47 protein-coding genes and 2 tRNA genes (1 of these 49 running past the window's edge) are annotated in these 57,671 nt (G+C 60.5%); 27 read left to right on the top strand and 22 right to left on the bottom strand.

Annotated elements, in window-relative coordinates; translation table 11 throughout:
- The 3 genes from GWQ31_RS07105 to GWQ31_RS07095 all read right to left on the bottom strand — a co-directional run.
- A protein-coding gene (locus GWQ31_RS07105; RefSeq protein WP_021139059.1) for an ABC transporter permease crosses the window boundary here: on the bottom strand, positions 1-736 show its 5' portion. It extends 248 nt beyond the left edge of the window; the window shows 736 of its 984 coding nt (coding positions 1-736); its start codon is at positions 734-736; its stop codon lies off the left edge, out of view.
- 117 nt (positions 737-853) lie between these two features.
- Positions 854-2,539, bottom strand: coding sequence for an ABC transporter substrate-binding protein (locus tag GWQ31_RS07100; protein WP_096119834.1), 1,686 nt, complete (start codon positions 2,537-2,539; stop codon positions 854-856).
- A gap of 413 nt (positions 2,540-2,952) precedes the next feature.
- Complete coding sequence (locus GWQ31_RS07095; protein ID WP_275908991.1) at positions 2,953-6,390, bottom strand: ATP-binding protein; 3,438 nt, start codon at positions 6,388-6,390, stop codon at positions 2,953-2,955.
- Between the two features lie 248 nt (positions 6,391-6,638).
- Between GWQ31_RS07095 and GWQ31_RS07090 the strand changes: the two genes are divergently transcribed.
- Positions 6,639-6,714: transfer RNA gene (locus GWQ31_RS07090), tRNA-Gly, on the top strand.
- A 56-nt stretch (positions 6,715-6,770) separates the two neighbouring features.
- A tRNA-Cys gene (locus tag GWQ31_RS07085) sits at positions 6,771-6,844 on the top strand.
- A 66-nt stretch (positions 6,845-6,910) separates the two neighbouring features.
- On the opposite strand, the gene GWQ31_RS07080 is transcribed toward GWQ31_RS07085, so the two are convergent.
- Complete coding sequence (locus GWQ31_RS07080; RefSeq protein WP_159165807.1) at positions 6,911-7,204, bottom strand: hypothetical protein; 294 nt, start codon at positions 7,202-7,204, stop codon at positions 6,911-6,913.
- Positions 7,205-7,418: 214 nt separating this feature from the next.
- Between GWQ31_RS07080 and GWQ31_RS07075 the strand changes: the two genes are divergently transcribed.
- From GWQ31_RS07075 to GWQ31_RS07040, 8 genes are all read left to right on the top strand, one after another.
- Entirely contained in the window at positions 7,419-7,619 is a 201-nt protein-coding gene (locus GWQ31_RS07075; RefSeq protein WP_021139055.1) for a YbfA family protein, read from the top strand.
- A gap of 358 nt (positions 7,620-7,977) precedes the next feature.
- Positions 7,978-8,241: a DUF2282 domain-containing protein gene (locus GWQ31_RS07070; protein ID WP_265422756.1), complete on the top strand. Its 264-nt coding sequence runs from the start codon at positions 7,978-7,980 to the stop codon at positions 8,239-8,241.
- Positions 8,242-8,313: 72 nt separating this feature from the next.
- Positions 8,314-9,162 carry a DUF692 domain-containing protein gene (locus GWQ31_RS07065; protein ID WP_275908990.1) on the top strand — a complete coding sequence of 283 codons (849 nt, stop codon included), beginning with the start codon at positions 8,314-8,316 and terminating at the stop codon, positions 9,160-9,162.
- Entirely contained in the window at positions 9,155-9,907 is a 753-nt protein-coding gene (locus GWQ31_RS07060) for a DNA-binding domain-containing protein (RefSeq protein WP_234592849.1), read from the top strand. The genes GWQ31_RS07065 and GWQ31_RS07060 overlap by 8 nt, the downstream gene beginning before the upstream one ends.
- Positions 9,904-10,347: a DoxX family protein gene (locus GWQ31_RS07055; RefSeq protein WP_275908989.1), complete on the top strand. Its 444-nt coding sequence runs from the start codon at positions 9,904-9,906 to the stop codon at positions 10,345-10,347. Before GWQ31_RS07060 ends, GWQ31_RS07055 begins: the two co-directional genes overlap by 4 nt.
- Positions 10,348-10,449: 102 nt before the next feature.
- On the top strand, positions 10,450-10,914 hold the full coding sequence (locus GWQ31_RS07050; RefSeq protein ID WP_275908988.1) for a GNAT family N-acetyltransferase: 465 nt from the start codon (positions 10,450-10,452) through the stop codon (positions 10,912-10,914).
- Between the two features lie 263 nt (positions 10,915-11,177).
- Positions 11,178-12,473: a PAS domain-containing methyl-accepting chemotaxis protein gene (locus GWQ31_RS07045; RefSeq protein ID WP_275908987.1), complete on the top strand. Its 1,296-nt coding sequence runs from the start codon at positions 11,178-11,180 to the stop codon at positions 12,471-12,473.
- Positions 12,474-12,551: 78 nt separating this feature from the next.
- Positions 12,552-13,925 carry an HD-GYP domain-containing protein gene (locus GWQ31_RS07040; protein WP_275908986.1) on the top strand — a complete coding sequence of 458 codons (1,374 nt, stop codon included), beginning with the start codon at positions 12,552-12,554 and terminating at the stop codon, positions 13,923-13,925.
- A 57-nt stretch (positions 13,926-13,982) separates the two neighbouring features.
- Here the strand turns inward: GWQ31_RS07040 and GWQ31_RS07035 are convergent, their stop codons facing one another.
- The 6 genes from GWQ31_RS07035 to GWQ31_RS07010 all read right to left on the bottom strand — a co-directional run bounded on the left by GWQ31_RS07035 (position 13,983) and on the right by GWQ31_RS07010 (position 19,891).
- Entirely contained in the window at positions 13,983-15,044 is a 1,062-nt protein-coding gene (locus GWQ31_RS07035; protein WP_275908985.1) for an FUSC family protein, read from the bottom strand.
- A 63-nt stretch (positions 15,045-15,107) separates the two neighbouring features.
- Positions 15,108-16,853, bottom strand: a complete 1,746-nt coding sequence (locus GWQ31_RS07030) for a bifunctional molybdopterin-guanine dinucleotide biosynthesis adaptor protein MobB/molybdopterin molybdotransferase MoeA (protein WP_265462516.1) — start codon at positions 16,851-16,853, stop codon at positions 15,108-15,110.
- Positions 16,850-17,497 carry a molybdenum cofactor guanylyltransferase MobA gene (gene mobA, locus GWQ31_RS07025; RefSeq protein WP_265462515.1) on the bottom strand — a complete coding sequence of 216 codons (648 nt, stop codon included), beginning with the start codon at positions 17,495-17,497 and terminating at the stop codon, positions 16,850-16,852. The genes GWQ31_RS07030 and mobA overlap by 4 nt, the downstream gene beginning before the upstream one ends.
- Positions 17,469-18,164, bottom strand: coding sequence for an energy-coupling factor ABC transporter ATP-binding protein (locus GWQ31_RS07020; protein WP_058393436.1), 696 nt, complete (start codon positions 18,162-18,164; stop codon positions 17,469-17,471). Before GWQ31_RS07020 ends, mobA begins: the two co-directional genes overlap by 29 nt.
- 115 nt (positions 18,165-18,279) lie before the next feature.
- The gene (locus GWQ31_RS07015; protein WP_043137869.1) at positions 18,280-18,981 is read right to left on the bottom strand and encodes an ABC transporter permease; all 702 of its coding nucleotides are present in this window, start codon (positions 18,979-18,981) and stop codon (positions 18,280-18,282) included.
- A gap of 64 nt (positions 18,982-19,045) precedes the next feature.
- Entirely contained in the window at positions 19,046-19,891 is an 846-nt protein-coding gene (locus GWQ31_RS07010) for a substrate-binding domain-containing protein (protein WP_275908984.1), read from the bottom strand.
- A gap of 251 nt (positions 19,892-20,142) precedes the next feature.
- Between GWQ31_RS07010 and GWQ31_RS07005 the strand changes: the two genes are divergently transcribed.
- Together GWQ31_RS07005 and GWQ31_RS07000 are read left to right on the top strand one after the other, a co-directional pair.
- Positions 20,143-21,498, top strand: a complete 1,356-nt coding sequence (locus GWQ31_RS07005; RefSeq protein WP_275908983.1) for a sigma-54 dependent transcriptional regulator — start codon at positions 20,143-20,145, stop codon at positions 21,496-21,498.
- A 31-nt stretch (positions 21,499-21,529) separates the two neighbouring features.
- Entirely contained in the window at positions 21,530-23,656 is a 2,127-nt protein-coding gene (locus GWQ31_RS07000; RefSeq protein ID WP_275908982.1) for a cache domain-containing protein, read from the top strand.
- Positions 23,657-23,766: 110 nt separating this feature from the next.
- Here GWQ31_RS07000 and GWQ31_RS06995 read toward each other — a convergent pair whose 3' ends face one another.
- From GWQ31_RS06995 to GWQ31_RS06985, 3 genes are all read right to left on the bottom strand, one after another.
- Positions 23,767-24,633: a helix-turn-helix transcriptional regulator gene (locus GWQ31_RS06995; RefSeq protein ID WP_275908981.1), complete on the bottom strand. Its 867-nt coding sequence runs from the start codon at positions 24,631-24,633 to the stop codon at positions 23,767-23,769.
- An 89-nt stretch (positions 24,634-24,722) separates the two neighbouring features.
- Positions 24,723-25,577, bottom strand: a complete 855-nt coding sequence (locus tag GWQ31_RS06990; protein ID WP_275908980.1) for a formate dehydrogenase accessory sulfurtransferase FdhD — start codon at positions 25,575-25,577, stop codon at positions 24,723-24,725.
- Positions 25,578-25,798: 221 nt separating this feature from the next.
- Positions 25,799-26,515, bottom strand: coding sequence for a riboflavin synthase subunit alpha (locus tag GWQ31_RS06985; protein ID WP_275908979.1), 717 nt, complete (start codon positions 26,513-26,515; stop codon positions 25,799-25,801).
- Positions 26,516-26,969: 454 nt separating this feature from the next.
- Between GWQ31_RS06985 and GWQ31_RS06980 the strand changes: the two genes are divergently transcribed.
- The 8 genes from GWQ31_RS06980 (at position 26,970) to GWQ31_RS06945 (ending at position 35,448) form a co-directional block, all read left to right on the top strand.
- Positions 26,970-27,548, top strand: coding sequence for a DUF3305 domain-containing protein (locus tag GWQ31_RS06980; RefSeq protein WP_275908978.1), 579 nt, complete (start codon positions 26,970-26,972; stop codon positions 27,546-27,548).
- Entirely contained in the window at positions 27,541-28,143 is a 603-nt protein-coding gene (locus GWQ31_RS06975; protein ID WP_169046575.1) for a DUF3306 domain-containing protein, read from the top strand. The genes GWQ31_RS06980 and GWQ31_RS06975 overlap by 8 nt, the downstream gene beginning before the upstream one ends.
- 122 nt (positions 28,144-28,265) lie before the next feature.
- Positions 28,266-29,990, top strand: coding sequence for a 4Fe-4S binding protein (locus GWQ31_RS06970; protein ID WP_345893583.1), 1,725 nt, complete (start codon positions 28,266-28,268; stop codon positions 29,988-29,990).
- Positions 29,991-30,000: 10 nt separating this feature from the next.
- Positions 30,001-30,633, top strand: coding sequence for a molecular chaperone TorD family protein (locus GWQ31_RS06965; RefSeq protein WP_275908977.1), 633 nt, complete (start codon positions 30,001-30,003; stop codon positions 30,631-30,633).
- Positions 30,634-30,706: 73 nt separating this feature from the next.
- Positions 30,707-30,910, top strand: coding sequence for a transcriptional initiation protein Tat (locus GWQ31_RS06960; protein ID WP_021229865.1), 204 nt, complete (start codon positions 30,707-30,709; stop codon positions 30,908-30,910).
- Positions 30,911-30,933: 23 nt separating this feature from the next.
- A complete protein-coding gene (locus GWQ31_RS06955) occupies positions 30,934-33,834 on the top strand; it encodes a formate dehydrogenase subunit alpha (RefSeq protein WP_275908976.1) in 2,901 nt (966 codons plus the stop codon).
- 4 nt (positions 33,835-33,838) lie between these two features.
- Complete coding sequence (gene fdh3B / locus GWQ31_RS06950) at positions 33,839-34,498, top strand: formate dehydrogenase FDH3 subunit beta (RefSeq protein WP_058393423.1); 660 nt, start codon at positions 33,839-33,841, stop codon at positions 34,496-34,498.
- A complete protein-coding gene (locus tag GWQ31_RS06945; RefSeq protein WP_059112059.1) occupies positions 34,495-35,448 on the top strand; it encodes a formate dehydrogenase subunit gamma in 954 nt (317 codons plus the stop codon). The genes fdh3B and GWQ31_RS06945 overlap by 4 nt, the downstream gene beginning before the upstream one ends.
- A 6-nt stretch (positions 35,449-35,454) precedes the next feature.
- On the opposite strand, the gene GWQ31_RS06940 is transcribed toward GWQ31_RS06945, so the two are convergent.
- The gene (locus GWQ31_RS06940) at positions 35,455-36,210 is read right to left on the bottom strand and encodes a transporter substrate-binding domain-containing protein (RefSeq protein ID WP_275908975.1); all 756 of its coding nucleotides are present in this window, start codon (positions 36,208-36,210) and stop codon (positions 35,455-35,457) included.
- On the opposite strand from GWQ31_RS06940, the gene GWQ31_RS06935 reads away from it, so the two are divergent.
- Both GWQ31_RS06935 and GWQ31_RS06930 read left to right on the top strand, forming a co-directional pair.
- Entirely contained in the window at positions 36,209-36,490 is a 282-nt protein-coding gene (locus tag GWQ31_RS06935) for a hypothetical protein (protein WP_180975071.1), read from the top strand. The two genes, GWQ31_RS06940 and GWQ31_RS06935, sit on opposite strands and share 2 nt — an antisense overlap.
- Before the next feature lie 16 nt (positions 36,491-36,506).
- On the top strand, positions 36,507-38,222 hold the full coding sequence (locus GWQ31_RS06930) for an NAD-dependent malic enzyme (RefSeq protein WP_021139102.1): 1,716 nt from the start codon (positions 36,507-36,509) through the stop codon (positions 38,220-38,222).
- 88 nt (positions 38,223-38,310) lie between these two features.
- On the opposite strand, the gene GWQ31_RS06925 is transcribed toward GWQ31_RS06930, so the two are convergent.
- Both GWQ31_RS06925 and GWQ31_RS06920 read right to left on the bottom strand, forming a co-directional pair.
- The gene (locus tag GWQ31_RS06925) at positions 38,311-38,652 is read right to left on the bottom strand and encodes an RT0821/Lpp0805 family surface protein (protein WP_275908974.1); all 342 of its coding nucleotides are present in this window, start codon (positions 38,650-38,652) and stop codon (positions 38,311-38,313) included.
- Positions 38,649-39,848 (bottom strand): hypothetical protein, encoded by a 1,200-nt coding sequence (locus tag GWQ31_RS06920; protein ID WP_275908973.1) that lies wholly within the window; start codon positions 39,846-39,848, stop codon positions 38,649-38,651. Before GWQ31_RS06920 ends, GWQ31_RS06925 begins: the two co-directional genes overlap by 4 nt.
- Positions 39,849-40,153: 305 nt before the next feature.
- Here GWQ31_RS06920 and GWQ31_RS06915 point away from each other — a divergent pair, with 305 nt between their 5' ends.
- The 4 genes from GWQ31_RS06915 (at position 40,154) to GWQ31_RS06900 (ending at position 45,181) form a co-directional block, all read left to right on the top strand.
- Positions 40,154-41,392, top strand: a complete 1,239-nt coding sequence (locus GWQ31_RS06915; protein ID WP_275908972.1) for a uracil-xanthine permease family protein — start codon at positions 40,154-40,156, stop codon at positions 41,390-41,392.
- A 542-nt stretch (positions 41,393-41,934) separates the two neighbouring features.
- Positions 41,935-42,666, top strand: a complete 732-nt coding sequence (locus GWQ31_RS06910) for a transporter substrate-binding domain-containing protein (RefSeq protein WP_275908971.1) — start codon at positions 41,935-41,937, stop codon at positions 42,664-42,666.
- A 39-nt stretch (positions 42,667-42,705) separates the two neighbouring features.
- Positions 42,706-44,232 (top strand): methyl-accepting chemotaxis protein, encoded by a 1,527-nt coding sequence (locus GWQ31_RS06905; RefSeq protein ID WP_275908970.1) that lies wholly within the window; start codon positions 42,706-42,708, stop codon positions 44,230-44,232.
- 208 nt (positions 44,233-44,440) lie between these two features.
- Positions 44,441-45,181: a dienelactone hydrolase family protein gene (locus GWQ31_RS06900; RefSeq protein WP_265433675.1), complete on the top strand. Its 741-nt coding sequence runs from the start codon at positions 44,441-44,443 to the stop codon at positions 45,179-45,181.
- Positions 45,182-45,270: 89 nt separating this feature from the next.
- On the opposite strand, the gene GWQ31_RS06895 is transcribed toward GWQ31_RS06900, so the two are convergent.
- The 3 genes from GWQ31_RS06895 to pykF form a co-directional block, all read right to left on the bottom strand.
- The gene (locus GWQ31_RS06895; protein ID WP_275908969.1) at positions 45,271-46,281 is read right to left on the bottom strand and encodes a beta-propeller fold lactonase family protein; all 1,011 of its coding nucleotides are present in this window, start codon (positions 46,279-46,281) and stop codon (positions 45,271-45,273) included.
- Positions 46,282-46,472: 191 nt separating this feature from the next.
- A complete protein-coding gene (gene mscK, locus GWQ31_RS06890; RefSeq protein WP_275908968.1) occupies positions 46,473-49,796 on the bottom strand; it encodes a mechanosensitive channel MscK in 3,324 nt (1,107 codons plus the stop codon).
- A gap of 147 nt (positions 49,797-49,943) precedes the next feature.
- Positions 49,944-51,356, bottom strand: coding sequence for a pyruvate kinase PykF (gene pykF, locus GWQ31_RS06885; protein ID WP_099992100.1), 1,413 nt, complete (start codon positions 51,354-51,356; stop codon positions 49,944-49,946).
- A gap of 303 nt (positions 51,357-51,659) precedes the next feature.
- Between pykF and GWQ31_RS06880 the strand changes: the two genes are divergently transcribed.
- A complete protein-coding gene (locus GWQ31_RS06880) occupies positions 51,660-51,884 on the top strand; it encodes a hypothetical protein (protein ID WP_275909082.1) in 225 nt (74 codons plus the stop codon).
- Between the two features lie 77 nt (positions 51,885-51,961).
- Here the strand turns inward: GWQ31_RS06880 and GWQ31_RS06875 are convergent, their stop codons facing one another.
- From GWQ31_RS06875 to ggt, 3 genes are all read right to left on the bottom strand, one after another.
- Positions 51,962-53,143 (bottom strand): M28 family metallopeptidase, encoded by a 1,182-nt coding sequence (locus tag GWQ31_RS06875; RefSeq protein ID WP_265433678.1) that lies wholly within the window; start codon positions 53,141-53,143, stop codon positions 51,962-51,964.
- A 407-nt stretch (positions 53,144-53,550) separates the two neighbouring features.
- The gene (ybaL, locus tag GWQ31_RS06870; protein ID WP_275908967.1) at positions 53,551-55,203 is read right to left on the bottom strand and encodes a YbaL family putative K(+) efflux transporter; all 1,653 of its coding nucleotides are present in this window, start codon (positions 55,201-55,203) and stop codon (positions 53,551-53,553) included.
- 374 nt (positions 55,204-55,577) lie between these two features.
- Complete coding sequence (gene ggt, locus GWQ31_RS06865; protein ID WP_275908966.1) at positions 55,578-57,359, bottom strand: gamma-glutamyltransferase; 1,782 nt, start codon at positions 57,357-57,359, stop codon at positions 55,578-55,580.
- Between the last annotated feature and the right edge of the window lie 312 nt (positions 57,360-57,671).

Below are 57,671 nucleotides of genomic sequence, written 5' to 3'. Positions count from 1 at the left end.
CGTTGCGGGCACCGTAGTTGAAAATGACCCGGTTGCTGGAGAGCCCCTTGGCCTTGGCCATGGTGATGTAATCCTCCCCCAAGAGGTTAATCATGTTGTTGCGCATTGTGATGAGGAAGCCCCCCACCTGCACCATGGCCAGGGTGGCGACCGGCATGATGGCGTGGGTCATGATGCTCTTGATGTGCTCCCAGCCAAAATCGGCCTTTATTTCCGGGCTGTAGGCATAGCCGATGGGTAACCACTCCAGACTGACCCCGAACAGGAAGAGGGCGAGCAGGGAGATGACCACGGGCGGAATGGCCTGCATCACCAGAGTGAGCGGGGAGAGGATGCTGTCCATGGCGCCTCCCCGATACCAGGCGGCGAAGATACCGACGATGGATCCGACGGAGAAGCTCAGTATGGTGGAGGTACCCACCAGGAACAGGGTCCAGCCGATGGCGCGTCCGAGTACGTCGGCTACGGGTTGGGGGTAGTAGCGCACCGAGGTGCCGAGATCCCAAGTGAAGACACTCTTCACATAGGTGAGAAATTGGGTGCTGATGGGGCCGTCCACAAAACCGAAGGTGGCCTTGAGGGCCTCCAGCGCGGCGGGTTCCATCATGGCGCCAGCCCGGGCAAACATGACGGAGACAGGATCCCCCGGCATGGCTCTGGGTAGCAGGAAGTTGATGGTGGCGGCCACCAGAAAGGCGACCAGATAGAAGGAGAAACGTCTCAGTATAAATCCCATGGTGAACCCTTTTACTGCAAGCCTGCCCCGCGCCGGGCAAAGCTCCCCCAACCCCGAACAATCAGGGGGATGGAAGACATGGCGGGGAGAATGGCCCCCCGCAGGGGGCCGGGGTGGTTAGCTGTTTGGCTTGAGTGACAACACGTGCAGCAGACGTTCCGGGGTGTCCGGGTGAACCTGCGGCTTGGCAACCGGGTTGTCGGCACTGAACCAGCCATTGAAGCGCTTGGTGCTGTATTCGTACCAGGTCGGGTTGTTGAATACCGGGATGATGGTCTGGTTGGCACCGACCTTGTCCTGGATCTCGAACATGATGGCCTTCTGCTTGGCCGCATCGGCGGTCTGGGTGAAGTCATCGATCAGCTGGTCGAGGGCCGGGTCCTTGTAACGGGGTGCCGCAAAGCGGTTGCCACGCTCACCCATGTTGCGGGAGTGGAAGGCGGTCTCGAAGTACTTGTGCGGGTTGGCACCGGCAAAGTAACCCTGCAGCGCGACGTCGAAGTCACCGGTGATCAGGTTTTCGGTCCAGACGGTGGCTTCCGGGGTGGCGGTTTTGGCGTTCAGGCCCAGGGCCTGCAAGCCTTCGACCCCGATCTGGGCGGTATTGACCCAGTCGGTCCAGCCGTTCGGTACCAGCACCTTGAACTCGATCTTCTTGCAGCTCGGGGTGTCGAGGAACTTGTCGCCGTCACAATCCTTGTAGCCCGCCTCTTTCAGCATGGCCTTGGCGCCTTCCAAGTCGAACTTGTTGAATTTGCCGTACTTCTTGTCGACTTCCGGGTTGTTCCAGGAGTCGAAGGCTTTGCCGAGCCCTGAGGGGTACTCGTTGACGGTCGGGTAGCCATAACCGGCAATATCCACCATGGCCTGACGGTCCATCGCCATGGAGAAGGCGCGGCGGAAAGTGATGTCGTTGAAGGCTTCGTGGTTGCCCGGGTTCTTGGTCTGGAAGTTGACGTTGAATGCCACTGTGCCGGAGGCCGGGAACCAGTACTTGTTGTTTTTCGGATCGTTGCCAACGTAGAGGCGCTCTATGTCCGGTACGAAGGAGCCGAACCAGTCAACGTCCCCCTTCATCACGGCGGCCAGCACCTGGTCGTTGGTGGCCATCTGCGGCATGCGCAGGCAGTCGATGGCGAGGTTGGCGTTATCCCAGTAGTGCGGGTTGCGGCACTGGGTGTAGAGCTGGGCGGAGAAGTTGTCCACCTCGGTGAAGGGACCGGTACCGACTGGCTTGTCGTTGGTGAAGGCAACCGGATCCTTCACTGACTTCCACTGGTGCTCGGGGACTATGGGCACCAGCACCAGGTCATTCACCACGTTGGTATTGACGTCGGTCAGGTCGAACTTGATCTTGTAGGGACCTAGTTTCTCTATGTTCTTGATCTGGGTCCAGATAGAGCGCTCATCCAGCGCCTTGTTGGCTTTCACCAGATTGAAGGAGAAGAGAATGTCATCCGCATCAAAACCTTCCCCGTCGGACCACTTGACCCCTTCACGCAGATCGAAGGTGACGGATTTCAGGTCATCGCTGAATGCATAGTGAGTGGCCAGACGATAGACGGGTTTTCCACCCTGCATATCGTTGAAGATCACCAGAGGTTCATAGATGAAGTGACGAGTGGTATGGAGCAAACCCGCTTGAAGGAAGGGGTTGAAGTTTTTGACCCAGGCGGTCTCCTGTTGTGCGACCAGGGTCAGCACAGTCTTGTTTTCAGCTGCCATGACATTGCCGGCGGCCCCGGCGAGCATCATGGTTCCCAGCATTACAGCAGTAGAGATTTTGGATACTTTGGCAAGCATATTATGTCCTTTCTTATTTTTTGGCATTCCCGAGGGTTCGCCTTGTTTTGTGTGAGCACCGACTTCGCATGCTGGGGAGGTCGGCCCTCTGTGTTGGTCAGGTGTCTAACCTTTGTCGTTCTGTTTTCCAACGTCCCTAGCAAAGCAGAGTTAACAGGAAAACAACAACTGTTCCGTTCGTCGATATCGTAAAAATCACAGCCCCGACGTCAATATCGTCAAAATGGTTTTTAACCCATTTTAAATCATGAAGTTATGTTATTTGCTTTGGCGTAATAAGTCCCTGTCTTCAGGCCATTCATGACAATTGTGTGAATTGGATCGGCTCTTGTTTTGACGCGTTTTACCCGCTTAATTCTGCACAAAAAAAAACCGCCCCGGCAAGTGTGAGCCAGGGCGCAGTTCGGGGGGGATCAGGATTTGCGGTTGGCGAGTTGACGCAGGGTCTGGGCGCTGTGGTGCAACTGCTGGCGCAGGGGATCGCTCAGCGGACTGTGGGCGAGCACATACTCGGCGGTGGCGACGACCGTCTTCCAGCGCGGTGCCTTGGGCAGAGTATCCAGGCTCAGGTATTTATCGAGGGTACGGGTCTGGGGGCTGGATCTGTCCATGTAGACGCGCCAAAGCTTGCTCTTCTCCGCCAGCACTATCTTGCCCTTGCCGGTGCTCTGCTGCCAGGCATCCAGGGTGAGACGCATGGTATCCACCAAGGCCCGGCGCAGGGGTTCGTCATCCTGCTGGCGAATGAGATCGTCGGCCAGTGAACGGAATTCTCCCCCCAGCCGGCTCAGTTCACCCAGCAGCTGACCATCCTCTATGATGGCCTGACGTGACAGGCTCTTGAGGGCGTTTTCCAGAGCCATCACCCGGTTCTCGTCCTGGCGCAGCTCAGTGCTGAGGGTGAGGGCGAAGGCGGCCTGCCCCCCCAGGCTGATGGAGAGGGCGCGGGCATTGAGCTCGTCCTGCTGGCCTGCCACCAGAAACGCCAGTCGCTGCTCCTGCTGCGCCTTCAGGTCGGGCCACTGGGTTGCCAGCGGGAGGGCCAGCCACTCATCCAGAGGCTGGCCCTCCATGGCTTCCGGCTCCTGACCCAGCAAGCGGGCCAGCACCCGGGAGGCAAACAGCACAGTGCCCTGCTCATCAATGAAAACAATGGGATCGGCCCCTTCCCCGAGCAGCGCCAGCAGCCGCTCCTGATCCTGATGCAGTTGTTCCTGCAGGGTGAGGCGATGCTCTATCTCCTGCTTGAGCAGACGGTTCTCCACCAGAGAGGCGCGGCCCGCACTCGCTTCCAGCAGGGCCTTGACCCGGGCAAACAGCTCCTCCTTGCAGAAAGGTTTGACCAGGTAATCGTTGGCCCCGGCGTTGAATCCCTCTTCTATATCCTTTGGCTGGTTGAGGGCAGTGAGCAGCAGCACCGGCAGCTTGTCTTTCGGGTGCTGCTCGCGCAGGCGGCGGCAGACGTCAAAACCCGAGAGGGTTGGCATCATGACATCGAGCAGGATCAGGTCGACCGGCTCCTGGGCCAGCTTGGCCAGGGCGTCGTGGCCATCGCTGCTGGGCAGGATGCGGTAACCGCAGGGTTGCAGCAGATGGCGCAGGATATGCAGATTGATGGGCTCGTCATCCACCACCAGTATGAGAGGCGCATCATGGGGCGGAGGCGGCAGATCATCGCTCTCCCAGTCCGGCAAGATGAGCGGCTGCTGGCGCACCAGCTGGTGTCCAATCTGGCGGCTGTCCAGGGTCAGGTTGCCCGCCTTGCCGCTGGCGAGCGGCAGGGTGAAGGCGAAGGTGGAACCGACGCTCGGCTCGCTCTCTACGAAGAGCTCGCCTCCCATCAGGTGTACCAGCTGGCGGGTGATGGAGAGGCCGAGGCCGGCCCCCTGCTTGCTCACCTCGGGGCTCATCTGAACTAGTGGTTCGAAGATGTGCTCCAGATGCTCTTTGGCAATCCCGATGCCGGTGTCGGTCACCTTGATGCGCAGGAAGTTGCCCTCCACCAGGGCGCTCAGCACCACCTTGCCCTGGGGCGTGTACTTGATGGCGTTGCCCACCAGGTTGTAGAGCACCTGTTCGAGGCGCTGCTCGTCGGCCAGTACCGGCGGCAGCTCGGCCGGGCTTATGTCCACCAGGGTGAGGGGCTTGGCCTGCACCAGGTGCTGACAGAGATCCAGCACCAGCCGTATGACCCCCTTGGAGGCGACGGGCTGGGGATGGATCTCCAGCTGGCCGTAGCGCATCTGATGGTAGTCGAGCAGGTCGTCCACCAGCCGGGCCAGACCGTCGGCGCTCTTGATGATGAGGCCGAGCTGATTTTGCTGCCCCTCGGTCAAGTCCTGCTGGCTGGCGAGCATGGACTCCGCCATCCCCTTGATGCCATGGATGGGAGTGCGCAGCTCGTGGGAGGTGTTGGCCAGCAGCTCATCTTTGAGCTTGTCCGCCTGTTGCAGACTGAGGTTCTGCTTGTGGGTCAGTTTGACCTGCTGTTGCAGCTCCTGGGTCTGGCGCTCGATAAGCTCTATCTTGTCTTTCACCGAGCGCTGCATGTGGCGAAACGCCTGAGCCAGCCTGTCTATGTCATCGTCGGTGCGAGGGATAGTGATGGGGTGATCCAGGGCGCCATCGGCCACCTGCTCGGCGGCGGCGGTGAGGGATCGCAACGGGGCCGTGATGGAGTGGGAGAGCCAGCGGGAAAACAGGATCAGCAGCAGCAAGGATCCGGCTCCCAGCAGGATCACCAGCGTCTCCAGCTGACGGATGGGGCGATAGGCCTCGCTGGTGGAGATCTCGGCGATGAAGGCCCACTCGGTGTCGAACACCTTCACCTGGGTATAGGCGGCCAGCACATCGTCATCGTGATAGGAACGAAACAGCCCGACTCCCTGTTCACCGGAGAGGGCCTTGACCACCAATGGGGTCTGCAAAGGCCTGAAATTGGGGCTGAAGCTGTTCTCAACACTGAATTCCGGCGCCAGCCAGGCATTGGCACGCATCCGCTTGTCCGGCCCTATGAGGATGGTCTCGCCAGTTTCTCCCAGCCCCTCCCGCTCTGCCATGATCTGGTTGAGCTTGTCCGGCAGCAACTCGAAGATCACCACGCCGCGCACATAGTCGTACTGCATGACGGGGGCGGCCATGTAGGCGACCACCTGGCCGGTCAGCTCGTTGCGGCCAAAGTCGGTGAATTCGAAGATCTGCTGTGGTTTCTGACCGCCGTCGAGGCGGCGCTTGATCTTGGCGAAGGTGCTGCCAAGGCCGCTGGCCTGATAGGGGCCGGAGAGCAGGTTGGTGGCAAAGTTGGGGCGCTTGGTGACTGAATAGACAACGTCGCCGTTGAGATCGATGAGGAAGATGTCGCTGTAATTGGATTTGCGCACCATGTCGGCATAGCCGCGATGAAAGCGCTGGTGCACCCGGCCATACATCTCGTCTGCCAGGATCAGGGCACTGATGGCCGGTTCGATCTCGACTTTGGGCTCGGGTTTTTGCAGCTTGTCCCAGGAGCCGGGAACGTAGCGTGCCTGGGCGCGTGCGCGTGCCTCCTGCGGCGTGGTGCCGAGCTTCTCGAACGCACCGGTAAAGCCGTAGAAGCGACCTATACTGTTGCCGGCAAAATCCTGCTGGGAGAAGTTGATGATCTGTTCTTTGAGGTTGCCGAAGTAATCCTCCAGCTGGCTCTTCTTGATGTTGCGAACGGAAACCAGGTGGTTGGAAGTCTGGGTGGTGAGATCTTTGCCATGGCTGTAGAGGAAGAACAGGGTAACGACCAGGAAGGGCACCAGACCCAACATGAAAAAAGCCAGCATTAGCTGCGGCCTGAGCCCACGAGGCTTGAAGATCCATTTCATCGTGTGATTTTCAATTGAGAATCCAGTTACTAAGCGGCACAAGTCTCTGACTAAAGACTAATCATTTCAATGACTTTATCTTAAATTCGCCTGTGGGGTCACAGCCTGATGTGGTTTTTTTGGTCAAGCCGTCTAAACCCTGAGCAAACAGTACGGGCAAGGGCTAAAAGTGCGAAAAAAGGGTTGTGCCCGCGCTCGGGGTACGTATAATGCGCCTCGTTGTCAGGTAACTGGCACACGGCAGTAAGGCGGGAATAGCTCAGTTGGTAGAGCACGACCTTGCCAAGGTCGGGGTCGCGAGTTCGAGTCTCGTTTCCCGCTCCAATTTCTCATAGCACCAACTATGGGTATCACTTTCAAGGCAACAGCCTTGTCAGCATGGCGCGTTAGCAAAGCGGTTATGCAGCGGATTGCAAATCCGTTTAGTCCGGTTCGACTCCGGAACGTGCCTCCATATCCTTCCAGTTCAATATCATTCCAGCGATAAATATCACACACCACAGGTGTGCTTTTCTGTTTCTCAATATCCCTGCTGAGTCAGTAACTGTTCACAGCCCTGCTGTTGCCACTCCCGTTCCAGATAGCGATTGACCTCCACCAGATCCTGCCCCCGGAATTGAAATTGCACTGCGGCCGAATGTTCGGTCAGATCCGCCATCTTCTGTTTCAGCAGGCCGCACTGCCACAGGCTGACGGTGGGCACGCCCTGATAGGCCAGGGTGATGCTGTCGCCTTGATTGAGTTGCCAATCCTGCCATTCCGACCAGAGCAAGAGGCCCAGTACCCCCAAGACCGCCATTTCCGCAGGTTTCATCGCATAAACTCCCTCCTGACTGCCAACCCATTAAATCTGGTCGACGCACATCCCTTTGCCAGTTTTTGTTACCTGTAAGTTAATTAATGTAATTGGATTTCACTATATGGCTTTTTGCGGATTTTTTTGCGAAAAAATGGCGTTATTGGTGTAGTAATCCTACAGTTTGTGGAGTAATCTTTGCTCAGTGGTCTTACCAGTAAGGAGTACTATCATGTTTCATCCCTTTTCTCTGACTCAGATAATTCTTCGTCGTATCTATGCGCTGCTGGTGGGTATTCTGGCCTTCCCCGTTATGCTGTTTCGCAGCGATCGTGCCCGCTTCTACAGCTACTTGCATCGTATCTGGAGTAAAACCAGCACCAAGCCGGTATGGCTCAAGATGAGCGAGCGCGGCGAGCGGATCTTCTACTAGACCCCATTCATCTTAAAAAAGAGAGCTTCGGCTCTCTTTTTTATTGTGCTCCAGAAATAGCAGTGGTTCCCCTCCTGCCGAACATCTCCTATTGCTCCTTTCTGATGGACTGACCGGTGCCACAAGCGGGAGCTGATCTTTGGTCTGCCGGGATCTAGCGGGCGAAAGTGCTTTTCTTGTGACTGGCCAGCTTAAAAAATATGTTTTATTAAACAATTTGTTAGATGAAAACTCCTGAGTCACCCCCTTGTTTTTCTCTTTTCATGAAATTAATCCTCTGCTGTTCCGGTTCTATTGCAGGTACCCCGCCACGACACTGAGCGGGGTCATCACACTCAACAGCACAAGGATCACGAATATGAACGTTAAAAAAAGCACAGCGATCGCCTCCGCCATGACAGGTCTGCTGGCACTGGGTGCCCAGTTCATCGCGGCGCCAGCCATGGCTGCCGAGGAAAAGGAGAAGTGCTACGGCGTGGTCAAGGCCAGCAAGAATGACTGTGCGACCAAGAGCAATTCCTGCGCCGGGACCGCCAAGGAAAATGCCCAGGGCGATGCCTTTGTGGTGATGCCCAAAGGGCTGTGCGAGAAGCTGGTGGGCGGTTCGCTGCAACCCAAGTAAGAGACATCGGGCAGGGGATGGCCAAGGGGCCGCCCCCTGTATCCTCTCTGATTGGCGAAAGCGAGTCTTGCGATGAACCCTTTGATTGGTATCGGATTACGCACTCCCCATTACGACGGGATCCGGCAAACCCTGCCGGCAGTCGGTTGGCTGGAGGTGCACAGTGAAAATTACTTCGAGCCGCACAGCCAGGGCTTTCAGGTGCTGAGTGAGTTGGCGCAACACTACCCCGTCAGTCTGCACGGCGTTGGCATGTCCCTCGGCTCGGCCGACCCGCTCGATCAGCGCCACCTGCAACAGTTGTCATCATTGGCAGCGGCGATCAAGCCGGTACGGATCTCCGAACATCTGAGCTGGGGCAGCATTGGCGGACGCTACTTCAACGACCTGCTGCCTGTACCCTATACCCGTCAATCCCTTCGCAACATGAGTGACAAGATCCAGCAGGTACAACAGACCCTGGGCTGCCGGTTGCTGATGGAAAATCCCTCCTCCTATCTGCAACTGGCAGGGGAGATGAGCGAATGGGAATTTTTGGCCGAGCTGCAGCAACGCAGCGGTTGCGGCATCTTGCTCGACCTCAACAATCTCTACGTCAGTGCCTTCAACCACGGTTTCTCTTGCGATGACTATCTGGCGACGATCGATCTCGCCACCGTCGGGGAAATCCATCTGGCTGGTTATACCGAGAAACAGCTGCCCGAAGGCTCCCTCTATATCGACACCCACAGCGCCCCTGTGGTGGAGCCGGTCTGGGAACTCTATCGCCAGATCTGCCGCAAGCAGGCCATCCCCACCCTGATTGAGTGGGATCTCGAGATCCCCCCTCTGCCGGTCTTGCTGGCCGAAGCTGAGCAGGCCAGCGCCATTCTGGATGAGGCGCAAGCTGCAAACATGGTTCGGGAGCTAGCCCATGGTTGAACTGAAACAGCTGCAACGGCACTTTGCCGATGGCCTGCTGGGAGAGCCTGCCGCGATTGCCCCCCACATCAGCTCCCGGTTGTTTCCTGCCGAGTCGGTGCTGCAGGTCTATCGCAACCACTTCATCCTGAGTCTTGGCGAGGTGCTGGCGAGCAGCTATCCCGCCGTCAAGGCCATGGTGGGAGACGAATTTTTCGTGGCAGCGGCCCGTGGTTTCGTGCTGGACGAGCCGCTACAGGAAGGGAGCGTCATGCACTATGGCGCCGGTTTTGGTCAGTGGCTGGCCCGCTTGCCAACCACGGCCGAGTTACCCTGGCTGGAGGCGCTGGCGCAGTTCGAGTGGCAGCTTGAGCGTGCCAGTCTGCTGCCGCTGGAGTCCCGCTGCTGGCCAGCCGAACGTCTGGCCGGATTATCGCCGCCACAATGGGAGCGGCTGCGGCTGTTGCCTGCCACGGATCTGCTGCTGGTTGCCAGCGACTACCCGGTGCTGGCCCTGTGGCAGATGGCGCTACACGGTGGGGAGGCGGTGGGGGATCTCTGTGCCCCTGTCTGGCTGGTATTGAAGAAGCAGCTGGATTATCGGGTCACGCCGTTGCCTTTAGAGGCAGGTGAGTGGGCGCTGCTGCAAGGCTGCCTGGAAGGTAGACCCTTGGCCACCCTGCTGGCAACCGATCCCGTGGCGAGTGATCATCTCACCCGCCTGGTAATGCTTGGTCTCTTGGTCGATGTGGAGGTGATGCCATGATGGGAAACAAATGGCTGGCGCTGGCCAGCTCGAGTGGCGATCTGCCACGCTGGATGAGCGGTGCCGTCTTGCTGCTGGCGAGGCTCTGGGTCGCCTCGGTCTTTATCACTTCAGGCTGGCTCAAGCTGACGGCGTGGGATTCAACCCTCTATCTATTTGAATCCGAGTATCAGGTGCCCCTGTTGCCCTGGTTGTGGGCCGCCTATCTGGGGACGGCGACCGAGTTGCTGCTTCCCCTGTTTCTGCTGGCAGGCCTTTTTACCCGTCCGGCCGCTCTGCTGCTGTTTGGCTTCAATATCATGGCGGTGATCTCCTATCCAACCCTCTGGGCGGGCGGCTTTTACGATCATCAGCTGTGGGGCTGGATGCTGCTAATCCTGACCATCTGGGGCAGCGGTGTGCTGAGCCTTGATCACTGGCTGACAGGCCGCCGCCGGTGATGAGTCTCAGATATCTTCCGATGACAAAGGGTGCCTGATGCTGCTATTTGTCATGATGATGAACAGTCAGGGCTATTGGCCTTGTCCTCAATGGAGAGAGCAATGATTATTCGTCAGGCAGATATGGCCGATATTCCCGCCTTGGTGAGTTTGCGCATGGGGCTGTTTTGCGAGGTGGGGGAGTTGGCCGAGCCGCTGGCCGATCTGGATCTCTGGCAGGCGACCACCGCCTATTTCAGTGCGGGGCAGGCTGATGGCAGTGTGCGCTCCTGGGTGGCGGAGGTCGGGGGAGAGGTGGTGGCGAGTGGCACCCTGGCCCTGTTTGTGCGACCACCCTATCCTGGCAATGTGTCGGGGAAGGAGGCCTACCTGCTCAATATGTATACCCTGCCAGCCCATCGCAAGCAGGGCATGGCCAGCGCCCTGCTCGATGCCATGGTGGCCCATGCCAGCGCCGAGCAACTGGGTCGGGTGTGGCTGCATGCCAGTGAGCAGGGGCGTCCCCTGTATGAACGCATTGGTTTTGTGGCCAATCCAGCCTGTCTGGAGTGGCAACCAGCGGTGTGACTCCGAGCGATGCGAAACTGATCCAACACGGGCAGATATTCGTACCAATCGTCCAGCGCAAGCGCGCCTGCTCTCTACGTTGTGTTTCTTTTCATGGATGGCAAGAAGATAACCGGGCGAGCGCCGGCAGTAAAACGTCGGTCAAAGTCTGATCCGGCGATTTCGCTCAACTATGATCAGCCTCATCAGGCTCGTACTCGCCCACATTGACGGCGGTTGTCGTTTGCGAGTTCCCACATCGTCGGTAAAGGGGTATGACATCCATGTTCAATAACAAGCTGAAGGCACAACTGCTGGCCTGCCAGACGCAACTCGTTGAGCTGCAGGGTTTTGTCGATGCCGTCAAAGGCGGGGTGGCGACCATCACCTTCACTCCGGATGGCGGTATCCTGGAGGCCAATGAGCCTTTCTTGAACCTGATGGGATACAGCGCAGCTGAACTCCAGGGTCAGCATCACAGGATGTTTTGCAGCAAGGCACTGGCTCAGTCGTCTGATTACCAGCAACTCTGGGCCCAGCTACAACAAGGCAGGGTCCAATCCGGCATTGTTCCGCGCATCAACAAGCGGGGCGAGGCGCTCTGGCTGGAGGCGAGCTACTTCCCGGTGAAGCAACAGGGGCGGGTGACCCAGGTGATCAAGATTGCCAGCGATGTGACCGAGCATCACCAGCGCCTGCTGAGTCAGGAGGCCGTTTCCAAGGCGCTTGATCGCTCCCTCGCCATGATAGAGTTCACCCCGACGGGGGAGATAGTGACCGCCAATGCCAATTTCCTGAGTTGCATGTGGTACAGCCTGTCCCAGATCAAGGGGCACAACCACAGGATGTTCTGTGATGATGCCTTCTATCGCGAACAGCCCCGTTTCTGGGAAGAGTTGGCCCAGGGGCAGTTCAAGTCAGGGCTTTTTCTGCGTCGCAACAGCCACGGTGATGACATCTGGCTGGAAGCCACTTACAACCCGGTCAGGGACGAGAGCGGCAAGGTGACCAAGGTGATCAAGCTGGCCACTGACATTACCGAGCGGGTGATCAAGAGTCATGCCATCCGTGATGCCGCCCAGGTGGCTCATGCCACGGCGCAGGAGACATTGCGCAGTGCTGAGCAGGGCGCCGATCTGCTGCGTTCCGTGGTGGAGACCTCCTCCCTTGTCAGTGAGCAGGTAGACAAGACCATACAGCTGGTCAATCAGCTCAACGAGCAATCCAAGAGCATCGAAGCCATCGTCTCCACCATCAGCAGCATCGCCGACCAGACCAACCTGCTGGCGCTCAATGCCGCCATCGAAGCGGCTCGCGCCGGCGATCAGGGGCGCGGGTTTGCCGTGGTGGCCGATGAAGTGCGCCAGCTTGCCGCTCGCACTTCCCTCTCCACCGACGAGATCGCCAAGGTGGTGCAGAAGAACCGTGAGTTGACGGCCAGGGTGACGGACGACATGGCCAGAGTGGCCAGCAGCGCCGAGCTGGGCAAGCAACAGGTCGACAAGGTCAATGAGGTGATGGTCGAGATCCGGCAGGAAGCCAACAATGTCTCTGCGACCGTATCCAGTCTGTCAATCTGACATCGGGATTCGTTCTGGCCTGAATGGGTATAGTATTTCCTGCAGGCAAGATCGCCGTGATAGCTAATGGAGCAGCTCATGACCTTCAGCGGTCTGCGATTATCTGAACTGATAGGTTCCCTCAGTCATGCCCTCGACATGACTGAGGGGCAACCCAGAGGGCACTGTATCCGTTGTTGCTGGATAGGTTCCCGGCTGGGGGATCAGCTTGGCCTGGATGCCGGGCAGCGCCACGACCTCTATTACACCCTGCTGCTCAAGGATCTCGGTTGCAGCAGCAATGCGGCCCGCATTTGCGAGCTCTATCTCACCGACGATCTGCACTTCAAACGCGACTTCAAGCTGGTGGATGGCTCCCTCTCCGAGGTGGTCAACTTCGTGCTGGGCCACACCGGCCTGCAGGCGGATCTGCTGGGGCGCTTTCGCAGCTTGTTCCACATCTTTCGCAACGGAGATCAGATTGCCAACGAGCTGATCCAGACCCGCTGTCACCGTGGTGCCGATATCGCTCGCCAACTGCGCTTCAGTGACGAGGTGGCCAGTGGCATCCTCTCTCTTGACGAGCACTGGAATGGCAAGGGTCGGCCGCTGCAGTTGGCCGGTGAGGCGATCCCCCTCTTCTCCCGCATCGCTCTGCTCTGTCAGGTGGTGGATGTGTTTCATGCCGCCGCAGGGCCGGAAGCGGCGCTCAAAGAGGTGCGCGAGCGCAGCGGCAGCTGGTTTGATCCCGAGCTGGTCAGGCAGTTTGAAGCCATGGCCGATGAGCCCTTCTGGCAAGGGCTGGCGGATCCCCAGCTGGCTGAGTGGGTATTTATCCATCCGGCCGGGCAGGGGGAAGTGGCGCTCGATGAAGATTATCTGGATGAGATTGCCGCCGCCTTCGGTCAGGTGGTGGACTCCAAGAGCCCCTACACAGCCGGTCACAGCGGCCGGGTGGCACTCTATACCGATATCCTCGCCACCCAGATGGGGATCCCTGAGCCACGGCGGCGCTGGCTCAAGCGTGGTGCCCTGCTGCACGATGTGGGCAAGCTTGGGGTGAGCAACGCCATCCTCGACAAACCGGGCAAGCTTGATGCGCAGGAGTGGGCGGCGGTGCAGATGCATGCCGCCTATACCGAGGAGATCCTGAGCCGGATCTGTGCCTTCAAGGAGCTGGCCCAGGTGGCGGGGGCCCATCATGAGCGGCTCGACGGCAAGGGCTATCCCAAGGGACTCAAGGCAGAGGAGATTGCCCTTGAGACCCGCATCATCACCACGGCCGACATCTTCGATGCCATCACCGCCAAGCGTCCCTATCGTGGTGCCATTCCCGTGCCCCAGGCGCTGGAGATGATGGCCGAGCAACTGGGGTCTGCCATAGACCCCGACTGTTTTGCTGCGCTGGAGGCGGGGATCAAGGATTTCTCCATCTACCTCACGGCCGAGCAGCCGTTGGCGGATGCCGGTTAAGTCCGTTGCCCTGACCCCTGTTCAGTCAAAGGCCCCGCTTCGCGGGGCCTTCTGTTTTCAGCGGTCGTCCGACTGGCTGCGGGGCGGGTACATCACCAGCCCCAGCAGGCGGCGCAAGTGGGTGAGCTGTTCGGTGAGCTGCAGACTCAACCAGAGATAGCCGCTGATGGCGGCCTCGCCCCTGGCATCGAGTCGCACCCGGGTCGCGGCCTCCTGCAACTCGCTGATGGCCTGCTCAGCCCCTTTCAATTCGCCGCTCTTGAGCATGAGTGCCAGCTGGATCATCACGGCCTCGGTCGCCTGCTGGCAGGCGCGCAGCTCGGGGGTACTCTGCATCAAAAAGTGGCTTTGGCGATCACTCCAGTAGGTGTTGGCCAGCATCTCCAGGGTGCAGAGGGTGTTGCGCATCGTGGTCTGGATGGCCTCGAACAGGGCGCTGCCAAGGCGGGTCTCCTTGACTGCCGGAGCCAGCAGGGGGCGCAGACTGACCATCTTGGAGAGCAGACGAGAGTGGCTTTGCGCCAGCCTGGGTCGTTCCAGAATGTTGGGGGAGAGGTGGGTATGGTAGAGCCGGTGTGCCTGCAGCAGGGTGTCGTGCATCTGCAACCGCCAGTGGCTGTAGGCGCGCTGGGGGTAGATGCTGCAAAACAGCAGCGCCAGCAGGGAGCCCAGGATCACGTCGGCACTGCGCCACAGCGCCGTCTCTATGTCCCCCGGCATAGCCCCCATGGTGACCCCCAGTGTGATGCCGATGAGCAACCCCACGTAGGGGCGCTTGCCGAGCGCCAGATAGCCGCACAGGAACATGATGCAGCCGCACCACACCAGGGTCAGCGGCAGGGAGTGGAGCTCCAGATAGAGGGCCACCACACCGCAACCGGCGCCGAAGATGGTGCCGACCACACGTTGCAGGGCCCGTGACAGCACATTGCCCCAGAACGAGATAGGGCCCATCACCACCACCAGCGTGATCAGCGGCCAGGTGCTTTCAGGCAGCTTGAGTTCGCGGGTCAGCAGAAAGGTGAGCATGAAGGCGAGCGCGATGCGCAGGCCGTGGACGATGCGATAGTGACCATAGATCAGCAGATCGAGTCGGGAGAGCGGGGTATTCAGGCGCAAGGGACTAGCCTCGGGTCATGGGTGCAAGCACCCCGCCACGCCCGGCGGGGTGTTTGCGATGTATCAGGCCACTCGTCCCTGGAGTGGGTGGATCCAGACCCGCTCGCCGACCGCGATGGCCGGCTGAGCGGGGACAATTTCAATCAGGCAGTTGGCATCGGCCATGGAGCTGAGAATGCCGGAGCCCTGCGGCCCAGTGGTGAGCACTCGCAGCACGCCGCTGGCATCCTGGTGGAAGACGCCGCGCAGAAACTCGGTGCGGCCAGGGCGGCTTTTCATCTGCTGCTCGGCCTGCGCCGACAGGCGCAGCGGCTGCCAGACCCGGCCCTGCAGGCGGGCGATGGCGGGCTCGACAAATTGCAGGAAGCAGACCATGGCCGCCACCGGATTGCCCGGCAGGCCGAAGAAGGGGGTTGTCCCCAGCTTGCCAAATGCCAGCGGGCGGCCCGGCCGCATCTGGATGCGCCAGAAGTCGATCTGACCCAGCTCCGCCAGCACCTGCTTGATAAAGTCGGCATTGCCCACCGAGACGCCACCCGAGCTCAGCACCAGATCGGCGTTGGCCGATGCCTGCGCCAGCTGCTGGCGCAGTATGGCGGGATCATCGGGGATGATGCCCAAGTCCATCACCTCGCAGCCGGCGGCGGCGATAAGCGCCATCAGGGTGAAGCGGTTGCTGTCGAAGATGTGGCCCGGAGCCAGCGTTTCGCCCGGTGCCTGCACCTCGTCGCCGGTGCTGAACAGTGCCACCTTGAGCGGGGTGCGTACCGACAGGCTGGCCTGACCCAAGGAGGCCGCCAGTCCAAGCTGGGGGGCGCCAAGGCGAGTACCGGCCGGGATGGCGACCGCGCCCCTGGCGAGATCTTCCCCGGCCAGACGCACGTTCTGCCCCACTTTGATGGGAGCGCTGATGGTGACCCACTCGCCCTCAACTTGGGTCTCTTCGCGCATCACCACAGTATCTACGCCAGGGGGCAGCGGCGCGCCCGTCATGATCTGCACCGCCTGACCCGTTAGTACCGGCTCGTGGCGCTGCTGGCCCGCCAGCACTTCACCCACCAGTCGCCAGCGACCGGCGGCGAGATCGTCGCCGCGCAGGCCAATTCCGTCCATCGCCGAATTGGCGTGGGGGGGCACATTGATGGGGCTGACCAGATCGGCCGCCAGCACGGCGCCGTGGCACTGGGCCAGCGGCTTGTCGGAGCAGGCGCTGCTTGGGCTGAGGGCAGCCAGAATGGCGCTGCGGGCCGCTTCCACCGACAGAAATCCCGTTCCTGGCACCTGTTCGGCATGCTTGGCCTTGCTCGCGTAGCCGCAGACGAAGTCGGCGATGGCCGCCAGATCATTGATATTGAGCTGGGGCAAGTCTGTCTGCTGGGGCAGATCTGCCGCCAGCGCCATTATGTCGCCGTCGTCCGGGAACAACAGAGGCTTGCCGAGCTCGGTGCGATGCAGCTCTATCTTGGGGAAGTGCTCGTGTTTGAACCCTTCCACCAGCAGCAGGTCGAGCCGGGTCTGGTCGAAGCTGGCCAGCAAGGCGTGAAACGGGGGCCCGGCGTCGGGCGTCTCGACGATGCGGGCGTGACGACGGCGCGAAGCCGCCATCACCTGATCCGCCCCCGCCTTGCGCAGGCGGTAGCTGTCCTTGCCCGGCTGGTCGGTGTCAAAGTCGTGATGGGCGTGCTTGAGCACACCCAGACGCAGGCCGCGGCTTACCAGAATGGGGATGAGTTGTTCCAGCAGTGTGGTCTTGCCAGTACCGCTCCAGGCGGCAAAGCCGAGCAGGGGAAGGGTGGGGGCCGGTGTCATGATGCAGTGGCTCCTTGTCGGGGGTCGGTAGACGAGTTCAGCAGGCGCGCCTCGTAGGCGGCCAGCTCGGCCGGGCTGTTGAGGTTGATGAAGGCATCCGGCTGGTCGGCAAAGCTCACTACCGCCATCCGGTGGCGGGCGAACCAGATATCGATTTTGCGCTCTCCCTCGGCCAGGGCGGCGGACAGGGAGGGGAACAGGGATTTGTGCAGCAGGGCCACCACGGGTTGCAGCCAGTCGCCGTCATGGGCCACCACCAGTTCGGTCGCCGGGGTGAGGGCGGCGCGAAAGCGCGCCATCAGATCATGGGGCAGGGCGGGGCCATCGCAGGGGACGAACAGCACCCAGTCGTGGCGGGCGGCGGCAAGGCCGGCCTGCATGCCCGCCAGCGGGCCGAGATAGTCGTTGTTGTCATCGCTGATGACGGGGGCCAACGCCTGATAGCGAGTCTGACTGCGGTTGGCATTGATCAGCACCTCATCTACCTGGGGGCGCAGCCTCTCCAAAACGTGGTCGATAAGGGGGCGTCCCGCGAGTGCTACCCATCCCTTGTCTTCGCCCCCCATCCGGGTGGCGCGGCCACCGGCCAGGATCACGGCAGAGACGGGGAAGACGTCAGTTTTGGATTCGCTGTTTGAGGTCATGTCGCTCGATGATTTTCAAAGGAGTGGGTTCGTGCAGCCGGCCACGGGCGAGGGTCCATTGCCGCTCGCACAGGTCGGTCAGATCGTTGCTCTGGTGGCTGATGATGACCAGGCCGCTGCCCTGTTCCCGCAGATCTTGCGCCAAGGCGGCCATCAGGGCAACCGAATGTGCATCCAGATTGGCGGTGGGTTCGTCCATCAGCAGGAAGGCGGGCTGCAACGCCCAGGCGCGGGCCATGGCCAGCCGCTGGCGCTCGCCACCAGACAGTATGCTGATGTGTTCCCGCGCCAGCCCCTCCAGCTCGACCCGGCGCAGCGCCTCGAACACCCGCACCTCGTCGGCGGCCTGATGGCCGAGGGCCCAGGCCACGTTGTCGTGCACGCTGCGATCGAACAGATAGGGGGTCTGGTGCAGATAGGTGACCCGGCCCGGGCCGGGATCCCGTTTGATCCACTGCTCGAGTCTGGCGCGCCAGCCGCAGGCGAGATTGGTGTGGCCCCGAGTCGGTGTCAGTAGCCCGGCCAGTATCTTGAGCAGGGTCGTCTTGCCCACCCCGTTGGCCCCGCGCAGCCAGATGGCGTCGCCCGCCGCGATGGAGAGCCGCTCTATCTGGAACAGGTTGCGCTCGCCAAAGCGCATCATCAGCTGGTGGGCGGTCAGGGCCATGGGGTACTCCAGTTGATAAACAGTGGGGGCATGGTCAGATCTTCAGATAGCTGTGGCCGCGACAGCGATGGGGTCAGCAGCATCCGGTCAGGGGTAAAAGTGCGCTGTGCCATGGTCAGTTTTTCAAATAACTGTGACCACGACACGCGGTCAGCAGCAGGTTGAGCAGCAGAGCCAGGCTCAGCAGCACTATGCCCAGCGCCACCCCCTGGGCAAAGGCGCCCTTCTGGGTTTCCAGCGCGATGGCGGTGGGGATGTTGCGGGTAAAATGCAGAATATTGCCCCCCACCATCATGGAGCAACCCACCTCGGTGACGATGCGGCTGAAGGCGCCGATCACCGCCGCCAGCAGGCCGAAGCGGCATTCGCGCATCAGCCCGAGCAGCGCCCTCGGCCAGGAGAGTCCCAGGGTGAGCGCCGTCTCCCAGGCGCGTCTGTCGCTCTGGATAAAAGCGGCGTGAGCCATGGTGGCAATGACGGGGAAGGCGATCAGCATCTGGCCCACCACCATGGCTTGTTGGGTAAAGAGCATCTTCCAGTCGCCGAAGGGGCCGGCCCGCGACAACAACATGTAGAGCAAGAGGCCGATCACCACGGTCGGCACCGACTGCAGGGTATTGATGCAGGAGAGCCAGAGCCAGCGCGCCGGGATCGGCAGATAGGCGAGCGCAAAGCCGAGCAGCAGCGCTGGCACCAGCACCAGCGCCAGTGCCAGGCAGGAGACGGAGAAGGAGACCCCCACCACCTGCCACAGATCGGTGTCTCCACCGAACAGCAGGGCGAGGGCGGCCAGCGTCGTATCCAGCAGTGTCGGCATCAGGCGCCTCCCTCAGCGAAGCGGGGGAGGGCCATCAGCATCATCACAGGGGTCAGCGTTGCCATTATTTCCCGTTGGCATCCGCCACAAACAGCGCTTGACCGGCCACCTTGAAGTTGCCGATCAGGGTCTGGCCATGCTCGGAGACCAGCCAGTTCTTCAGGGTGCGCGCTCCTTCGGTGTTGAGATCCGGGTAGCGCTTGGGGTTGACCAGGATCACCTGATAGGGGTTGAACAAGCGCTTGTCCCCCTCCAGCAACACGGCGAGATCCAGCTTGCTCTGGTAGGCGAGCCAGGTGCCGCGGTCGGTCAGGGTATAGGCGCCAAGCTCGGAGGCCATGGTCAGGGTCGGGCCCATGCCCTGGCCGATGGACTTGTAACCGGCAAACTCGGGTTTGACGTCGGCCGCCTGCCACAGGGTCTTCTCCTTGATGTGGGTGCCGGACTCGTCCCCGCGGGAGATGAAGGTCTGTTTTTTATCCTTGATGGCCTGCAGCGCCCTGGCGGCGTCGTGCAGCTTGCCCAGGCCCGCGGGATCCTGTCTCGGGCCGACGATGACGAAGTCGTTGTACATCAGGTGCACCGGCTCTATGCCAAAGCCCGCGTCAACAAAGGCTTTTTCGGCAGACGGAGCATGGGTCATCACCAGATCCGCGTCGCCGTTCTCACCCATCTTCAGGCTCTGGCCAGTACCGGCCGCCATCACCTGCACCGGATAACCTGTCTCCCTGGTGAACTGGGGCAGCAGCCAGCCCAGCAGGCCGGACTGCTCCGTGCTGGTGGTGGTGGCGAGGCGAATGGGCGCCTTGGTGCTCTCGGCGTGGCTGGCGGTACTCAGCAAGGGGAGGCTCAGCAGCAGGACGGTCGAGAGGGCAAGGGCGAGACGTTGGCGCACGGTTCCTGTGATCATGATGTTCATCGTATCCGGTTGATGGGGGAGAGGGCAGGACTAAGCAAGCAGGGTGCCAAGCTGGCCGCACACTGCCAGCAGTGCGGTTTTTAATGTTAAAACAGTCGGTTAACGGGGTTAATTGCGTGATGGCCTCGTCGCTTTTAATAAAGGAGGTTGGCACTCGGGGCCGGTTAGCGACAAAATGTCCCACAGTTTATAAGGTCGGTGGGACAATCCCGGAACCTTGTCGAATCTGAGGTACTTTTTTCATGACTGCACCCGCCAGCCGCTGGTCTGCCCTCTCTTTGCTCATCGTCGATGATGAACCCGGCATGCGCAGCTTTCTGGCCAAGGCGCTGGCCAGGCGCTTCGCCCAGATAGAGACGGCCGCCAGCGTGGAGGAGGCGGAAGCCCTGCGCTGTCGCCTGCATTTCGATCTCATCATTGCCGACATCCGGCTGCCGGGGCGCTCCGGCATCGAATGGCACGAGGCCATCGACCCCGCGACCCGTCGCAGCGACATCATCTTCATGACAGGTTTCGGCGACATGGATACCGCCCTCAAGGCGCTGCGGCTCGGCGCCAGCGACTTCATCCTCAAGCCCTTCAACCTGGATCAGATGGTGCAGGCGGTGGACAGGGTCATCGAGCGCCGCCAGATGGAGCGGGAGAACCTGCTGCTGCGCCGGGAGGTGAGCAAGCTGTTCCCGCCCACCCTGATCGGCGACAGCGCCAAGACCCGGGATCTCAAGACGCTCATCGCAAGAGTGGCGCCCTCCAACGCCGCCGTGCTGGTGGAGGGGGAGTCCGGCACCGGCAAGGAGCTGGTGGCCCGCGCGCTTCATCAACTCTCCGGCCGTATGGGGGCCTTTGTGCCGCTCAACTGTGCCTCCATCGCCCCCGAACTGCTGGAAAGCGAGCTGTTTGGCCACGTGCAGGGGGCTTTCACCGGTGCCCGCAAGGGGCGCGACGGCCTGTTTCGGGTCGCCCATCAGGGCACCCTCTTTCTGGACGAGATAGGCGAGATGCCGCTCGCCATGCAATCGTCCCTGCTGCGGGCGCTGGAACAAAAAGCCATCCGGCCGGTCGGCGCCGAGCGCGAGCTGTCGGTGGATGTGCGCATCGTTGCCGCCACCAACCGCAACCTCAAAGCCGAGGTGGAGGCAGGCCGCTTTCGGGAAGATCTCTTCTACCGGCTCAACGTAGTGGCGCTGCCGGTGGCGCCCCTGCGGGATCGCGTCGACGACATCCCGGCCCTGGTGCACCACTTCACCCGCCAGCTCACCGCCGAGATGGGGATGGGCTCGTTAAGCTGGACCCACGAGGACGTGGTGGCCATGCAGGCCTATCCCTGGCCCGGCAACGTGCGCGAGCTGCGCAACCTGATCGAGCGCTGCCTGCTGCTGGGCAAGCCCCCCGCCGACTACTGGCAGAGTGCCCAGTCCAGCGATCAGAGCAAGGGGGGAGAGGGATATCCCCTGGAGTGGGCGCTGGCGGAGGTGGAGAAGGCCCATATCCTGCAAGTGGTTGAGCGTTTTGAGGGCAACAAGTCCGCCGCTTCCCGGGTGCTGGGGGTGGCGCGCAAGACTCTGGAGCGCAAGTTCAAGGAGTGGGCCATCGAATGAAACTGCTGATCCTCTGCCGCTGGCGGCGACCATGACGCTGAGCCTGCTGCCCCGCTGGTTGAAAACAAAAGTCCGTTGGCGATTGCTGCTGCTCACCTCTGTGCCCATCATGCTGACCCTGGTGGGCATGATGGGGCTGACGCTTTACTGGACACTCACCTACAGCTGGCAGAACCTGCTCACCAATGTGCGCGGTGACCTCGGGGTGGCCCACCATGCGGTGAGTGTGCAGCAGCAGCGTCAGGCCGAACACCTGGAACACCTGCGCGATGCCTGGGCGTTTCAGCTGCGACTGCGCGAGACGCCCGATGAGTTGCAGCAGTGGGTGAAGCCACTGGCGGCCAACTATGACCTCGACTTTCTGCGCTTGCGCAGTGGCGCCGAACTGGATCAGTTGACGGCTCGGGAGCGTGCCACCCTCGGCGCCGGGCGCAGCATCAGCCATTTCGTGGTCTGGTCTCGTGAAGAATTGCAGGCCCTCTCGCCCGCCCTTGCCAGCCGCGCCGTGTTGGACAGGGAACAGACAGCCGCCACGGATCAGGAGACACGAGGGCTCGTCAGCCTCTCCCTGACGCCCGTCATGGGGCGGGATGGATCGCTCTGGGCCGTGCTGGAAGGGGGTGAGCTTATCAACGGCAGCACCCGACTGGTGGATGAGCTCAAGCGCCAGGTGTTTGCCAAAAACACCCTGCCAGAGGGGAGCATAGGGACAGTCACCCTGTTTCTCGATGACCTGCGGGTAAGCACCAATGTGCCGGTCAGCAGCAGCCGTCAGGTGGGCCGAGCCGTGGGCACCCGTGTCTCGGCGCCGGTACGGGAACAGGTGCTGGGGAGGGGGGAGCTCTGGATAGATCGCGCCTTCGTCCACGATGCCTGGTATGTCTCCGGTTACGAACCCCTGCTCGGGGCCCGCGGTGAGTGCATCGGTATGCTCTACGTCGGCTTTCTGGAGTGGCCCATCATTCGCACCTACCTCACCAACCTGCTGGAGCTGGGCTCAGGCGTGGTGCTGCTCTTGCTGCTCTCGGGCCTGCTGGTCTATCGCGGCGCGCGGGATCTCTTCACCCCCATCGAGCGGATGCACAAGGTGGTGCGTCAGGTGCAATATGGCAAATCGGCCAGGGTAGGGCAGTTGGCTCTGGATCCTGACCACGAGCTGGCCCAGCTGGGTCGCCAGTTTGACGCCATGCTGGACCGGCAGGATGCCCATCGCCAGCAGATGGCCCGCAGCGCTGACGAGCTGGAGCAAAAGGTGGCCGAGCGCACCTTGAGCCTCAAACAGAAGACGGCCGAGCTTGAACACCACATCCATATGCTGACCCAGGCGCGCCAGCAGTTGCTCATCAGCGAGAAACTGGCGGCCCTCGGCGAGCTGTGCGCCGGGGTAGCCCACGAGATCAATAACCCGCTGGCGGTGATCCTCGGCAATGTGGAGCTGATGAAACTGGAGCTGGGGGAGGCCGCCGCCCCCGTCAGCGAGGAGCTGGCGCTGGTGCTGGCACAGATCGAGCGCATTCGCGCCATCACCCGCAGCCTGCTCCAATACTCCCGCCCCGGCGACTACGAGACGGCGCCCGTCTGGCAGCACCTCACCCCCATCATCGAAGAGAGTCTGACCCTGGTCCGCTCCGCCCTGCGCCAGCAGCAGGTGAACCTGGTGGCCGACTTGCAGGCCCAGCAACCCATAGAGGCGGATCGTCAGCAGTTGCTGCAGGTGCTGATAAACCTGCTGGTCAACGCCAGTCACGCGCTGGGGGAGCAGGGGGAGATCCGGGTCGAGAGCCGCGACTGGGTCGACGAGGCGGGTCAGTTGCAAGGGGCCGAGGTGCGGGTCATCGACAACGGCAGCGGCATAGACGCCGCCATCATGGACAAGATCTTCGACCCCTTCTTCACCACTCGCGCCACAGGCACAGGCTTGGGATTGGCCCTGAGCCATCGCATCATCAGCCGCTGGGGTGGGGAGTTGGTGGTGGCCTCCACCCTGGGGAAAGGAAGCTGCTTTACCATACGGCTGCTCAGCCGCGCCCGCCTGCCCGCTGGCAGCGAACCCCGCCAGCTGGAGGGGTGGCGCATTGCGCTGGGGGCCGAGGGGCGTGAGTCTGGCACGGCGGGGCATGAACCTGACTCGGCAGTGGGTGAGTCACGGAAAGGGTAAGTGCCGGCCCAATCACTAGAGCCAGTGGTAATAAAACAGACGGGCCTGCCAGGGTGGCAGGCCCGTGCTTGTCAGGGCTGTCGGCACAAAGAGAGGGCTAGCCGCTTTCGCTACTGCGGGCTCCACACCAGCTTGCCGCTCTGGGTCAGGTCGTAGCCGCCGAGGCGGGCCGCTAGCTCGCGCCCCTCGGGGGATTGCAGCCAGCCGATCAGCTGTTGCAGCAGGGTGCGAAAGAAGACCCCCTGCGGCATCACCAGATCGAAGCACTCCTGCGACAAGGGCATAAAGCCGAGGCCAAATTCGGTGGCGGTGCTCTGGGCGCCGGGCCCCACGTCTGCATCGCCACGGCTGATGGCGGCGGCCAGCTCCCGCTCGCTGTTGACCTCGAGGCTGCGCTCCAGCCGGGTCAGCGACTCCCCTTGCGTTTGCAGCCACTCCTGCAGGGCGCGCTGGCTGCCAGCGCCTTCCTGACGCATGCCCCAGCGCCAGTCGAGCGCCTCTTTCGCCTCCTTGGGTTGCAACCCCTGCCGCAGCACCAGTCCCTGCACCCGCCGAAATCCATGAACGATCACCCATTGCCGGTGGCCCTGATACTGCTGCACCAGCGCAGGATGGCGCAGGTGGGCCTCCTCGGCTTGCCCCCAGTGGATGGCGCACAGATCCACATGGCCGCGCGCCAGCATCGCCAGCCCCTGACGGGTGCCGCACGGTGTGTAGCCCACCAGTGCCTGAGTGCCGAGCTGCCGGGCCAAGCGGCTGCTGGCGTAGTGGAGCAGCACATCGTCCGAGCCTGCCAGCAGCAGGCGGTCGTTCATCACCCCCTCGTGGCAGCTGCCGAGCAGCCAGCGGTCGAGCAGGGATCGGGGAAACAGCCACTTTCCGGTCGCCTTGGTGGCGGGGATGCGCGCCTCGTTGGCGAGCTGGTAGACCTTCTTCTCGTTGAGATCGAGGTACTCGGCCACCTGCTTCACGTTCATAAATTCATTCATGGCTTACGTTTGACCCTCTGGCTGGCGTGGTCGAGATACAGAGCGATCTGTTCGGCATTCATCAATTTATTCATGGCTTACTCTCGCTGACCCCGTGAGGGGCTGCTGGGTAGCACAGGTGGCTTCTCGTCCAGCTCCAGATGCTGCTTGCCGCTAAAGACCTCGAAGTGGCGCCCCTTGGCGCGGGCAATCATGGTGATGCCGAGCTGACGGGCGAGATCCAGCCCCATCTGGGTGACGCCAGAGCGCGACAGCAGCACCGGAATGCCCATCTGCGCCACCTTGATCACCATCTCCGAGGTGAGCCGCCCGGTGGTGTAGAAGATCTTGTCGTGGCCAGCCTCGCCACTCATCCAGAGCTCGCCCGCCAGGGTATCCACCGCATTGTGGCGCCCCACATCCTCGACAAAGGAGAGGATTTCCGCACCGCAGCAGATGGCGCAGCCATGCACGGCCCCCGCCATTTTGTAGGTTTCGTTATGGGCCGACAGCGCCTTGAGCAGGGCGTAAAGGGTGCTTTGTTTAAGCGTGGGCGCCGCCAAGACCACCCCTTCGAGCTTCTTCATCACGCTGCCATACATGGTGCCCTGACCGCAGCCGGAGGTGACCGTCTTCTTCTCCAGTGACTGGTCGAGATCGGCGGCCTGCTGGCTGCTCACCACGGCGGCGGCCTCGCTCTCCCAGTCGACGATCACCGACTCGATGGCCGCGATATCCTCGATAAAGCCCTGATTTTTCAGATAACCCAGCACCAGCGCCTCGGGGCGGGCCCCCAGCGTCATCAGGGTCACTATCTCCTTCCAGTTGAGGTAGACCGTCAGTGGCCGCTCACAGGCGATTTGGCGGGTGTTCATTGTGCCCTGCTCATCCATCACCTCGATGGCCATGGTGAGCTGGGCGGCAGCATTGCTTTTGATAAAGGTCGGTGTCATGGGCCCCTCGCGACCGGTTGCCGGGATCTAAGGGGAGGGATACAGCAAGTTTTGTTCCAGCTCTAAAGTACGCTAATGAGACACCGTATGAGGCCGGTGTAAGGTGATAACTAGATCTGTACAGATAACTAGATCTGCATACATCTTAAACATTAAACGCAACGCTATAGTCACGCTATAGTCAAAGCACCACGCGTTGCGAATTAGTCTTAAATAATATGTTAGTTCTTTGATCCAGTTAGTTGCTGAGGTTTGTAACCTAATGAATATAAGTCAACACCTTGCTTTAAAAGAAGATTTTCGAATAAAGGCAATAACGGCCCTAGTTTTTCATTTAATGTGTCACGAACTGTATCGACAACAACTTGTGTGCCACGCTCGATTTCAATATTGATTAAGTCACCACTAACTTTTGATTCAAAAGTCGTCATTCGACGGGTCTCAGGGATAAGCCAAACCTCAAACCAACCGTCGTGCTTACTGACCTCAGAAACAGTCAAACTTGCTCCGTTCAGGGCTATGTATCCTTTTGGAAAAACATATCTTTTCCATGCATCTGGAAGCGCTAAACGAACACAATAGTTATCTTCAATCTGCTTTACTTCGATGATGGCTACATTAAAGTCAATATGACCAGATACTGGGTGACCACCGATTTCAGCACCATCTTTTGCGGCTCTCTCCGCATTAACTAATTGGGAAGGGAAATACTGACTCAAAGTCGTTATTAAAAGACTTTGAAGCATCACGTCAAACTTAACTCGGACATCTGAGAGTATTTCAGTTACCGTCAAGCACACACCATCGATAGCAATGCTTGCCCCAATTTCTAGGTCAGTACAAAAACCTTCTGGAAAATCTATAATAAAAGTCCGGATCCCATTTTGCTCTGTCACATCAACAATTTTGGCGACCGCCTTGACTATACCTGTAAACATACTTACTCCACTGATAGTTATATTCAATCTAGATGGTTGACATTTGGCTGATAATTGATCACAAGGGCAACTTGTGGATGCTAAAAATGAGCGAGCGAACGACTTGAGCCAATATTAGGCATGCCTAGCCATGCGCGGACAGTTAAACCACTATAGGACATTCTACATTAAGGGTCTATTTCAGTGTCGTAGGTTCGAATAGCGAAGCGTATTCGGACGGTCGCGTATTGGAATTGCGGCGTATCCTGTCCGCCTATTTCGTATGTTGGACCAACCTACCTCCTGCACTACGTCCCAACTCGCATCAAAGCTCCAATCAACCACCAAACCGGCCTTGGCCCCACTCTTGCTAAGTCTTATCCCATTGATGGCCGTGGCCGCCCTGAATGTTCTGCTCTGATCTGCCCCGAACGGGTTGGATCACGGTGGAGGGCGGCTCGGCACAGACCTTCTGATGGGAGCCGTGACAGTGCAAGAGACAACCAAACCCCTCTCCCCGCAGCGCTGGCTGCAACTGGAGTTGAATGCCATCGACAGCCAGGTTGGCCGCTGGCAGAGCCGCCGTTTCGAGATTGCGGCGCTCCACCCCGCCGAGCCCGAGGCTGCCGGTGCCTTGCCCCTCACCCTGTTTCGCGACGAGCGGGGGGATTATCGCTTCAACCTGAGCTCTGGTTCGCCCCGCCTCTTTGTCACCGGAAGCCGCGTGGACAGTGGCTTTGTGGCCGATGGCCTGACCTTGAGCCAGACAGTGGCCGCCGCCTATATGGATGGCGAGCGGCAGGTGCTCTCCTGCCCGCTGCCCGAGGCGCTGCAAGCCTGGGTGGAGGCCTTTATCGGCCGCCACGGCGAGCTGCTGGAGGCCCGTCGCAAGGGCAAGAAGGGCAAGGGACGGGCGCAGGATCAGCTCGGTGTCGATAGCCAGGATCAAGCCAGCTGCGGCGCCGTGAAAGCCACCGGCCCCGATGGCCGCGAGCGTGGCAGCGATGCCGGAACCTGTGCTGTAAACAAGGCCGGAAACAGCGCCCATGAGTGAGTTCCTCAAGCGCTGGTCGTCTCGCAAGAGTGAGGCGCGCAAGCATCAGGTATTGCAGCCACGGGAAGAGGCCATTTCCGAGGCGGTTGCCACCCCCATCGAAGGCAGTGGCGAAGGTGAAATGCCAGATAGTGCGCAGGATCGCCCCGTAGTCAGTACTGACAAGGGGAGTGACGAATCGCTTGCCATCGAAGGGGCTGAGAGTGGCGAACCGCGGCTAACAACAGCCCAGCCGGGCAAGGCCAAACTTCCCGACAAGGAGGCGCTGCGGGCCATGTTTCGTACTCACAAACCGGACGGGCTCGACGACTACACCCAGGATTTCAGCCAGCCCGAATTGCTGCCCGCGGCCCTGACCGCCGGGCTGCGCAACTGGCTGGTGGATCAGGTGACCGCCCTTGAGAGCGAGACGGCCAATCCAGCCACCGGAGCTGCTGAACCGGTGGCGGTTATGAGCATAGCTGCCGCCGACGAGCCGAACGGGTTGGCTGATAACCATTCTCAAACCCCCACCGACGATCGGGACATTTTGGTTTCCCGTGATGGACAAAATGTCCCAACCAAGGATGGGGGAATGGAACCCTCAGGATCCTGACTCCCTGTCAGTTACTTTTTTTCCGGGGGAGTTGGCTCGCCTCTTGCTCTCCCGGTAGACCAACAAGCGCCCCATCCCATGAGGTGGCGCGCACAGGAGTGCATGTGAGCATCGAACTACCAATTTCAACCTTGCCCCTTTATGAGGGTCGCGCGGGGCGCAGTGAGCAGCATGGCGATCGCAACAGCCGTGCCCGTGCCTATGCCCAGCAGCATACGGTCAAGACCGATAACCTGATCCCGGCCACTGTCTCTTACCAGAGTCAGGGGCGCCTGCTGCTGGTCGGCCCGGAAGATCGCATTCGCCGCGCCGCCAGCCTGCTGCCCGCCGGGGTGAAGCCGACTCTGCTGGTGACCGAATCCGTCCACGATGCCGCGTCGGCAGATCTCGAAGCCATTTTCGATGCCACCGCATCCCTCGCTGCCCTGACCCTGCGCGAACCGAGCCTGACAGGGTATCTGGGTCAGTTCCAGCTCACTGGCCTCAATGGGCAGGGTGAGCGGGTTAACCTGGCTGCGCTCTGCTTTCCGCAACAAGTGACTGTTGGTAGCGAACCGCGCTTCGATCTGGTGGCCGATCTGGGCCGCGCCCCGCTGTTTGCGCTGGAGCGCCCACCGATCGGTTATCTGCATCTCTTTGATGACCAGGGGCTGGCCGAACGGCTCGCCGAGCTGTGCGCCCTCACCGGCATCTTCGATAAGCCGCGTTATTTTCGCCTCGATGCCGAGGCCTGCGCCTTTACCGCTCGCGGCGTGCCCGGTTGCAGCCGCTGCCTCGATGTCTGCCCGACCGATGCGCTCAAGCCCATTAATGGTCGCATCCAGATCGATCCCCATCTCTGTCAGGGCTTTGGCAGCTGTGCCTCGGCGTGTCCGACCGGGGCGATTGCCTATCACCAGCCAGATGCCAACACCAGCGGCGACTACCTGTTCCGATTGCTCAAGCACTACCGGGAGGCGGGAGGCGAAGCGCCCCAGCTGCTTATCGCCGGTGAAAACGAGCGCGAATGGGTGGAAACAGAACTCACCCGCCTGCCCGCCAACTGGCTGCCGGTCTGGGTGGAGGAGAGCGCGAGTTTAGGCATCGAGAGCTGGTTCGCCGCACTCGCCTATGGCGCCAGCGCGGTGCGCATTGCGCTCGGTGACGATGCCCCCGCCAGCGTGCGGGCGCTGGTTGAGCGGGAACTGGCGAGCGCCGCCGTGCTGCTGGCGGGCGCCGGTCTCGCTGTCAATCGCATCGCCTTGTTTAACCCGGATGCCGAACAAGATAAGCCGATCTCCTGTGAGCCAGCCGTTGCCCTGCTGGACAAGCCGCTCAAAGGAGACAAGCGGGAGAACCTGTTTGCCGCCTTCGATGTGCTCTGGCAGGCCAATCAGGGCAGCCGCGAGATGTTGGCTGTGCCCCGTGGCGCCCCTTACGGCAGCGTGGAACTCAAAGAGTCTGACTGCACCCTCTGCATGGGCTGCGTGGCGGTCTGCCCGACCCGCGCCCTCCACTCTGTGGGACACACGCCTGGCCTCAACTTTATCGAGCAGGACTGCATCCAGTGCGGCATGTGCGAGAAGGCGTGCCCAGAGCAGGCCATAGTGCTCACGCCCCGTTTGCAGCCTGTGCCCGAGGCGCGCCGCGCCGTGCAGAGTCTGAAAGCCGAAGAGGCCGCCTGCTGCATTCGCTGCTCCAAGCCGTTCGCGCCAGCCTCGATGATCCGCCGCATCCAGCAAAAACTGGCCGGTCACTCCCACTTCCAGAACGAGGCCGCCCAGCGGTTGCTGATGTGTGAGGAGTGCCGGGTCAAGGATGTGTTTGCAGCGCTGGCGGCGGATCCTGCCGCCCAGCTCAAGGTGTGAGGGGACAATGATGAGTGAACAACATAACAGCCATACCACACCGAATGCGGGCGAATTGACCATGAGCGAACTGGAACAGAGCAGCGCTGATCTCTACGCCCTGCTGGCGAGCCTCTGGCGCGCCGCCCCCCGTGGCGAACAGCTTGGCTGGCTGCAAGGGTTGCAGGCCATGCCGGGCCCCTTTGCCAGAGGGCTGGGGCTGGTGCAGCTGGCGGCCAATAGCCACCACGAGAATGAGCTTGCCGAGGAGTATCAGGATCTCTTTATCGGGCTGGGGCGCGGTGAAATCGTGCCGTTTGCCTCCTGGTATCTCACCGGTTCCCTGATGGAGCTGCCGCTGGCGGTGCTGCGCGCCGACTTGCAGTCGCTGGGCTTCGAGCGTCAGAGCGGGGTGTGCGAGCCGGAAGATCATCTGGCCGCCCTGTGCGAGGTGATGGCGGTATTGATTGGCGAGCTGCACCCGGATCGCAACCGCTTCTATGAACGCCACCTTGCCCCCTGGGTACTCGCTTGCTGCCGTGATCAGCAACAGGCGAAAGGGGGCAGCTTCTACCGGGCGGTCGGGGCCCTTGCCGAAGATTTCTTCAAGCTGGAAAACGAATTGCGCCTGCCGTTTGGTAGCCCTGTGGTGACGCTGCCATGACGCGGCACCCACTCACTCATAGCGAAGCCGGCACAGTGCGGCTGGTCATAACAAAAACAGAGGTCACAGAAAGATGAGCGATGAAAAGCTGAAAGACCCGTCCCGACGCAATCTGATCAAGGGAGTTGGCGTGGTCGCCACCATAGGCGTGCTGGCCGGTGCCACCGGCCGGGTGGTGGGCAAAGAGGTGCTGACCCACGACACCGAACCTGACAAGGGCTATCGGGAGACCCCCCATGTTCACGACTTTTATCGCACCCTGCGCGGCACTGACTGAGCCGGATCTGTGAAGGAGAACTCATGAAACTGACAAAACGTGCCGAGCAGCCCCAAGTGGGCGAGCAGGGCTGCTTGCAAGGCGGTTTGCAAAATAATGAGGCCGCTCGCGGTCAGGGGCTGACCCGTCGCGCCTTTATGGTCAACTCAGGTCTGGTGGCCGGTGGCGCCGTGGCAGCCGGTTGGCTGGCCCCGGCCATGATGCAGCGGGCCGAGGCCAAAACCGTGGCCTTTGATGTGCCGGTCGAGGTGAAGCGCACCATCTGTTCCCACTGTTCTGTGGGCTGCGGCGTCTATGCCGAGGTGCAGAACGGCGTCTGGACCGGTCAGGAGCCGGCGTTTGATCACCCCTTCAACCTGGGCGGTCACTGCGCCAAGGGGGCTGCCCTGCGCGAGCATGGCCACGGCGAGCGTCGCCTCAAGTACCCGATGAAGCTGGTGGGCGGCAAGTGGCAGCGCATCAGCTGGGATCAGGCCATCGAGGAGGTGGGCAACGAAGTGCTGCGCCTTCGCAAGGAGTCCGGCCCCGACAGCGTCTACTGGCTCGGCTCCGCCAAGCACTCCAACGAGCAGGCCTACCTGTTTCGCAAGATGGCATCCCTGTGGGGCACCAACAACGTGGATCACCAGGCGCGGATCTGCCACTCCACCACGGTCGCCGGGGTCGCCAACACCTGGGGCTACGGCGCCATGACCAACAGCCTGAACGACATGCACAACAGCAAGTCGATCATGTTTATCGGCTCCAACCCGGCTGAGGCCCACCCGGTCGCCATGCAGCACATCCTGTTGGCGAAAGAGCGCAACGGCTGCAAGATCCTGGTGGTCGACCCGCGCCGCACTCGCACTGCCGCCAAGGCGGACATGTACCTCTCCCTGCGTCCGGGCACCGACGTCGCCTTTATCTGGGGCATGCTCTGGCACATCTTCAAGAACGGCTGGGAAGACAAGGAGTTCATCCGCACCCGCGTCTTTGGCATGGACGAGGTGCAAAAAGAGGTGGCGCGCTGGACTCCGGCCGAAGTAGAGCGGGTGACCGGCCTCAATGAAAAAGAGGTGTATGGCGCCGCCAAGCTGCTCTCCGACAACCGCCCCGGCTGCGTGGTCTGGTGCATGGGCGGCACCCAGCACACCACTGGCAACAACAACACCCGCGCCTACTGCATCCTCGAACTGGCTCTGGGCAACGTGGGCAAGAGCGGGGCAGGCACCAACATCTTCCGCGGTCACGACAACGTGCAGGGTGCCACCGACTTTGGCGTCACCTCCGACTCATTGCCCGGTTACTACGGGCTGGAAGAGGGCTCCTGGAAGCACTGGGCCCGGGTGTGGGATGTTGATTACGAGTGGATCAAGGCCCGCTTTGACAACAAGGCCTACAACGGCAAGCTGCCGATGAACAACAACGGCATCCCGGTCTCCCGCTGGGTGGACGGGGTGCTGGAGAACGCCGATCTCATCGAGCAGGGTGCCAACATCCGCGCCATGTTCTACTGGGGCCATGCGGTCAACTCCCAGACCCGCGGCCCGGAGATGAAGAAGGCGATGCAAAAGCTCGACATGATGGTGATTGTCGACCCGTACCCCACGGTCGCCGCCGTCATGAACGATCGTACCGACGGCGTCTACCTGCTGCCAGCCACCACCCAGTTCGAGACCTATGGCTCCGTCACCGCCACCAACCGCTCCATGCAGTGGCGCGACAAGGTGATAGAACCCCTGTTCGAATCCAAGGTCGACCACGAGATCATGTATCTCTTGAGCAAGAAGCTTGGCTTTGCCGATGAGCTGTTCAAGCACATCAAGGTGGAGAACAACGAGCCGCTCCTGGAAGACATCACCCGCGAGTACAACCGCGGCATGTGGAGCGTGGGCTACACCGGCCAGAGCCCGGAGCGGCTCAAGGCGCACCAGCAGAACTGGCACACCTTCCACAAGACCAACCTCAAGGCCGAAGGGGGCCCGGTCAGCGGCGAAGTGTATGGTCTGCCCTGGCCCTGCTGGGGCACCCCTGAGATGAAACACCCCGGCAGCCACATCCTTTACGACACCAGCATTCCGGTCTCGCAAGGGGGCGGCGGTTTCCGCGCCCGCTTCGGCATCGAGTATCAGGGCGTCTCTTTGCTGGCCGAAGACTCCTGGCCCAAGGGGAGCGAGGTGGAAGATGGCTATCCCGAGATCACCGCCGACCTGCTGAAACAGCTTGGCTGGTGGGATGAGCTGACCGAGGCCGAGAAGAAAGAGGCCGAGGGGCGCAACTGGAAGACCGATCTCTCCGGCGGCATTCAGCGGGTGGCCATCAAGCACGGCTTCGTGCCCTACGGCAACGCCAAGGCGCGTTGCGTGGTATGGACCTTCCCGGATCAGGTGCCCAAGCACCGCGAACCGCTCTACACCCCGCGCCGGGATCTGCTGGCCGACTACGCCACCTGGCCAGACTCCAAGAGCCTGTGGCGCCTGCCGACCCAGTACGCCTCGGTGCAGGAGAAGGACGTCAGCAAGGCGTTCCCGATCATCCTCACCTCCGGCCGTCTGGTCGAATACGAGGGGGGCGGCGACGAGACCCGCTCCAACCCCTGGCTTGCTGAATTGCAGCAGGAGATGTTCGTCGAGATGAACCCGGCGGATGCCAACGACGTCGGCGTGCGCGACGGTCAGGATGTGTGGGTGGAGGGGCCGGAAGGGGGCCGGGTGCTGGTCAAGGCGCTGGTGACCCCAAGGGTCAAGCCTGGACTCGCCTTTATGCCGTTCCACTTCGGCGGTCACTTCGAGGGCAAGGATCTGAGATCCAAATATCCGGAAGGGTCTGACCCTTATGTGCTGGGGGAGTCGGTCAACATAGTCACCACCTATGGTTATGACCCTGTCACCCAGATGCAGGAGACCAAGGTCACCCTGTGCCGCTTTCGTAAAGTAGGAGCCTGAGACCATGGCCAAAATGAAATTCATGTGTGACACCAAGCGCTGCATCGAGTGCAACGGCTGTGTGACGGCGTGCAAGAACGAGAACGACGATGCCCTGGAGTGGGGCATACAGCGCCGCCGGGTGGTGACCCTCAACGACGGTCTGCCCGGCGAGACCTCCATCTCGGTGGCGTGCATGCACTGCACCGACGCCCCCTGCATGGCGGTCTGCCCGGCCGACTGCTTCTACCACACAGATGACGGCATAGTGCTGCACAACAAGGATCTCTGCATCGGTTGTGGTTACTGCCTGTTTGCCTGTCCGTTCGGTGCCCCCCAGTTTCCCAAGAGCAGCGCCTTTGGGGAGCGGGGAAAGATGGACAAGTGCACCTTCTGCGCCGGTGGCCCGGAGGAGGACCACAGCGAGGCGGAGCGCCAGAAGTACGGTGCCAACCGCATCGCCGAGGGCAAGCTGCCCATGTGTGCCGAGCTCTGCTCCACCAAGGCATTGCTGGCCGGTGATGCGCAGGTGATCTCCGACATCTTCCGCGAGCGGGTCGCCTATCGCGGTGCCCCTCACGCCGCCTGGGGCGGGGATGAGCAGGATCTGTTCCATGACGCCAGCCAGCCGCGCGATGGCAGAGGCAAGGGGCTCAAGCTTGGCAAGCAGGAGGGCGGCCAATGAGACACTGGCTGACGGCGCTGCTGACGGCCTTGCTGCTGTTCAGTGCGCCCGGTTTCGCCGATGCCGAAAAAGAGACGGTCGGCTTTGCCGGCGCCGACTACTGGCGGGCGGTGAAGGATGGAGAGGTGGGCATCACCACCTCCAGGGGCGCCGAACACGGTGTGCTGATCAATGTGACCGGTGAACAGTGGCGTACCCTTCGTAATACCTGGGTCTCCCCGTTCGGTGCTCTGGCCATAGGTGGTTCCGTCCTTGCCTTGCTGCTGTTCTACCTGTGGGCAGGCCAGCTCAAGCTGGCTCACCCTCGCACCGGTCGCAAGGTGCTGCGCTGGACCCCGTTTGAACGTGCCTTGCACTGGTATACGGCGGCGCTTTTTCTGCTGCTTGCGCTTAGTGGCCTGATCCTGCTCTACGGCAAGTTTGTGATCCGCCCGTTCGGGGATGGGGTGTGGGGGGCCGCTATTCAGGGCGCCAAGCTGACGCACAACTACCTGGGGCCTCTGTTCGTGCTGGGGCTGCTGGTGATGATCCTCAAATGGTTGCGCCACAATCTGCCGACCCGGGTGGATTGGGAGTGGTTCCGCCAGGGTGGGGGCATCTTGCCCAATGGCAAGCATCCGGATGCGGCGTTTTGCAACGGCGGGGAGAAGGTATGGTTCTGGCTGCTGTGCAGTGCGGGCCTGCTGGTCTGCATCACAGGGTTGGTGCTCGACTTCCCCCTGTTTGGCCAGACCCGGGAGGTGATGGCAGTGAGCAACCTGTTGCACGGGATCGGTGCCATCGGGCTGATTGCCGCCTCATTCGGTCACATCTACATAGGGACTGTGGGAACAGAAGGGGCGCTGGAGGGAATGAAGAGCGGCTATGTGGACGAGAGCTGGGCTAGGCAGCACCACAGGCTCTGGTTTGAAGAGGTCAAGGAGCAGCTCGACAAGCCGGATGGTCGTTGATCCGTGTCACCGAGATCGGGGCTGGTCCCGATCTCGGTATTCACCCCGTTCCAGTCGATCGAAATAGTCCTGATAGCGTCCGCTGTTGATGGCTTGCTGCAATTTCTGGTTGAACTGGGCCTGCAATCTGGCCGAGCCCGGCATCTTGCGCGGAAACATCACGAAGCTGTTGTTTTGCAAAAAGGGTGTCTGGCTGTGGGTGATGGTCGCTGCGGTGGCCGGATCAAATTCTTTGCGCAACGCGGTCAGGCCGACCCGGAGCTCCTGAGGATAGAGGTCGATACGACCGCGCAGCAATTTGCCGAAATTGAGCTTGATGTCGGTGACCCGCTGCTGGCTTACCTTGCCCTCTGCCACCATGGCATCAAGCTCGGGCCCGTAGCTGTAGGCAATATCGCCCCCCAGACGCAAACCGGCAATCTGTGCCAGTCGCTCGGCGTTCAACTGTCGTGACGTGAGAGAGAAGAAGACGAACTGCTCCTGCAATACTGGCTCGCTGAACAGAAAGTCCTTCTCCCGTTCCGGTTTGTGCATCCAGACGGCGGTGGCGTCATAGAGCTGGCTGGCTGCCGCCAGCGAATAGACCCGGCCCCAGGGGGCAAAGTGATATCTGACGCTATAGCCCGCCTCCTGAAACAGATCGCTGATGAGGTGAGCCACGGGACCGTAGTGTTTCGACTGCTCCGAGACGAAAGGGGGCCATTCACCGACTATGATGTTGAGCACCCTGGGCTGCGTGGCCAGGGCGGGGGGACTCGACATGGTCAGCAACAGCAAGACCGGCAGCATTAGACGCAGAGAAATAAGCTTGGCTATCAACAATATAGAAACCACTCTTGGCTGGTGGACAGTGAAGGATGGTCAGAATGGCCGCAATCCTAGCATGACTTTTGTCCATTTGTCGCAACACTGGCTGAGTGTCACTTTGGCTTGGTATTTTGGCCGCAGGGTATGCCCAAGCTCACAAAACCGAAAGATTAAACGTCATATGATTGATTTCATTATGAGTCTTGCTCTCCTGCCGAACGGCAACTTCACGTAAATCAAAGAGAATGACTATGGCTACCGGACAATATCTGCTGTGGAAAGATGCACAGGGACAGGATTTTCGCCCCGTTGCACTGACAGGCACTGACCTGCTCAACGATCGCAATCTCAATAAGGGCACCGCCTTCACCGAACAGGAGCGCGCCGACTTCGAGCTTGACGGCCTGCTGCCTCCTCAGGTGCAAACCTTTGAAGCCCAGCTGGAGCGGGTGTATCAGGGATTTCTGAGCGCCTGCAGCGACATCGAGAAGTACCAGAACCTGCGTGCCTTGCAGGATCGCAACGAAACCCTCTTCTATGCCCTCTTGTCCCGTCACGTGGAGGAGATGACCCCCATCATCTATACCCCGACCGTCGGCAAGGCGTGTCAGGAGTTCAGCCACCGTTACCAGAAGGCGCGCGGCCTCTATATCACCCCGAAAAACGTCGAGGACATGGGCTCTCTGGCGCGTCATCTGGACGCCAAGTCGGTGCGCATTATCGTGGTGACCGACAGCCAGGGGATCCTGGGGATCGGTGATCAGGGGGTGGGCGGCATGGGCATTCCCATCGGCAAACTCTCCCTCTATACCCTGGCGGCCGGTATTCACCCCGCTTGCTGCTTGCCCATCGCGTTGGATGTGGGCACTGACAATCAGGCCCTGCTGGATGACCCCATGTATCTGGGTCAGCCTCACAGACGGATCCGTGGCAAGGAGTACGACGACTTCATCGAAAAGTTCGTGGCCGGGGTCAAGCGCCACTTCCCGAACGCCGTCTTGCAGTGGGAAGACTTCAGCAAGTCCAACGCCTTCAACAATCTTTCCCGCTACCAGCAGGCGCTGCCCTCCTTCAACGATGACATTCAGGGCACGGGGGCAGTTGTGCTGGCCGGCATCATAGGGGCGGTCAAGGTGAAAGGGGAAACCCTGGGTCAGCAGAACTACCTGGTCTACGGCGCTGGCGCCGGTGGGGTAGGGGTGGCAGATCAGATCTGCGCAGGCATGATCCGTGAAGGGCTGGATCCCCAGGCGGCGCGGGATCGCATCTACATCCTGGATACCCAGGGGCTGGTGTGCGACAACCGCGAAGGGCTCGACGAGTACAAACGCCGTTACGCCAAGCCGGGTTTGTTGCTGGCGGGCTGGGATACCGAAGCCCCCGGCAAGGCCAATCTGACGGACGTGTTGCGTCATGTGCCCATCACTGTGCTGCTGGGGACCAGCGGCGCCGGTGGCGCCTTCAAGGAGGAGCACATCCAGCTGATGCAAAAACATTGTGCTCACCCCATGGTGTTCCCGCTTTCCAACCCGACCGCCAACTGCGAGGCGCTGCCAGAAGACATCTACCGCTGGAGTCAGGGCAAGGCGATCGTTGCCACCGGCAGCCCGTTCAATGATGTGCACTACGAGGGCAAGAGTTACCGCATCGGACAGGGCAACAACGTCTTCATCTTCCCGGGCGTGGGGCTGGCGGCCATCGTCAGCCAGCTGAGCGAGATCAGCCCGGATATCTTCACCACGGCGGCTTTCGCGCTGGCCGAGTGCGTGAACGAGGAGGATTTGGCCCAGGGCTCCGTCTATCCGCGCATTCGCGAGTTGCGCAATATCTCGGTCCACGTGGCGACCGCCGTGCTCAAAGACATAGTGCGCAAGGATCCGTCCCACCCGCTGATCGGGCAGGATCTGCAGCAGCACATACTGAGCCACATGTGGGAGCCGCTCTACCTGCCTTATCGCCGGGTATAACCACGGATCCACTGACCAGATCATGGGGCAGTAAAGATGACAAGGGGGTAGCGCTGCTACCCCCTTTCGTTTATTCCCGTGGCATGCACTAAGTTCGCAGTGGCCGCCAACGCCCTTCCTGATTGCGGCAGGCGGTATCCTGCCACTGCTGGCTCATCTTGCCGATATAGAGTTGCTCGCGATAGTCGCGACACCACTCCCCGCGGGCATGGCGGAAGGTACGCAGCGGCGTGACGCTGCCCGAGTGACGGTTGGCTGGATTGAACCAGGTGAGGCTTTGCCCTTTGGTGCGGGTTTCCAGTGCCTTGGCGAGGGCCTGATTGGCCAGTTGAACATCTGCCTTATCCATCTGATGGTAAAGCGGCGGAGTGTCGACCGTGGCGCAGCCAGCGAGGCCGAGCAGGAGGAGTGGTAGCAGATAGCGCATCATGGTTGCCCCTGTTGGCGAAAACCGTTGTTGAGCAGCGCACGCTCCTGCTCATCGGTAAGCACTTGCTGGCGATCATCGACCGTGCCATCGCCCCTGAGTTTGTTGCTATTGGTATCGACGGCACCCACGCCGTTGTCATCGACCGTGCCATTACCTCTGAGCTTGTTGCCGTTGGCATCAACGGCACCCACCCCGTTGTCATCTATGGTGCCATCGCCCCTGAGTTTGTTGCCATTGGTATCGACGGCATCCACCCCGTTGTCATCGACCGTGCCATCGCCTCTGAGTTTATTGCCGTTGGCATCGACGGCATCCACCCCGTTGTCATCGATGGTGCCATCGCCTCTGAGTTTGTTGCCGTTGGCATCAACGGCATCCATACCGTTGTCATCAATACCATTGCCAAACCCGCGCCCGCCATGGTGATCGCCACCGGCGTGTTGTTCACCACTGCCATGTCGCTCACCGCCAGCATGCTCGCCCTGGCTGCCACTATCATCGCGGCCCCCATCGCTATCGCTGCCACCGCCGCTGTTGCTGCCTCCACCGCTGTTGCTGCCTCCACCGCTGTTGCTGCCCCCGCCATCTTTGTTGTGAACGATCAGCTCATTGGCGATGTAGCTGTGGCTGCCATCGAGCAGCAGATTGAAGAGCTCGGTAGTGGGAGGCGCCTCGATCCAGCAGAGTGACTCAACCAGCAGTAATTCCGGTTGGGGTTGCAGGGCCAGATTGCCTGTCACCATGACAGGTACCGGGCGACACACTATCTGCATACCGGTAAATAGCGGCAACACCGTCAGTTGCGGGTTTTCGGTTCGGGTCATGGCGGGTGAGATGGCCGCCCAGCCCCGAGTGGTCAGCAGAGGGTGCTCAGCGGTAAAGAATGGAGGCAGATGGTTGATCCCGTAGAGCCTGCGCTTGCCCAGTATGACCCGTTCGACCGCCAGGATCCGGTTGCTGCCGCCGTGCTGATCCTGCACCTGTTCACCGGCCCGGAGCGTTTCGATGGGGCGGATGGAGCCATCGGCCATCGTTATGCGTGTGCCGGCGATAAAGCAGGACTTGGCATAGGCCTGATTCATTTGCCACTCATTGTGGGTGAAATCATAACTGAACGGGTTCGCAAACAGGGCGAGTGCGATAGCCGAGCCGATCAGCAATCTGCGCTGGCTGGCTTTGAATGGGGGCTGTGACATGGGGACTCCTTGTCCATCTTGATTCACAGGATCCATTATAGAGCGCCCCCTGATGGCGGAACTTTTGACCATGAACACAATAAGCATGAAGGAAAAACGATTGGCGTCTGCCACAAAAGTGCGTAAAATCGCATACTCGATGCTTGTAGCAACGAATCCCGCCTAAAAAGCCAGTTTCATGCCCTCCCCAAGCAGTAAAAGGTAACAAGTGACGCCTTATGGCTCGTTTCGTGCCTTGAAAAAGTCTTGTGATAACTGAAAAGTGTCAAATATCCCTGTCAGTTATCAAAAAATTAAGGACATCCATGTTTTCCTTAGTCAAGCAAAGTGTCGCCGGGCTGCAAATCCTGTTTGTCGCCTTCGGTGCCATGGTTCTGGTGCCCCTGCTCACCGGACTGAACCCCTCCATGGCCCTGCTTGGCGCTGGTGTGGGAACCCTGCTGTTCCAGCTCTGCACTCGCCGCCAGGTCCCGATTTTCCTCGGTTCCAGCTTTGCCTTCATCGCCCCCATCATTTACGCCACCCAGACCTGGGGACTGCCGTCCACCATGTTTGGCCTGTTTGCCGCCGGTTTCATGTATTTCATCCTAGCGGCACTCATTCGCGTGCGTGGCATGGGCTTTGTGCACAAGCTGCTGCCCCCTGTGGTGATTGGCCCCGTGATCATGGTGATCGGCCTCTCGGTGGCCCAGGTCGCTTGCAACATGGCGATGGGACGTGCCGGTGCCGAGCAGGTAGTTCCGCCCACCACGGCCTTGACCCTGGCGGGTATCTCGCTGGCGGTGACCCTGATTGCTGCCGTGTTCTGCAAGGGCTGGATCAAGCTCATTCCCATACTGTGCGGTGTGATTGCCGGTTACGTCTCTGCCGTGCTGATGGGCCACGTGAGCTTTGAGGGCATGATCAATGCTCCCTGGCTGGCACTGCCCCATTTTGAAACACCGGAGATCAACTGGGCCGCGGCGCTGTTCATGCTGCCGGTGGCCATAGCGCCCTGTATCGAGCACATAGGTGGCGTACTCGCCATCGGCGGTGTGACCGGGCAGGACTACACCAAGAACCCGGGCCTGCACCGCACCCTGGCCGGTGACGGCATAGGTGTCTGCTTCGCCGGTTTCATCGGTGGCCCACCCGTGACCACCTACGCCGAAGTGACCGGCGCCGTGATGATCACCCGCAACTTCAACCCGGTGACCATGACCTGGGCCGCCGTGTTTGCCATCATTCTGGCCTTCTTCGGCAAGTTCAACGCCCTGCTCACCTCCATCCCCATGCCGGTGATGGGCGGTATCATGCTGCTGCTGTTCGGATCCATCGCCGCCATCGGTCTCAAGACCCTGGTGGAGTCCAAGGTGGATCTGGGACTGTCGCGCAATATCGCCATCGTGGCCGTGACCCTGACTGTGGGCGTCGGCGCGCTGGAGATGAAGATCGGTGACTTCGCCCTGGCTGGCGTCGGTCTGGCCTCGGTCGCCGCCATCCTGCTCAACCTGATCCTGCCTGTCAATTCCGAAGAGGGCGTGATGGACGCCGCCAAGGATTAAGCAAGGGAGCTACCGCTCACTGTGAAAAACAGGAAGCCACCTCAGGGTGGCTTCCTGTTTTTGGTCTGGCAATGAATGAGGTATGGTCATTGTGGTGTTATTTGGCACCATTTCAGCACGAAACGCTCTATTTGGCGTATGTGTTGACGTATCTGCTTTCGTGACCTTAGCTAAAGGACAGGTTTGGCTCTGAGGTTATGCTGCGCAATATGAAAAAATGGATGTGGGTGTTTTCAATCATTTTTTTGTCCCTTGCCTCTCTGGTTGTACGACTTGTCATGGTATTGCACCGGGCAATTTTCCCATCAAGCCCTGGCCATCATGGCGCAGCCACTTCTCATCCTGATCACCAGATCCTTTGGTCAGCCAAGTCAGCCACTATCTCGTTACTACAGCTGATCCACCCCCCATCTGCTTGCTGCCACATGTGTCATGAAGGCGGTGAACCGTGAAAGCCGGCGCGACCCAGCCAGGGTCATGACAGCCCAGTCATCGACAATGGCGGGTATTTAGGGATGAGTTATGAGCAAAGTGAGGTTGCAATGACATATCAACTGTTGTGGAAAAGTGCCCTGTTCTCCGTCTCTTCGGTATTGGCCATGAGCGCAGTACAGGCCGCACCGCTGAATGTGATGACCGAGGATTATCCGCCCTTCAACATGCAGGGGGAGGGGGGCAAGATCGTCGGGCTCTCTACCGAGGTAGTGGAAGAGTTGCTCAAGCGGGCCGGCGTCGAATACAAGCTGAGCATGATGCCATGGAAGCGTGCCTATGAAGACACGCTCAGCACCCCCAATAACGCCCTCTACTCCACGACGCGGACTTCCGAGCGGGAGGCTCTGTTCAAATGGGTTGGTCCTCTGGTCAACAATAACTGGGTCTTTTTTGCCAATCCCGACTCCAATATCACGATAGCGTCGCTGGAGGATGCCAAGCAGTATTCAGTCGGCGGTTATAACGGTGATGCTGCGGCAGAGTTCCTCAAGGCGCAGGGGTTCGACAAACTGCAACTGGCGGCCAATGACACGGCCAACGTGAAAAAGCTGGAGGCTGGCCGCATCGATTTGTGGGCGACCGGCGAATATCTGGCGCCTTATCTGGCCAATCAGGAGAAGACCACCAATCCCAAGCCGGTATTTGTGTTCAAGGAAACGCAAATGAGTTTGGCCTTCAACAAAGAGACACCGGATGATCTCATCACCAAGCTCAACGAGATCCTTGCCGCCATGAAGGCTGACGGCACCATCGAAAAGATCAATGCCAAGTACCAGTAACACCAGGAAGCGGCCAAGTATCGATGTCGGGAGGGAACCATGGATTGGAATAGTCTGAAGTTCAGGATTGCCGTGCTGACCTCCCTGTCGGTGAGTCTGCTGCTGGTGCTGTTTGGCGGCTACAACTACAGCGCCGCCAGAGCGGATAGCTATAACAGACAGGCCGCGCTGGTCGAGCAGGCCATCAGCCGGCTGCAGTTGTCTTTGCCCGGCCCGCTCTGGAATTACGAGTCAGCGTTTATCGAGGCATCGCTGAAATCGGAGCTGGCTGCCGATGCGCTCAGCGCCCTGCTGGTAGTGAACAAAGATAAACTGGTGGCGGGGTTTGCCCGTGAGCCTGCTGGCGACATTCAGGGGGTCGCCCAGCTGCCAGCGGATACCGCCGCCTATAGTGGTCATGATCTGGTGTATGACGACAATGGCCAGCAGAACACTGTAGCCAAACTGCTGGTGCTGACCAGCGATGACACCATTCAAATACAGCTTCGCCAACTGCTCATCACCACTGTCTGGCAGATAGTGGTGCTCGATATCTGCATCATATTGTTGCTGATGGTGCTTATTCATCGCAACGTGCTGCGGCCCTTGCATCAAATGAACTCAGCCGTTTCTGACTTGGCCCGGGGGGATGGTGATCTGACGCAGCGCCTCAAGATCCGCCGCCAGGACGAGATGGGGGCTCTGGCTGGCAACATCAATCAGTTCATCGCCAAGCTGCAAGGCACTGTGGCCGAGATCAACACCCTCTCAGCCGGTGTACTGCAAACGGCGGAGCTGTGCGATTCCCTGGCGACCGATACCCGCCGCGGCAGTGATGAACAGCAATCAGAGCTGGATCAGGTGGCGACCGCCATTACCGAAATGAGTCATGCAGTACAGGAGGTCGCAGGCAATGCGGTGAAAACCTCAAGTGCGACCGATGAAGCCAGCCTCTATGTCGATCAGGGCTACAACCTGGCGGGCCATGCCAATGAGGCCATTCATCAACTGGTGGGAGAGGTGGAGCGGGTCGCCAACCTGATCCGCTCGCTCTCGACGGAGAGCAGCAGCATCGGCAATATCATAGAAGTGATCAACGGCATTGCCGAGCAGACCAATCTGCTGGCGCTCAATGCTGCCATTGAAGCGGCCAGAGCCGGAGAGCAGGGCCGTGGTTTCGCCGTGGTGGCCGATGAGGTTCGTACCCTGTCAGGGCGTACCCGGCAATCAACCGAAGAGATCAGTGCCAGTATAAAGCGGCTGCAACAGGCGACACAAAATGTGGTGTCCGGCATGCAGCATAGTCAGGACAAAGCATCGCAGGCAGGTGTCGAAGCGGCAGATGTGCAGGTATCTGTCGAGAAAATAAAGACCCAGGTCAGTCTCATTCGCGAGATGAATATGTATATCGCTCAGGCGTCGGAAGAGCAGCATTCGGTGGCGCAAGAGGTCAGCAACAGTGTCAATCGCATTGCCGGGCTCAATAATGACAGTGCCGCCCGGGTGGCTCAGGTAGCGGAGGCAAGCAGCGACTTGCGCCAGTTGTCGGCCCAGCTCGACAGCTTGCTCAAGCAGTTCAGGGTATGAGTTTTGGTGGAACCAATGCTCATGATGAAGCATTACAGATGCCGATAGCACAGCCAATTGGGCGGCGAAATCAGCAGAATAACGAGTTTGTCGATCTTCAGGGGCCATTCACGAGTGGCCCCTTTGCATATCCGCTTTGCAGAAGGGGGTCGCGGCGTCAGGCGCGGCGGCTACAATCAGAACGCTTGCTCATGACCCGGAGAGAAAGATGAAGAGAAGATGGATGCTGCTTTTACTTGGACTGCTATGGGGTGGCGCTGTTCAGGCCGGGGCTGTGCCCTATCAGGTCGATGGTCAAGCCTTCGAGGGTTACTACCTGGCAGCCCCTGACAAGCAGGCGCCGCTGGTGGTGCTGGTACATGACTGGGACGGGTTGACGGAGTATGAAATCAAGCGAGCCAGGATGCTGGTAGCGCTGGGTTACAACGTCTTTGCCGCCGATCTGTTCGGTGCAGGAGTCAGGCCGACCGCCATGGAGGACAAGAAACGGCTTACCGGTGCTCTGTACCAAGACAGGCCCAGGATGCGCAAGCTGTTACAAGGGGCCTTGACCGAGGCTGCGAAGCAGGGGGGGCGGCTGGATAATGCCGTGGCCGTCGGTTACTGCTTCGGCGGTGCCGCTGTGCTTGAGCTGGCCCGCAGCGGTGCCAGTCTCAAGGGGATCGTCAGTGTGCATGGCGGGCTGGAGACACCGGCCGGGCAGGATTACCAGCAGACCCGGGCGAATTTGCTCATTCAGCACGGGAGTGCCGATCAGGCGGTGTCACTCGGTCATTTTGCGGCGCTCATCGCCGAGCTGGAGAGTGCGGGCATCAAGCATGAGGCGACCAGCTACAGCGGTGCCCCCCATGCGTTCAGTGTGTTTGGCTCGGACAATTACCGCGCCGATGCCGATGCAAAAGCCTGGCAGCGCTTCACCGAATTCCTGGGGGAAGTGACCAGGGGTTAGATCGGCCAGAGTGAGATAGATAGTGAGGTAGAGAGCGAGACAGCAATTTCAAGCCATGGCACTTGCCATGGCTTTTTACTGTCCGCATCTCACTGTGTTGGCAAGGCCAGTATCCTCACCCACATGGCCCCTTCCCCGACAGGATGGCGCGCGAGCAGGGTTAGCTGGCCGCTATCGGGATCGATACGGTGGATGGCTATCTGGTGAGAGGCCTGCCCGGCCGCCACCAGATAGCGACCGCTGTGATCGATGGCAAAACCGCGGGGCATGGTCTCGGTCGGGAAGTGGGCGAGGGCGGTCAGGCTGCCATCTTGCTCAGCTATGCCAAACAGGGTCAGCAGGCTGCTGGCCCGCTCGCAGCTGTAGAGAAAACGGCCGTTCGGCGTGACATGCAGATCCGCCCCCCAGCGCTCTCCCTGATATCCCTTGGGCAGCATATCCAGGTTCTGTTGCTGGCTGATCTGGCCACCCGCGTCACGCCGATAGCGGTTGATGGTGCAATCGAGCTCGTTCAGGCAGTAGATGTCGCCATTGACGGGATGCAGCGCCAAGTGTCTTGGCCCGGCCCCTTTGGCGGTATGCAGGTCCCCCAGAGGGTGGGGTAGCAGTTGGCCATCAGCACCGAGGATAAAACGGCGGATGGCATCTTCGGTGAGGCAGGCGACCAAAGCCTCCTGTTCTCCCTGTTCGTTGGTCAGCAAGGTAACAGAGTGAGCCGTCATCAATGGGGCCAGCTGCTGGTGTGGCGCCTGCACAATGCCGCTGGCATCGATGAGAGAGACGGTGACGTGGTTGAAGGCATAAGAGGCGGCAAACAGGAAACGCCCGCTGGCATCGATAGCGGTATGGGAGGCGCTGCCCGCCAGAGGGGCCGAGCCCTGTTCTGCGAGTTTGCCATCTGCGTCGATCCGGTAGCTTATCACCGCAAAATCGGGGCGCACGGCAGCATGGAGCCATTTTCCGTCCGGGCTGATCACCAGGGGCTGTACCTGACCCTGTGTGCTTACCACTTGCAAGAGTTGCATCTCCCCCGAGTCGGCCAGGGAAAACACATGGATCTGCTGGCTGCCGGGGCTGGCGACATAAACGACTTGCTGCATTGTGCTTCTCACTCCTGATTATGGGCAACGGCAGGCCAATCTTATCCCCATCCCCCGGGATCTTGCCTGTTCTTTTGTTCGGGTCGGGCACAGGGGGTTGCCATGGAGGCAAAGCCAGTTGGCTGGGCTGATGGAGAACTGGCAATGAAAAGGCCCCATGACGGGGCCTTTGGCGTTTGATACCTGATGCATCAGCCGGGCTGCGGGCCCGGCAGGGCGGAGGGCTGGGTGGAGTCGGACTCCACTTTCTGCTCTTCGCCCTTCATGTTCTTGATGTAGACATCCATCTGGTTGAACGCGATCTCGATGCCGTTCGCCTTGAACAGGGCGTCGATCTTGCGGTTCAGTTCATCCACGGCCGGGTTGCGATCGCCGAGCTCACTCACGAAGAAACGCAGCTCATGATCCAGGGTACTGGCCCCGAAGGTGAGGAAGTAGACGATGGGAGCCGGGTCTTTCAGCACGCGGCTGTTATCATCGGCTGCCTGTTTGAGCAGGGTGCGGGTCAGCTCCAGATCCGAGCCGTAAGCCACACCCACCCGCACGATCACCCGGGTGACGGTATCGCTCAGGGACCAGTTGATCAGGCGCTCCGTCATCAGCGCCTTGTTCGGGATGATCACCTCCTTGCGATCGAAGTCGGTGATGGTGGTGGCCCGAATGCGGATCCGCGAGACGGTGCCCGAGTAGGTACCAATGGTGACAGTGTCACCGATCCGGACCGGACGCTCGAACAGTATGATGATGCCGGAGACGAAGTTGCCGACCACCTCCTGCAGACCAAAGCCGATCCCGACCGTCAGACCGGCGGCGAGCCACTGCAGCTTGTCCCACTGCATGCCCATCAGGGAGAGGGCGGTCAGGGTACCCACACCGATCAGCACATAGTTGAGCATGGTGGTGATGGCGTAGGCCGTCCCCTGGGCGAGGCGCAGCTTGGAAAGCACCAGCACCTCCAGCAGACCGGGCAGGTTGCGGGCCAGTGACCAGGCTGCGCCCAGCATGAAGATGGCAGTCAGCACATCGCTCAGGCTGACGGGATAGAGCACGGCACTGGTGCCAGAACCCACGCTCTTGTGCCACAGCACCATGCTGTCGAGGTAGGAAAAGACCGCCACCAGATCGGACCAGAGCCAGTAGAAGGCGACGCCGAATACCAGCAGCAGCACGGTACGGGTCAGACGCAGGGATTGCTGGCTGACATCCTCCAGATCCATGGGCTGCTCTTCGATGGACTCGCCACCTTCCGCGTCTTCCTGGGATTTGTGTTCACGCTTGGCCACGGCACGGCGGTAGGCCAGACGGCGGGCCGCCAGCTCCAGACCACGCAGTGAGGTGCGGTAGACCAGGCTCCAGATGATTAGCAGGTAGAAGGATTCCACCAGACGGCCGGTCAGTTTCAGCGCCGTGTAGTAGTAGCCCAGTCCTACCAGCACCATCAGTGCCACCGGCGCCAGCGCCAGGGCGACCGCAGTGATCGACTGTTGCATGCTGCCCTCCCCCTTGATGAGGGCGCGAGAGATGGGGAACACCAGATAGGTGGTGAGGCCCAGCAGCAGCAGGGTCAGCGCCTGACCGACAACGTCGTTGCCCAGCGACGAGGGTTCTACCACCGCCTTGGTAGAGAGCATGATGAGGGGCAGCAGCGGCAACCAGAGATAGCGCATGCTGGTGCGCTTGGCCTGCAACTCGGCCTTCGGCATGCGGAAGTGGGATTCAGCAATGCCGCCCGGGCGCATTACCGCCAGATAGACGCTGAACACCAGATAACCGAGTGCCAGGTTGAGGGTGATCTGGAAAATCAGTTTGGGGCTGAGCAGGCCACAGTAAGTAAGCCAGAGACCGGCCGCCAGAATGAAGAGGCTGCCCGGCAGGCGCTGCAGCACCGTATAGAGCAGGGCGCGCGGTGTATGCCACTGGCTGTCCTGGCGAAAACGTCCCAGATCCTTGTTGATCTTCTTCTGCCGATTGAGCAGGGAGGGGCGCTTCCAGATCAGCAGGCCACCTACCAGCAGCAGCGGGAAGGCGAGCAGGGAAACCGGCAGCAGTCTCTCGCCCCAGCCGTCCCAGTCCGGTTTCAGCACCCAGTCTGAGGCTTGCTTGTAAGCCTGGGCTGGCCAGCTGATAAACCATTTTACATCGATGGGTTTGTTGCTGCTGACCCAGAAGATGTGTTGCTGCAGAGTAAATTCGATGGAGGCGTAGATCCGCGCCAGCTGCTGCTGGGTCAGCTGCAGGCTGATGGCGTTGGTCAGCTGACTGTCGAGCTGACGGTTGAGCTGATCGAGCAGGCTGATGCGGGTGTCGAGCAGGGTGGAGAGGCTGGCTCTGTCCTCTGCACTGACCGGCTCGCTGCTGCTGGCGATCAGGTTGTCCAGATACTGGGTTTTCTGGAACAGTTGGTCACGTTGCTGGCTCAGTTCGAACTGTGCCAGATGCAGGTCGGCGATCTGCTCTTCCAGATTCTTGACCAGAGTGGAAGGGGCCGACTCCAGCTGCTGGTAGAGCTGATAGAGGATGCGCGACAGCAGCAGGTTGCCCTTGAGCATCTGTACCTGTTCGTTCAGGTTGCGCTCTGTCTGGGTGCCGCGTTCCAGCCAGCTCTTGGCTTGCAGGTTCTTCTGCACCAGATTGTTGAGATTGGTGGTGGCGCTGACCAGTTGCTGGCTGAGCTGATGATTGAGCTCCTGCTCTTTTTGTACCAGCGGGTTGTCGGCAATGGCGACCAGTTCGCCGGTCTGTTCTGCGGTTTTTTCGGTATCCCCTAGACGTTTGGCGCTGCTCTGCTCTTGCAGTAGTTGCAGTTTTTGCTCTTCGTTGGCGAGGCGGGCATTCTGGTAGTCCCGTTGCTTGACCGCCAGATCCTGCATGCTGGTGCGGTTATCCAGCTGTTTTTGCAGATTGGCCAGTTGCAATTCCAGCAAGGCCAGCTCTGCGCCCAGCTTCATCTTCTCGGCACTGCTGACGCCGTCACCGACGTTGAGGCGGGTGCGGATCTCCTGGCTGCGCTGATAGGCACGGCTCATGTTGGTCTGAGCCCGCTCAGGCAGGGTTTGCAGACTGGTGAGCTGGCTGCCGATGGTGCCGAGGGTTTCCTGGGCATCCTGCATGTTGGCAATGACTTCGGGCTGGCGACTCTCCAGCTCGGCCAGACTCATGCGAGCGTACTCACTCTTGATCTGCTCGGCGCTCTTGTTCTGGGTCAGGGCATCGAGTTTGGCGCTGATGTCCCTGAGCTCACCCGGCAGAGAGCGGAGACGTTGGGTTTGACTCTTGGCCTTGGCGTGCTCCTTCTCGATGCTGTCGAGCAGGCTGAGGGTGTCTGTCAGAAACTTCTGGTCGGCCTGCTGGCTGACGGTGAGGGCATCTGATTTTCCGAGGGCATCGAGCGCCCGCTGTACGCTGGCCCGTTGGGGCACATCCTGCGCCATGGCTTGCGGGGCGCAGAGGCTGATGAGTAAGCAGAGCAGCGGCAACAGGGCTGCCGAGGCTCTTTTGAAACGTGTTGAGGGCATAAAACTTCCGGGTTATTACGCGATATTTGGGACATTTCCCACTTGGATTGAATCCGCGTGGATTCTAACACCGGGCTTGAACGGGAAGCAGGGGGGCAGATAAAAAAAACGGCGCCCGCAGGCGCCGTTTTATCGGTTCAGGACTGATTAGAGTACGTGAACGGAGGCGGTGTTGGTGGTACCGCTCGGTACCAGGGCACCGGAGACCATGACGACCACGTCACCCTTCAGACCCATGCCGCTTTCCAGCGCTGCTTCTTTGCCGATGCGATAGAAATCGTCGGTAGAGGCGATGCTGTCAACCACGTGAGTCACCACACCCTTGGTCAGAACCAGTTGGGCAGCGGTTTTCTTGTTGGTGGTGATGGCCAGGATCCAGGCTTGCGGGAAGTACTTGCGAATGGCCTTGGCAGATTTGCCGCCTTCGGTGGCGACCACGATCAGCGGGGCATCCAGCTTCTCGGAGGTCTCGACCGCGCCTTTACAGACCGCTTCGGTGATGCGCAGCTTGTTGCTGTCGTTGGCAGCAGACAGGTTGGACGGCATCACGGCATCGGTACGCTCGCAGATGGTGGCCATGATGGTCACGGCTTCCAGCGGGTACTTGCCCTTGGCGGACTCACCGGACAGCATGACTGCATCGGTACCGTCCAGGATGGCGTTGGCCACGTCGCCAGCTTCGGCGCGGGTCGGACGCGGGTTCTTGATCATGGAATCCAGCATCTGGGTGGCGGTGATAACCACTTTGCGTGCCTTGTTGCACTTGGTGATGATCATCTTCTGGGCGAAGATCACTTCTTCAACCGGAATTTCCACGCCCATGTCGCCACGTGCCACCATGATGCCGTCGGAGACAGCCAGGATCTCGTCGAAGTTGTCCAGGCCTTCCTGGTTTTCGATCTTGGAGATGATCTGGATGTTCTCGCCACCGTGGGCTCTCAGGTGCTCACGGATTTCCAGCACGTCTTCTTTCTTGCGAATGAAGGAAGCAGCAACGAAATCAACGCCTTGCTCGCAACCGAAGATGAGGTCGCGCTTGTCTTTCTCGGCCAGGGCCGGCAGCTTGATGGAGACGCCCGGCAGGTTGATGCCTTTGTTCTCGCCCAGATCACCGCTGTTCAGCACTTTACAGATGACTTCACGCTCGGTGATTTCGATCACGTCCATGCCGATCAGGCCGTCATCCACCAGGATGCGGTTGCCGACGCGCAGGTCGTTGGCGAAACCGGCATAGGTCACGGCCACTTTGTCTTTGTTGCCAATGACGGTCTGGTCGGTGGTGAAGGTGAAGGTCTGGCCAGCGACCAGGGCAACGTCGTTGCCGCCTTCCAGCTTGATGGTACGGATTTCCGGACCCTTGGTGTCGAGCAGTATGGCCGCGTGCTTGCCGGTTTCGGCCATGACAGCGCGCAGGTTGTTGATACGACCACCGTGCTCGGCGTAATCGCCGTGGGAGAAGTTCAGGCGCATGACGTTCATGCCGGCATCCAGCATTTTAGCCAGCATTTCTTTGGATTCGGTCTTGGGACCTATGGTGCAGACGATTTTGGTCTTTTTCATGTCAGTCTTCATGGTTAAGGAGTTTCCGCCGTGCAATATACACCAGTTTTTGGATACTTTTTATGATCCAGAAACAACGTTTTGACCAGATAACGTTTTCTTTTCAGGGATAACGTTTTCCTCCCGGTTACTTTTTAGGGCATAAATTAACTGGTTTTCGCAGATCTGGCATAAATGTTGCCATATGTGTCTCGGCGCCAGTCAGCCTCGTCAGATGTTGTAAAATGACGATCCTTCCCTGTCATCAAGCCGTCATCAGTCTCGACAAGAATAGACACTGTGACTGAACATGAGAGCTGCAATATGGCGCCCTATCTGCTGATACTCTCTCTCGCCCTGCTCGGTATGCAGGCACTGCCCGCCAGCTGCTGGCCGGATGATCCAGCGCCTCTGGAGGGGGACGTCAGCGCCCTTGAGCTCGCCGAATTGCACCAGATGCTGGCGGCCAGTGAACCCCTTCTCTCCCGCCCAGCCTGGCAAGAGCTGCGTCAGGCCACTCTGCTTGGCTGGCATCCACAATCCCGCTGAAAACCGTGTGATAAGCAAGAAAGGGAGGCCGAGCCTCCCTTTCTTGTCTTATTGCTGCTTGTTCAACCGGGTGTCACTCAGTTGATCTTGCCCATCTCGATGGCGAAGCTGGTGGCCAGCTGGGCAAACTTGAGGGCATGGCCAGCCGAGGCATCGGAGTTTTGCAGGGTATCCTGCGCTGTGTGGATCTTGGGGTTGTAGTCGTTGAAGCGTGACTCGAACGGCATGGCGGCGGGATAGCCCTGATTGTGCCAGGAGGCGTGATCCGAGCAACCGTAGCCGCAGCTGTCATAGCCATAGCTTATTTGTGGCAGGTAGGCGTCAAGCAACTGGGTGAGATAGCCGGTCAGTCCCTTGTCCGTGTAATCGGTCATGAAGACGATATCCTCAACCGAGCCCTGATAGTTGGTCATGTCCAGCTGCAGCGCGGCCAGTACCCTGGTGTTGGCCGCCTTGTAGCGGGTCGCTATGTCCTTGGAGCCGCGCAAGCCCACCTCTTCTGCCGCATAACCTATAAATTGCAGGGTGCGCTCCGGTTGGCGGCCCTGCTCGGCGATGACCCTCAGTACTTCGGTCAGGGTGGCGATGCCGGAGGCATCATCGTCGGCGCCCGGGGCCAGGGTGCGGCTGTTGGGAGCCGAGCCTGCGGTGGAGTCGAGGTGGCCGCCGAGCACCACGACTTCGTCAGGATAGCGGCTGCCCTTGAGGGTCAGCACCACGGATTGCTGCGGATAGCCGCTGTGTTTGACCCGGCTGACGCTGGCCCAGGGCAGAGCACTGCCGAGGCTCTGCCACTGGCTGGCGACCCAGTCGGCGGATTGCACCCCGGTTGTGGTGGTGTAGTAGCGGTTGCGCCAGCTGGAGAGCTTGCTGATGGTGCCCACTATGTTGCCCTGATCCAGATAGGGCAGCAGTCGGTTGACACTGGCACCCTGAGTCAGCGGTGGCGGGCTGAACAGGTTCTGGCTGAGGGGTTGGGCCATGCTCTGCAGCGCATCTGCCAGCGTGCTGTGAACCACATAGCCGCCACAGCGTTGGTGGCCTTCATGCATCAGGTGGGAGAGGGTACCCAGCTCACTCGCCTCTATCTGGGCCAGCTGGATGGGGGCGCCGCTGGCGCTGAACAGGGGGGCCAGCTTGGCCTTGACCTGCCTGAGTTCGACGCCGCTATCGGCACCGACCGTGATCCAGACGGGTTCAGCGGCCTGCACGGCGAGGGGCAGCAGGGGAAGCAAGAGGGCGGTCATAAAGAGTTTCATGTCGGATCCTTCCGGGTATTGTCACAGGTGACTAGCATGGGTGGGTGTCATAAGACGACCACCCCAGTCTAGCCAAGGGGGCGTTCACCGGATCTGCCCATCTGGTATGCGGACTCCCCCGTCCGGTGGGGGCCGCTGCACAATCTGCTGTTTACCACCGGGCTTGTCCCGAGCTGGCCGGAGCTTTGTGCTGACAAGGAGGCGGGTGGCAGTGTGGTTGCAAGGTGGTACCCAAGGTGCCCCGGCTGGGGGGCTGACGAAGGGAGCCAAACTGTGCCATGGCGCTGAGGTGCGTTCGGGATTGCCGATATGACTCATCAGCCATCGTCAGCACGATTCAGTCACTGATGGACTGCGGGATAAACGAAAGGGGCCATGGGCCCCTTTCTTGTCTGGTGGTGACGGGCTTATGCAGGGGCGCCAGTGGTTTCCGCCAGCATACCGAGCGCTATCTCCCGCTCCCCCATGATCACCTTGTCGGCCCCCTGCCGGGTGAGGAAGCTGACCTCGTCATCGCTGTGGGCGCGGGCGATTACCCGGATGGCCGGATTGATCCGCCTGGCCTGGGCGATGGCCTCGCCGGCCTCGAAGCTGTTGGGGATGGCCACCAGCAGCCAGCTGGCATCGGCGATGGCGGCGCGACACAGCACCTCATCGTTTGCCACGTTGCCATTGATATGGGGGATCCCGGCCTGGTGCAGGCTCTCCAGCCGGTGCGGATCCTGCTCTATCACCACCAGCGGCCGCTCGGCGGCTTGCAGCCCTTCCACCAGCAGGCGACCGACCCGGCCAAAGCCTACCAGTACAGTGTGCTCCTTCATCTCGACGGCCGGGCACTTGCACTCGGCCAGTGCCTGGGTGTTGTCGGCATCCGGGTGCTTCTCCAGGTAGCGCTCGACGGCATTGAATACCAGGGGGTTTAGCATGATGGAGAGGCTGGCACCTACCAGGATCAGATCCCGAGCCGCTTCCGGCACCAGCTTGAGCACGATGGCGAGCCCAATCAGGATGAAAGAGAACTCGCCGATCTGGGCCAGGCTGGCGGAGATGGTGAGCGCGGTGCGCTGGCTGTAGCGAAACAGCCGCACTATGGCGTAGGCCGCCACCGACTTGCCGAACATGATGATGAACAGGGTGGCCAGCACCGCCAGCGGATCCGTCAGCAGCACAGCGGGATTGAACAGCATGCCCACAGAGACGAAGAAGAGCACGGCAAAGGCATCCTGCAGCGGCAGCGTGTTGTTGGCGGCGCGATGGCTCAGCTCGGAGCTGTTCATGACGATGCCTGCGAAGAAGGCACCGAGGGCGAAGGAGACGCCGAACAGCTTGACCGCCCCGAAGGCGATGCCAAGGGAGCCGGTCAGTACCGCCAGCGTGAACAGCTCGCGGGAGCCAGTGCTGGCGGTGTGAGCCAGCAACCAGGGAATGAAGCGGCTACCCACCACCATCATCAGCGCCACGAACAGGGCGACCTTGCCGAGGGTCCAGCCCAGATCCAGCGCTATGCTCTGCCAGCTCATGCTCTGATCGCCGTGCTGAATATTGGCGAGTATGGGCAGCATCACCAGCGCCAGCACCATCACCAGATCCTCGACGATGAGCCAGCCGATGGCGATGCGCCCCTGCAGGGTCTCCAGGTTCTGGCGGCTCTCCAGCGCCCGCAGCAGCACCACTGTACTGGCGGTGGAGAGGGCGAGGCCGAACATCAGGCCGGCGGTGAGATCCCATCCCAGCAGGGAGGAGAGCCCCATGCCGAGCAAGGTGGCGACCGCTATCTGGACTATGGCCCCCGGGATGGCGATCTTCTTCACCGACATCAGGTCGCTGAAGGAGAAGTGCAGGCCGACCCCGAACATCAGCAATATGACCCCCAGCTCCGCCAGCTCGGGCACCAGCGCCATGTCGGCCACATAACCCGGTGTGAAGGGGCCCGAGATCACCCCGGCCGCCAGATATCCCACCATGGGGGAGATCTTGAGACGATGGGCAAGCATGCCGAGTACGTAGGCGAGCACGAAGCCGCCAACCAGGGTGGTAATCAGGGGAAGGGAGTGGTCCATGTCGTCACCTCGCTAATGGCAGTCAGGGGGCTACCAGATCACCGCACGGGATGAAGAGGGCAGCTGTCAATGAGCAGGGGGCGAAAGAGACAGATGTTGGCCGCAGCGAACACTGGATATTGAGGACAACAGTTGTCGTTTCTGTTGAAAAATAATACAAATTTTGCTTAAAAGCAATATTTATCCACATTTTGACGCTTGTTTGCGATTAAAAGTGCATAGGTGTCGAAATTAAGGGTGAGAAGAGACGGCTTTGTCCATTTCGTTGGCAGGAATAATTCATCGTTGATGATTTTTTCCTGTATGAGTGGGTGCCAGGATACAACAAGCATCAAGGCGACCCTGAGGTCGCCTTGGTGAAGATACGCTGGCACTCATTCGCCCTTGGCAATGCCCTCGCGTCTCGGATCGGCGGCGCCGAACCAGCCGCCGGCATTGCGCTCGACCCCTTGCAGACCCGAGGTCTGCTCGCTCAGTACCACTTCGTGGCCTCTGGCCTTCAGTTCCTCGACCACTGACATGGGCGTACGTCCCGCCTCCAGCTCGGTGGGGCCGTTGCGGCTGCCAAAGTTGGGCAGGTTGATGGCCTGCTGCAGGTTCAGCCCCCAATCCTGGGTGCCGAGCAGCGTCTTGCCCACGTAGTTGATGATGGCGGAGCCCCCCGGTGAGCCCAGCGTCATGGTCAGCTCGCCACTTGGCTTGTCAAACACCAGCAGGGGGGACATGGAGGAGCGTGGCCGTTTGCCAGGCTCGACCCGATTCGCCACCGGCAGACCGGCGGCATCCACCGAGGTGAAGGAAAAATCGGTGAGCTGGTTGTTGAGCAGGTAGCCGTTGACCATCAGCCGCGAACCGAAGCCATCCTCGATGGAACTGGTCATGGAGACCGCCATGCCCGCCTTGTCGACGATGGAGACATGGCTGGTGGAGGGGAGCTCGGGGGTCGCATCCTTGCCGCGAGCCAGTGCCAGCGGCGGCATACCGGGCTGGGCGACCCCCATGGAGCGCTCGCCGACAAGCTTGCTCCGCTCGGCCAGATAGCCCTTGTCCAGCAGCCCCTTCACCGGCACGCTGACAAAATCGCTGTCTGCCACATACTGGTTGCGATCGGCGAAGGCGAGCCGCGCCGCCTCGCTGTAGAGGTGGATGGCATCGCTTGACGCGGCAAGCTGACCTTCTGGCGTCGTCACAGGTTTGAGGGCTGCCATGTTGCGGCTCTCCAGCATGCCGAAGATCTGTCCCAGGGCTATGGTGCCGGAGGAGGGGGTCGGGAAGCCGCAGATCTGGCTCTGACGGTAGTCAAAGCAGAGGCCGTCGCGCAGCTTGGCGCGATAGCTGGCCAGATCGGCCGCCGCCAGCACACCGGGATTGGTGGGATGCTGGCGCACCTTGGCCACCATGGCATCTGCCAGCGGCCCCTGATAGAAGGCATCCTCCCCCTGTGTGGCCAGGGTCTTCAGCACCCGGGCCAGCGCCGGGTTGGTGAGCGTGCTGCCGGCAGGCCTTGGTGTGCCGTCGGGCAGATAGAAGTAGGCGCGGGCATCCGGGTCTTTGGCGAGATAGGGGTCTTTTGCCAGCAGGGTGGCGAGGCGCGGGCTGATGACAAACCCCTGCTGCGCGAGGGTGATGGCGGGCTCGAACAGCGCAGCCCAGGGCAGCTTGCCATAGCGCTGATGGGCCAGCGCCAGCGCCCGCACTGTGCCAGGCGCACCCACAGAGCGACCGCCCACCACGCCGTCATAGAAGGCCATGGGCTTGCCATCCTTCATGAACAGCTGATCCGTGGCGGCGGCAGGGGCTGTCTCGCGACCATCCACAGCCGCAACCTTGCTGCCATCCCATACCAGCAGCAGGGAGCCACCACCGATACCGGAGGATTGCGGCTCCACCAGAGTCAGTACCAGTTGCACGGCGATGGCGGCATCCACGGCGCTGCCGCCAGCCCGGATGATCTGGTAGCCCGCATCCACGGCCAGCGGGTTGGCCGCAGCCACCATGAAGTCATGGCCCTGCCAGCCCTGTTTGTCTGTCCAGCCGCTGGCGGCTTCCGGGGCGATCAGGGTCTGGGGGGGCGGGGCATAGTGAAAGCCCTTATCACTGGCGCAACCGGCCAGGAGGGCGAAGGCAACGGCCAGCCCCAGGGGTTTGAGCAACATGACACTCTCCTTGTCTGTTTTATGACCATGAGGGGCGACTATGTCACGATTGGCACTGGTTACTCAAGTTGTTGAACAGGATCAATGCCTTACTCATTTATCAATAGGCCCCACCCGTCAGCGCCGGCCATAAAAAAACCGCCCTGGGGCGGTTTTTGCAATTTGGTGAAGCAGGCCGGGCTAGATGTGATCTCTCTGTAGGTTGTTCACTCGGGGCATTCCCGGAAAACTGGAGGCGCCAACCAAACCAATCATCCGAGGTGCCCCAGTGAACAACCATAAAAATGCCCGATTAACCGTCTTTGGTCGACA

The organism is Aeromonas sp. 2MA4 (assembly GCF_029237305.1).
GTDB classification, from domain to species: Bacteria; Pseudomonadota; Gammaproteobacteria; order Enterobacterales; family Aeromonadaceae; genus Aeromonas; species Aeromonas salmonicida.
The sequence above is the reverse complement of the archived record's forward strand: the minus strand, read 5'-3'. Positions and strand labels throughout refer to the sequence as shown.

Bases quoted from the DNA above. Each gene is read 5' to 3' on its own strand.
- GWQ31_RS07100 (WP_096119834.1), bottom strand. From the start codon at position 2,539: ATGCTTGCCAAAGTATCCAAAATCTCTACTGCTGTAATGCTGGGAACC.
- GWQ31_RS07095 (WP_275908991.1), bottom strand. From the start codon at position 6,390: ATGAAATGGATCTTCAAGCCTCGTGGGCTCAGGCCGCAGCTAATGCTG.
- GWQ31_RS07080 (WP_159165807.1), bottom strand. From the start codon at position 7,204: ATGAAACCTGCGGAAATGGCGGTCTTGGGGGTACTGGGCCTCTTGCTC.
- GWQ31_RS07075 (WP_021139055.1), top strand. From the start codon at position 7,419: ATGTTTCATCCCTTTTCTCTGACTCAGATAATTCTTCGTCGTATCTAT.
- GWQ31_RS07070 (WP_265422756.1), top strand. From the start codon at position 7,978: ATGAACGTTAAAAAAAGCACAGCGATCGCCTCCGCCATGACAGGTCTG.
- GWQ31_RS07065 (WP_275908990.1), top strand. From the start codon at position 8,314: ATGAACCCTTTGATTGGTATCGGATTACGCACTCCCCATTACGACGGG.
- GWQ31_RS07060 (WP_234592849.1), top strand. From the start codon at position 9,155: ATGGTTGAACTGAAACAGCTGCAACGGCACTTTGCCGATGGCCTGCTG.
- GWQ31_RS07055 (WP_275908989.1), top strand. From the start codon at position 9,904: ATGATGGGAAACAAATGGCTGGCGCTGGCCAGCTCGAGTGGCGATCTG.
- GWQ31_RS07050 (WP_275908988.1), top strand. From the start codon at position 10,450: ATGATTATTCGTCAGGCAGATATGGCCGATATTCCCGCCTTGGTGAGT.
- GWQ31_RS07045 (WP_275908987.1), top strand. From the start codon at position 11,178: ATGTTCAATAACAAGCTGAAGGCACAACTGCTGGCCTGCCAGACGCAA.
- GWQ31_RS07040 (WP_275908986.1), top strand. From the start codon at position 12,552: ATGACCTTCAGCGGTCTGCGATTATCTGAACTGATAGGTTCCCTCAGT.
- GWQ31_RS07030 (WP_265462516.1), bottom strand. From the start codon at position 16,853: ATGACACCGGCCCCCACCCTTCCCCTGCTCGGCTTTGCCGCCTGGAGC.
- mobA (WP_265462515.1), bottom strand. From the start codon at position 17,497: ATGACCTCAAACAGCGAATCCAAAACTGACGTCTTCCCCGTCTCTGCC.
- GWQ31_RS07020 (WP_058393436.1), bottom strand. From the start codon at position 18,164: ATGGCCCTGACCGCCCACCAGCTGATGATGCGCTTTGGCGAGCGCAAC.
- GWQ31_RS07015 (WP_043137869.1), bottom strand. From the start codon at position 18,981: ATGCCGACACTGCTGGATACGACGCTGGCCGCCCTCGCCCTGCTGTTC.
- GWQ31_RS07010 (WP_275908984.1), bottom strand. From the start codon at position 19,891: ATGATCACAGGAACCGTGCGCCAACGTCTCGCCCTTGCCCTCTCGACC.
- GWQ31_RS07005 (WP_275908983.1), top strand. From the start codon at position 20,143: ATGACTGCACCCGCCAGCCGCTGGTCTGCCCTCTCTTTGCTCATCGTC.
- GWQ31_RS07000 (WP_275908982.1), top strand. From the start codon at position 21,530: ATGACGCTGAGCCTGCTGCCCCGCTGGTTGAAAACAAAAGTCCGTTGG.
- GWQ31_RS06995 (WP_275908981.1), bottom strand. From the start codon at position 24,633: ATGAACGTGAAGCAGGTGGCCGAGTACCTCGATCTCAACGAGAAGAAG.
- GWQ31_RS06990 (WP_275908980.1), bottom strand. From the start codon at position 25,577: ATGACACCGACCTTTATCAAAAGCAATGCTGCCGCCCAGCTCACCATG.
- GWQ31_RS06985 (WP_275908979.1), bottom strand. From the start codon at position 26,515: ATGTTTACAGGTATAGTCAAGGCGGTCGCCAAAATTGTTGATGTGACA.
- GWQ31_RS06980 (WP_275908978.1), top strand. From the start codon at position 26,970: ATGGGAGCCGTGACAGTGCAAGAGACAACCAAACCCCTCTCCCCGCAG.
- GWQ31_RS06975 (WP_169046575.1), top strand. From the start codon at position 27,541: ATGAGTGAGTTCCTCAAGCGCTGGTCGTCTCGCAAGAGTGAGGCGCGC.
- GWQ31_RS06965 (WP_275908977.1), top strand. From the start codon at position 30,001: ATGAGTGAACAACATAACAGCCATACCACACCGAATGCGGGCGAATTG.
- GWQ31_RS06960 (WP_021229865.1), top strand. From the start codon at position 30,707: ATGAGCGATGAAAAGCTGAAAGACCCGTCCCGACGCAATCTGATCAAG.
- GWQ31_RS06955 (WP_275908976.1), top strand. From the start codon at position 30,934: ATGAAACTGACAAAACGTGCCGAGCAGCCCCAAGTGGGCGAGCAGGGC.
- fdh3B (WP_058393423.1), top strand. From the start codon at position 33,839: ATGGCCAAAATGAAATTCATGTGTGACACCAAGCGCTGCATCGAGTGC.
- GWQ31_RS06945 (WP_059112059.1), top strand. From the start codon at position 34,495: ATGAGACACTGGCTGACGGCGCTGCTGACGGCCTTGCTGCTGTTCAGT.
- GWQ31_RS06935 (WP_180975071.1), top strand. From the start codon at position 36,209: ATGGTCAGCAACAGCAAGACCGGCAGCATTAGACGCAGAGAAATAAGC.
- GWQ31_RS06940 (WP_275908975.1), bottom strand. From the start codon at position 36,210: ATGTCGAGTCCCCCCGCCCTGGCCACGCAGCCCAGGGTGCTCAACATC.
- GWQ31_RS06930 (WP_021139102.1), top strand. From the start codon at position 36,507: ATGGCTACCGGACAATATCTGCTGTGGAAAGATGCACAGGGACAGGAT.
- GWQ31_RS06925 (WP_275908974.1), bottom strand. From the start codon at position 38,652: ATGATGCGCTATCTGCTACCACTCCTCCTGCTCGGCCTCGCTGGCTGC.
- GWQ31_RS06920 (WP_275908973.1), bottom strand. From the start codon at position 39,848: ATGTCACAGCCCCCATTCAAAGCCAGCCAGCGCAGATTGCTGATCGGC.
- GWQ31_RS06915 (WP_275908972.1), top strand. From the start codon at position 40,154: ATGTTTTCCTTAGTCAAGCAAAGTGTCGCCGGGCTGCAAATCCTGTTT.
- GWQ31_RS06910 (WP_275908971.1), top strand. From the start codon at position 41,935: ATGACATATCAACTGTTGTGGAAAAGTGCCCTGTTCTCCGTCTCTTCG.
- GWQ31_RS06905 (WP_275908970.1), top strand. From the start codon at position 42,706: ATGGATTGGAATAGTCTGAAGTTCAGGATTGCCGTGCTGACCTCCCTG.
- GWQ31_RS06900 (WP_265433675.1), top strand. From the start codon at position 44,441: ATGAAGAGAAGATGGATGCTGCTTTTACTTGGACTGCTATGGGGTGGC.
- GWQ31_RS06895 (WP_275908969.1), bottom strand. From the start codon at position 46,281: ATGCAGCAAGTCGTTTATGTCGCCAGCCCCGGCAGCCAGCAGATCCAT.
- mscK (WP_275908968.1), bottom strand. From the start codon at position 49,796: ATGCCCTCAACACGTTTCAAAAGAGCCTCGGCAGCCCTGTTGCCGCTG.
- pykF (WP_099992100.1), bottom strand. From the start codon at position 51,356: ATGAAAAAGACCAAAATCGTCTGCACCATAGGTCCCAAGACCGAATCC.
- GWQ31_RS06880 (WP_275909082.1), top strand. From the start codon at position 51,660: ATGGCGCCCTATCTGCTGATACTCTCTCTCGCCCTGCTCGGTATGCAG.
- GWQ31_RS06875 (WP_265433678.1), bottom strand. From the start codon at position 53,143: ATGAAACTCTTTATGACCGCCCTCTTGCTTCCCCTGCTGCCCCTCGCC.
- ybaL (WP_275908967.1), bottom strand. From the start codon at position 55,203: ATGGACCACTCCCTTCCCCTGATTACCACCCTGGTTGGCGGCTTCGTG.
- ggt (WP_275908966.1), bottom strand. From the start codon at position 57,359: ATGTTGCTCAAACCCCTGGGGCTGGCCGTTGCCTTCGCCCTCCTGGCC.